This window comes from Streptomyces sp. G45, from assembly GCF_049542095.1.
In the GTDB taxonomy this organism is placed as follows: domain Bacteria; phylum Actinomycetota; class Actinomycetes; order Streptomycetales; family Streptomycetaceae; genus Streptomyces.
This window is the reverse complement of sequence record NZ_JBMUZU010000001.1, coordinates 2,650,001-2,707,671: the sequence shown is the minus strand read 5'-3', so window position 1 is coordinate 2,707,671 and position 57,671 is coordinate 2,650,001. Positions and strand designations below refer to the sequence as shown.

Annotated in this window: 40 protein-coding genes and 3 pseudogenes (2 of these 43 running past the window's edge); 26 read left to right on the top strand and 17 right to left on the bottom strand. The window is 72.0% G+C overall.

Annotated features, from left to right (window positions below; translation table 11 throughout):
- Positions 1-462: the 5' portion of a hypothetical protein gene (locus tag ACOBQU_RS10650; RefSeq protein WP_423626094.1), read on the bottom strand. 45 nt of this gene lie to the left of the window's left edge; 462 of the gene's 507 nt are visible here — the first part of the coding sequence; the start codon lies at positions 460-462; its stop codon lies off the left edge, out of view.
- Between the two features lie 257 nt (positions 463-719).
- Here ACOBQU_RS10650 and rimP point away from each other — a divergent pair, with 257 nt between their 5' ends.
- The 9 genes from rimP to ACOBQU_RS10605 all read left to right on the top strand — a co-directional run bounded on the left by rimP (position 720) and on the right by ACOBQU_RS10605 (position 12,853).
- Positions 720-1,229 carry a ribosome maturation factor RimP gene (gene rimP, locus ACOBQU_RS10645; RefSeq protein ID WP_423626092.1) on the top strand — a complete coding sequence of 170 codons (510 nt, stop codon included), beginning with the start codon at positions 720-722 and terminating at the stop codon, positions 1,227-1,229.
- A 2-nt stretch (positions 1,230-1,231) separates the two neighbouring features.
- On the top strand, positions 1,232-2,239 hold the full coding sequence (gene nusA / locus ACOBQU_RS10640; protein WP_423626090.1) for a transcription termination factor NusA: 1,008 nt from the start codon (positions 1,232-1,234) through the stop codon (positions 2,237-2,239).
- 141 nt (positions 2,240-2,380) lie between these two features.
- Positions 2,381-2,680 (top strand): YlxR family protein, encoded by a 300-nt coding sequence (locus ACOBQU_RS10635; protein WP_423626088.1) that lies wholly within the window; start codon positions 2,381-2,383, stop codon positions 2,678-2,680.
- Positions 2,681-2,827: 147 nt separating this feature from the next.
- Entirely contained in the window at positions 2,828-5,899 is a 3,072-nt protein-coding gene (gene infB / locus ACOBQU_RS10630) for a translation initiation factor IF-2 (protein WP_423626086.1), read from the top strand.
- A gap of 301 nt (positions 5,900-6,200) precedes the next feature.
- On the top strand, positions 6,201-6,497 hold the full coding sequence (locus ACOBQU_RS10625; protein WP_423626084.1) for a DUF503 domain-containing protein: 297 nt from the start codon (positions 6,201-6,203) through the stop codon (positions 6,495-6,497).
- An 88-nt stretch (positions 6,498-6,585) separates the two neighbouring features.
- On the top strand, positions 6,586-7,059 hold the full coding sequence (gene rbfA, locus ACOBQU_RS10620) for a 30S ribosome-binding factor RbfA (protein WP_423626082.1): 474 nt from the start codon (positions 6,586-6,588) through the stop codon (positions 7,057-7,059).
- Entirely contained in the window at positions 7,056-7,964 is a 909-nt protein-coding gene (gene truB / locus ACOBQU_RS10615) for a tRNA pseudouridine(55) synthase TruB (protein ID WP_423626080.1), read from the top strand. The genes rbfA and truB overlap by 4 nt, the downstream gene beginning before the upstream one ends.
- 276 nt (positions 7,965-8,240) lie before the next feature.
- A complete protein-coding gene (locus ACOBQU_RS10610; RefSeq protein WP_423626078.1) occupies positions 8,241-11,771 on the top strand; it encodes a trypsin-like peptidase domain-containing protein in 3,531 nt (1,176 codons plus the stop codon).
- A 122-nt stretch (positions 11,772-11,893) separates the two neighbouring features.
- Positions 11,894-12,853, top strand: coding sequence for a bifunctional riboflavin kinase/FAD synthetase (locus tag ACOBQU_RS10605; RefSeq protein ID WP_423626077.1), 960 nt, complete (start codon positions 11,894-11,896; stop codon positions 12,851-12,853).
- 206 nt (positions 12,854-13,059) lie between these two features.
- Here ACOBQU_RS10605 and ACOBQU_RS10600 read toward each other — a convergent pair whose 3' ends face one another.
- Positions 13,060-13,794, bottom strand: a complete 735-nt coding sequence (locus ACOBQU_RS10600; protein ID WP_423626075.1) for a helix-turn-helix domain-containing protein — start codon at positions 13,792-13,794, stop codon at positions 13,060-13,062.
- A 670-nt stretch (positions 13,795-14,464) separates the two neighbouring features.
- Between ACOBQU_RS10600 and ACOBQU_RS10595 the strand changes: the two genes are divergently transcribed.
- Entirely contained in the window at positions 14,465-15,475 is a 1,011-nt protein-coding gene (locus ACOBQU_RS10595; RefSeq protein ID WP_423626073.1) for a hypothetical protein, read from the top strand.
- Between the two features lie 197 nt (positions 15,476-15,672).
- On the opposite strand, the gene ACOBQU_RS10590 is transcribed toward ACOBQU_RS10595, so the two are convergent.
- From ACOBQU_RS10590 to eccE, 8 genes and pseudogenes are all read right to left on the bottom strand, one after another.
- Positions 15,673-16,710, bottom strand: a complete 1,038-nt coding sequence (locus ACOBQU_RS10590; RefSeq protein WP_423626072.1) for an oligopeptide/dipeptide ABC transporter ATP-binding protein — start codon at positions 16,708-16,710, stop codon at positions 15,673-15,675.
- Positions 16,711-16,780: 70 nt separating this feature from the next.
- Positions 16,781-17,808: pseudogene (locus tag ACOBQU_RS10585) on the bottom strand (ABC transporter ATP-binding protein).
- A complete protein-coding gene (locus ACOBQU_RS10580) occupies positions 17,805-18,746 on the bottom strand; it encodes an ABC transporter permease (RefSeq protein ID WP_423626069.1) in 942 nt (313 codons plus the stop codon). Before ACOBQU_RS10580 ends, ACOBQU_RS10585 begins: the two are co-directional and overlap by 4 nt.
- Positions 18,743-19,837 (bottom strand): ABC transporter permease, encoded by a 1,095-nt coding sequence (locus ACOBQU_RS10575; RefSeq protein WP_423626067.1) that lies wholly within the window; start codon positions 19,835-19,837, stop codon positions 18,743-18,745. Before ACOBQU_RS10575 ends, ACOBQU_RS10580 begins: the two co-directional genes overlap by 4 nt.
- 74 nt (positions 19,838-19,911) lie before the next feature.
- Positions 19,912-21,825, bottom strand: a complete 1,914-nt coding sequence (locus ACOBQU_RS10570; RefSeq protein WP_423626066.1) for an ABC transporter substrate-binding protein — start codon at positions 21,823-21,825, stop codon at positions 19,912-19,914.
- Between the two features lie 409 nt (positions 21,826-22,234).
- The gene (locus ACOBQU_RS10565; RefSeq protein ID WP_423626064.1) at positions 22,235-25,579 is read right to left on the bottom strand and encodes an SCO5717 family growth-regulating ATPase; all 3,345 of its coding nucleotides are present in this window, start codon (positions 25,577-25,579) and stop codon (positions 22,235-22,237) included.
- Positions 25,580-26,159: 580 nt separating this feature from the next.
- Positions 26,160-26,867, bottom strand: coding sequence for a hypothetical protein (locus ACOBQU_RS10560; RefSeq protein WP_423626062.1), 708 nt, complete (start codon positions 26,865-26,867; stop codon positions 26,160-26,162).
- The gene (gene eccE / locus ACOBQU_RS10555; protein WP_423626060.1) at positions 26,867-28,189 is read right to left on the bottom strand and encodes a type VII secretion protein EccE; all 1,323 of its coding nucleotides are present in this window, start codon (positions 28,187-28,189) and stop codon (positions 26,867-26,869) included. Before eccE ends, ACOBQU_RS10560 begins: the two co-directional genes overlap by 1 nt.
- Positions 28,190-28,385: 196 nt before the next feature.
- On the opposite strand from eccE, the gene eccB reads away from it, so the two are divergent.
- Positions 28,386-29,918 (top strand): type VII secretion protein EccB, encoded by a 1,533-nt coding sequence (eccB, locus tag ACOBQU_RS10550; RefSeq protein WP_423626059.1) that lies wholly within the window; start codon positions 28,386-28,388, stop codon positions 29,916-29,918.
- Positions 29,919-29,939: 21 nt separating this feature from the next.
- Positions 29,940-31,183, top strand: a pseudogene (gene mycP, locus ACOBQU_RS10545) (type VII secretion-associated serine protease mycosin).
- Between the two features lie 20 nt (positions 31,184-31,203).
- Here mycP and ACOBQU_RS10540 read toward each other — a convergent pair.
- The 3 genes from ACOBQU_RS10540 to ACOBQU_RS10530 form a co-directional block, all read right to left on the bottom strand.
- On the bottom strand, positions 31,204-31,740 hold the full coding sequence (locus tag ACOBQU_RS10540; RefSeq protein WP_423626057.1) for a hypothetical protein: 537 nt from the start codon (positions 31,738-31,740) through the stop codon (positions 31,204-31,206).
- A gap of 95 nt (positions 31,741-31,835) precedes the next feature.
- Complete coding sequence (locus tag ACOBQU_RS10535; protein ID WP_423626055.1) at positions 31,836-34,085, bottom strand: DUF6571 family protein; 2,250 nt, start codon at positions 34,083-34,085, stop codon at positions 31,836-31,838.
- Between the two features lie 3 nt (positions 34,086-34,088).
- On the bottom strand, positions 34,089-34,601 hold the full coding sequence (locus ACOBQU_RS10530) for a hypothetical protein (protein ID WP_423626053.1): 513 nt from the start codon (positions 34,599-34,601) through the stop codon (positions 34,089-34,091).
- Positions 34,602-35,475: 874 nt separating this feature from the next.
- Between ACOBQU_RS10530 and ACOBQU_RS10525 the strand changes: the two genes are divergently transcribed.
- From ACOBQU_RS10525 to ACOBQU_RS10510, 4 genes are all read left to right on the top strand, one after another.
- On the top strand, positions 35,476-35,949 hold the full coding sequence (locus ACOBQU_RS10525; RefSeq protein WP_423626051.1) for a hypothetical protein: 474 nt from the start codon (positions 35,476-35,478) through the stop codon (positions 35,947-35,949).
- A gap of 1,825 nt (positions 35,950-37,774) precedes the next feature.
- On the top strand, positions 37,775-38,869 hold the full coding sequence (locus ACOBQU_RS10520; RefSeq protein WP_423634395.1) for a S8 family serine peptidase: 1,095 nt from the start codon (positions 37,775-37,777) through the stop codon (positions 38,867-38,869).
- Between the two features lie 74 nt (positions 38,870-38,943).
- The gene (locus ACOBQU_RS10515; RefSeq protein ID WP_423626050.1) at positions 38,944-39,282 is read left to right on the top strand and encodes a WXG100 family type VII secretion target; all 339 of its coding nucleotides are present in this window, start codon (positions 38,944-38,946) and stop codon (positions 39,280-39,282) included.
- A gap of 80 nt (positions 39,283-39,362) precedes the next feature.
- Positions 39,363-39,665, top strand: a complete 303-nt coding sequence (locus tag ACOBQU_RS10510; protein ID WP_423626048.1) for a WXG100 family type VII secretion target — start codon at positions 39,363-39,365, stop codon at positions 39,663-39,665.
- A gap of 265 nt (positions 39,666-39,930) precedes the next feature.
- On the opposite strand, the gene ACOBQU_RS10505 is transcribed toward ACOBQU_RS10510, so the two are convergent.
- Together ACOBQU_RS10505 and eccCa are read right to left on the bottom strand one after the other, a co-directional pair.
- Entirely contained in the window at positions 39,931-40,257 is a 327-nt protein-coding gene (locus ACOBQU_RS10505) for a DUF397 domain-containing protein (RefSeq protein WP_423626046.1), read from the bottom strand.
- Positions 40,258-40,352: 95 nt separating this feature from the next.
- A pseudogene (gene eccCa, locus ACOBQU_RS10500) lies at positions 40,353-44,325 on the bottom strand (type VII secretion protein EccCa).
- A 504-nt stretch (positions 44,326-44,829) separates the two neighbouring features.
- Between eccCa and eccD the strand changes: the two are divergent.
- The 7 genes from eccD (at position 44,830) to ACOBQU_RS10465 (ending at position 54,279) form a co-directional block, all read left to right on the top strand.
- Entirely contained in the window at positions 44,830-46,458 is a 1,629-nt protein-coding gene (eccD, locus tag ACOBQU_RS10495) for a type VII secretion integral membrane protein EccD (protein WP_423626044.1), read from the top strand.
- A gap of 128 nt (positions 46,459-46,586) precedes the next feature.
- Positions 46,587-48,236 carry a PQQ-binding-like beta-propeller repeat protein gene (locus tag ACOBQU_RS10490; protein ID WP_423626043.1) on the top strand — a complete coding sequence of 550 codons (1,650 nt, stop codon included), beginning with the start codon at positions 46,587-46,589 and terminating at the stop codon, positions 48,234-48,236.
- 379 nt (positions 48,237-48,615) lie between these two features.
- The gene (gene rpsO / locus ACOBQU_RS10485) at positions 48,616-48,903 is read left to right on the top strand and encodes a 30S ribosomal protein S15 (RefSeq protein WP_004982702.1); all 288 of its coding nucleotides are present in this window, start codon (positions 48,616-48,618) and stop codon (positions 48,901-48,903) included.
- Between the two features lie 401 nt (positions 48,904-49,304).
- Positions 49,305-51,533 carry a polyribonucleotide nucleotidyltransferase gene (locus ACOBQU_RS10480; RefSeq protein ID WP_423626041.1) on the top strand — a complete coding sequence of 743 codons (2,229 nt, stop codon included), beginning with the start codon at positions 49,305-49,307 and terminating at the stop codon, positions 51,531-51,533.
- Entirely contained in the window at positions 51,530-52,909 is a 1,380-nt protein-coding gene (locus tag ACOBQU_RS10475; RefSeq protein ID WP_423626039.1) for a M16 family metallopeptidase, read from the top strand. Before ACOBQU_RS10480 ends, ACOBQU_RS10475 begins: the two co-directional genes overlap by 4 nt.
- Before the next feature lie 137 nt (positions 52,910-53,046).
- On the top strand, positions 53,047-53,799 hold the full coding sequence (gene dapB, locus ACOBQU_RS10470) for a 4-hydroxy-tetrahydrodipicolinate reductase (RefSeq protein ID WP_423626037.1): 753 nt from the start codon (positions 53,047-53,049) through the stop codon (positions 53,797-53,799).
- A gap of 27 nt (positions 53,800-53,826) precedes the next feature.
- Positions 53,827-54,279, top strand: coding sequence for a hypothetical protein (locus ACOBQU_RS10465; RefSeq protein ID WP_423626035.1), 453 nt, complete (start codon positions 53,827-53,829; stop codon positions 54,277-54,279).
- Between the two features lie 22 nt (positions 54,280-54,301).
- Here the strand turns inward: ACOBQU_RS10465 and ACOBQU_RS10460 are convergent, their stop codons facing one another.
- Both ACOBQU_RS10460 and ACOBQU_RS10455 read right to left on the bottom strand, forming a co-directional pair.
- Positions 54,302-54,862 carry a hypothetical protein gene (locus ACOBQU_RS10460; RefSeq protein ID WP_423626033.1) on the bottom strand — a complete coding sequence of 187 codons (561 nt, stop codon included), beginning with the start codon at positions 54,860-54,862 and terminating at the stop codon, positions 54,302-54,304.
- Between the two features lie 110 nt (positions 54,863-54,972).
- Positions 54,973-55,212 carry a hypothetical protein gene (locus tag ACOBQU_RS10455; protein ID WP_423626031.1) on the bottom strand — a complete coding sequence of 80 codons (240 nt, stop codon included), beginning with the start codon at positions 55,210-55,212 and terminating at the stop codon, positions 54,973-54,975.
- Between the two features lie 291 nt (positions 55,213-55,503).
- On the opposite strand from ACOBQU_RS10455, the gene thyX reads away from it, so the two are divergent.
- From thyX to ACOBQU_RS10440, 3 genes are all read left to right on the top strand, one after another.
- Positions 55,504-56,244 carry an FAD-dependent thymidylate synthase gene (gene thyX, locus ACOBQU_RS10450; RefSeq protein WP_423626029.1) on the top strand — a complete coding sequence of 247 codons (741 nt, stop codon included), beginning with the start codon at positions 55,504-55,506 and terminating at the stop codon, positions 56,242-56,244.
- A 236-nt stretch (positions 56,245-56,480) separates the two neighbouring features.
- Positions 56,481-57,380, top strand: coding sequence for a 4-hydroxy-tetrahydrodipicolinate synthase (gene dapA, locus ACOBQU_RS10445; protein ID WP_423626027.1), 900 nt, complete (start codon positions 56,481-56,483; stop codon positions 57,378-57,380).
- Positions 57,381-57,508: 128 nt separating this feature from the next.
- On the top strand, positions 57,509-57,671 hold the start of the coding sequence (locus ACOBQU_RS10440; protein WP_423626025.1) for a ribonuclease J. Its footprint extends 1,523 nt past the window's final position; only the first 163 of its 1,686 coding nucleotides appear in the window; it begins with the start codon at positions 57,509-57,511; its stop codon lies beyond the right edge, outside the window.

Below are 57,671 nucleotides of genomic sequence, written 5' to 3'. Positions count from 1 at the left end.
CGCCGCGATGGACGCGAGCAGCCGGGCCAGCTCCGCGGGCGCGTCGGCGAGCTGTCGGCCGCGCCGCCCCGCGAGGTCCCGCTCGGCCGCCGCGAGGAGGCGCAGGGCCGCCCGCTCCTCGCCGGGCACGGATGCGGACGGCGAGGGGACGCCCGTCGCGGGCGCCGCCGTGGGCAGCCCCTCGGCGAGCGCCTTCTCGTGCCGGGCCACCTCCGCCCGCAGCGGCCGCAGGCGCGGCGCGAGGGGGGCGTGCGCGGCGAGCACGGCGTCGTACGTGGCGCGCAGCACGGCGCTGTCGCGGGCGGCGCGCGCCCGCAGCCGCGCGTCCGCCGCGGGGCGGTCGTCGGCGGAGCCGGAGTCGGAGCAGCCGGTGAGCAGCGCGGCCCCGGCGGCGCCCGCAGCCCCGGTGAGCAGGCTTCTTCGGCGCGGCAGGGGCCACGAAGGGGTGAGTTTCGACGGCACGGCGGACGTCCTCGGGAGGTGGGCCGCGAACGGCACGGGGGTGGGAGCGGCGTAACGCCGGTGATCACCGTACCTGCGCCCTGTCCTCGTACGGGTGAGCGGCTCGGCCCTCGGGACCCCCGCGGCAGGCGGACGGCGGCCAGTCGCCCCCGAGGGCAGGGGAGGGCAGTGGACGGCAACACCCTCCGAGACCGGATACCCTTTGACCTGACACGCGACGATCCCACAACAGCACACGCGGCCGAGGAGTCACCCGGATGAGCACCACCCAGAGCGAGAGGCTGCGAGAACTGCTGGAACCGCTCGTCAGCTCCCAGGGTCTCGATCTTGAGGAGATCGAAGTGGCCTCGGTCGGACGCAAGCGAGTGCTGCGAGTCGTCATCGACTCCGAGGACGGCGTGGACCTGGACACCATCGCGGATGTGAGCCGCGCGCTCTCCGCGAAGCTCGACGAGACCGACGCCATGGGCGACGGCGAGTACGACCTGGAGGTCGGCTCCCCGGGCGCCGAGCGCCCCCTGAAGGAGCGCCGCCACTACGACCGCGCCGTCGGGCGGCTCGCGAGGTTCCAGCTGACCGAGGGCGGCGACCTGGTCGCGCGCATCCTGACGGTGGACGACGAGGGCGTCGACCTGGAGGTGCCCGGCGTGAAGGGCCGCAAGCCCACCGCCCGCAGGCTCGCCTTCGACGCGATCGACAAGGCGCGCGTGCAGGTCGAGTTCAACCGCAAGGACAAGAAGGACATGAAGGAAGAGGAGGAGGCGTAGCCGTGGACATCGACATGAGTGCCCTGCGGGGCTTGGTACGGGAGAAGGAGATCTCCTTCGACCTGCTGGTCGAGGCGATCGAGTCGGCCCTCCTCATCGCCTACCACCGCACCGAGGGAAGCCGCCGCCACGCGCGCGTCAAGCTCGACCGGGACACCGGGCACGTGACGGTCTGGGCGAAGGAGGACCCGGAGGACATCGAGGAGGGCCAGGAGCCCCGCGAGTTCGACGACACCCCGTCCGATTTCGGCCGGATCGCCGCCACCACCGCCAAGCAGGTCATCCTCCAGCGCCTGCGCGACGCCGAGGACGACGCCACGCTCGGCGAGTACGCGGGCCGCGAGGGCGACATCGTCACCGGCGTGGTCCAGCAGGGCCGCGACCCGAAGAACGTGCTCGTCGACATCGGCAAGCTGGAGGCCATCCTGCCCGCGCAGGAGCAGGTGCCGGGCGAGGAGTACCCGCACGGCATGCGCCTGCGCAGCTACGTCGTACGGGTGGCCAAGGGCGTCCGCGGCCCGTCGGTGACGCTGTCGCGCACCCACCCGAACCTGGTCAAGAAGCTGTTCGCGCTCGAGGTCCCCGAGATCGCCGACGGGTCGGTGGAGATCGCCGCCATCGCGCGCGAGGCCGGGCACCGCACCAAGATCGCGGTCCGCTCGACCCGCTCGGGCCTGAACGCCAAGGGCGCCTGCATCGGCCCGATGGGCAGCCGGGTGCGCAACGTCATGGGCGAGCTGAACGGCGAGAAGATCGACATCGTCGACTGGTCCGACGACCCCGCCGAGATGGTCGCCCACGCGCTGTCCCCGGCGCGCGTCAGCAAGGTCGAGATCGTCGACCTGAGCGGCCGCTCCGCCCGCGTGACCGTGCCGGACTACCAGCTGTCGCTGGCGATCGGCAAGGAGGGCCAGAACGCCCGCCTCGCCGCCCGTCTGACCGGCTGGCGCATCGACATCCGCCCGGACACCGAGCAGCCGGGGCAGGGCGGCCAGGGCGCCGAGGGCTGACCGGCCCGGAGGGCGGCGCCGCCCGACCGGGAAAACCGGTTGCGCCGACCGCCCTCTTCCTGGTCACGTACTGATCAAGACAACGGCCGTTCGATTTTTGCCCCACAGGGGTGAGGTCGGTACGGGGAGGTAGACTTAAGCGTGTCTGGCCGGACGCATGCCCGCGCACGCCCTGAGCGCACCTGTGTGGGGTGCCGGGAGCGAGCGGCCAAGAGCGAGCTGCTGCGGACCGTGGCGGTCGAGGGCGTCTGCGTCCCCGATCCAAGCGGTACGCTGCCCGGCCGGGGTGCGTATGTACACCCCGCCCTGGCCTGTCTCGACCTGGCGGTCCGCCGCCGGGCTTTCCCCAGGGCCCTCAGGGTCCAGGGGCCGCTCGACACGGCGGCCCTGCGCGGGAATGTCGAGACAGCCGAGACCGTTGCCCCGCAGGCAACACCGTAAGAAGCGCCGCACGGATCCGCCGTGCGGCCCTGGTACCTCGCGAGTCGGAAGTAGGTCGAGATTGCGATGAGCACTCGATGAGTACGCGATGAGTACGCCCATGAAGTAGCGACGGTCCGGCGGTAACCCGGACCTAAAAGGAGCGAAGTGGCTAAGGTCCGGGTATACGAACTCGCCAAGGAGTTCGGTGTGGAGAGCAAGGTCGTCATGGCCAAGCTCCAGGAACTCGGTGAATTCGTACGTTCGGCGTCCTCGACGATCGAGGCGCCGGTAGTACGCAAACTGACTGACGCATTCCAGCAGGGCAACGGCAGCGGCAAGGCCGCGAAGCCCGCCCCGCGCAAGCCCGCCGCGAAGCCCGCGGCACCCTCCCCCGCGCAGGCCGCCCGTCCGGGTCCGGCCGCGCCCAAGCCCGCGGCGCCCAAGCCCGCCGCCGCGGAGGCCCCGGCGAAGCCCGCCCCGGCCGCCCCGGCGACCCCGGGCCCGCGCCCGACGCCGGGCCCGAAGCCGCCCGCGCCCAAGCCGGGCCCCGCGGCTCCGGCCCCGTCCGCGCCCGAGTTCACGGCGCCCCCGTCCGCCCCGGCGGCCGCGGCCCCGTCGTCGAACGCTCCGGCCGCCCCGCGCCCCGGCGCCCGTCCCGGCGCGCCGAAGCCCGGCGCCCGCCCGGCCGCTCCCGGCCAGGGCCAGGCCCGCGGCGACCGTCAGGGTGCCCCGCGCCCCGGCGGTCAGGGCGGCGGAGCTCCGCGTCCCGGCGCCCGCCCCGCGGGCCCGCGTCCGGGCAACAACCCCTTCACCTCCGGCGGCTCCACCGGCATGGCGCGCCCGCAGGCGCCCCGTCCCGGCGGCGCCCCGCGCCCCGGTGGCCCCGGCGCCCCGGGCGGCCCCCGTCCGCAGGGCGGTCAGGGCGGCGGCCAGGGCGGCCCCCGTCCGCAGGGCCAGGGCGGCGCCCGTCCGTCCCCGGCCGGAATGCCGCGCCCGCAGGCGCCGCGTCCGGGCGGCGGCCCCGGCGGTAACCGCCCGAACCCGGGCATGATGCCGCAGCGTCCCGCCGCGGGCCCGCGTCCCGGCGGTGGCCCCGGTGGCGGTCGCGGTCCCGGCGGCGGTGGCCGTCCGGGCGGCGGCGGCCGTCCCGGCTTCGCCGGTCGCCCCGGTGGCGGTGGCGGCGGCTTCGCGGGCCGTCCCGGCGGCCCGGGTGGCGGCGGCGGTCGTCCCGGCGGTCCCGGTGGTGGCGGCGGCTTCGGCGGTCGTCCCGGCTTCGGCGGCCGTCCGGGTGGTCCCGGCGGCCGTGGTGGCACGCAGGGCGCCTTCGGCCGTCCCGGCGGTCCCGCGCGGCGCGGTCGCAAGTCGAAGCGGCAGCGGCGCCAGGAGTACGAGGCCATGCAGGCCCCGTCGGTCGGCGGCGTGATGCTGCCGCGCGGCAACGGCGAGACCGTTCGCCTGTCGCGCGGTGCCTCCCTCACCGACTTCGCCGAGAAGATCAACGCCAACCCGGCGTCGCTCGTCGCGGTGATGATGAACCTCGGCGAGATGGTCACGGCCACCCAGTCCGTCTCCGACGACACGCTCCAGCTCCTCGGCGACGAGATGAACTACACGGTTCAGATCGTCAGCCCCGAGGAGGAGGACCGCGAGCTGCTCGAGTCCTTCGACATCGAGTTCGGCGAGGACGAGGGCGGCGACGAGGCCCTGGTCTCCCGTCCGCCGGTAGTGACCGTCATGGGTCACGTCGACCACGGCAAGACCCGCCTGCTCGACGCCATCCGCAAGACCAACGTGGTCGCGGGCGAGGCCGGTGGCATCACCCAGCACATCGGTGCCTACCAGGTCGCGACCCAGGTCAACGGCGAGGACCGCGCGATCACCTTCATCGACACCCCGGGTCACGAGGCGTTCACCGCCATGCGTGCCCGCGGTGCGAAGTCGACCGACATCGCGATCCTCGTGGTGGCGGCCAACGACGGTGTGATGCCCCAGACGATCGAGGCGCTGAACCACGCCAAGGCGGCCGACGTGCCGATCGTGGTCGCGGTCAACAAGATCGACGTCGAGGGCGCGGACCCGACCAAGGTGCGCGGCCAGCTCACCGAGTACGGCCTGGTGGCCGAGGAGTACGGCGGCGACACGATGTTCGTCGACATCTCCGCGCGCCAGGGCACCAACATCGAGCAGCTGCTCGAAGCGGTCATCCTCACCGCGGACGCCGCGCTCGACCTGCGGGCCAACCCCGACCAGGACGCGCAGGGCATCGCGATCGAGGCCCACCTGGACAAGGGCCGCGGTGCCGTCGCGACCGTCCTCGTCCAGCGCGGTACGCTCCGCGTCGGTGACACGATGGTCGCCGGTGACGCCTACGGCCGCGTCCGCGCGATGCTCGACGACAAGGGCGAGAACGTGGAGGAGGCGGGTCCGTCGACCCCGGTCCTCGTCCTCGGCCTCACCAACGTCCCGGGCGCGGGCGACAACTTCCTGGTGGTCGACGAGGACCGTACGGCCCGTCAGATCGCCGAGAAGCGCGCCGCCCGCGAGCGCAACGCCGCGTTCGCCAAGCGCGTCCGCCGCGTCTCCCTCGAGGACCTGGACAAGGTGCTCAAGGCCGGTGAGATCCAGCAGCTCAACCTCATCATCAAGGGTGACGCCTCTGGTTCCGTCGAGGCCCTGGAGTCCTCCCTGCTCCAGCTCGACGTGGGCGAGGAGGTCGACATCCGCGTGCTGCACCGCGGCGTGGGTGCGGTCACCGAGTCGGACATCGACCTGGCCATGGGCTCCGACGCCATCGTCATCGGCTTCAACGTCCGCGCGGCCGGACGTGCCGCGCAGATGGCGGAGCGCGAGGGCGTCGACGTCCGCTACTACTCGGTGATCTACCAGGCCATCGAGGAGATCGAGGCGGCCCTCAAGGGCATGCTCAAGCCGGAGTACGAAGAGGTCGAGCTGGGCACGGCGGAGATCCGCGAGGTCTTCCGCTCGTCCAAGCTGGGCAACATCGCGGGTGTCATCATCCGCTCCGGCGAGGTCAAGCGGAACACCAAGGCCCGCCTGCTCCGCGACGGCAAGGTCATCGCGGAGAACCTCAACATCGAGGGCCTGCGCCGCTTCAAGGACGACGTCACCGAGATCCGCGAAGGGTTCGAGGGCGGTATCAACCTCGGCAACTTCAACGACATCAAGGTCGACGACGTCATCGCGACGTACGAGATGCGCGAGAAGCCGCGGGCTTAGCGTCTGCGGGGCGGGGGTTGCCCGGGGCTTCGCCCCGGGCGGCCCCCGCCGTTTTGTCGGCGCTCCGCGCCTCGTCCTCAATCGCCGGACGGGCTAAGAATCTCGCCAGGTCGGCCAGGTTCAAGCCCCTCCGGCGATTGAGGAGCGGGGTCTGGGGCGGAGCCCCAGGTCGGGAACGGGTAGGGGCGGCGGGGGCGAGAAACCCTGTCGAGGGAGCCGTGCGTTCGTTGTACGGTTCTGAGTGATCCCGCCGATCACCGGCGGGCACCGACCCCGGACCGGCGGGACATCCGGCACACACATGTATGTGGGGACTCTGTCCTTCGACCTGCTCCTCGGCGACGTGCATTCGCTGAAGGAGAAGCGCTCCCTCGTCCGCCCCATCGTGGCGGAACTCCAGCGGAAGTACGCGGTCAGCGCCGCCGAGGTGGGCCACCAGGACCTGCACCGCAGGAGTGAGATCGGCCTGGCGCTGGTCTCCGGCGACGCGGGGCACGTCACCGACGTACTGGACCGGTGCGAACGGCTCGTCGCCGCCCGGCCCGAGGTGGAGCTGCTGTCGGTCAGACGGCGCTTCCACGGCGACGATGACGACTAGAACGCCCCAGCATGACCAGGTACGACCAGCACGACCCAGCACGACCCAGAACGACCAGCGACGAGCACAGCACAGAAGGAGACGAGCAGTGGCCGACAACGCGCGCGCCAAGAGGCTGGCGGACCTCATCCGAGAGGTGGTGGCCCAGAAGCTGCAGCGCGGGATCAAGGACCCGCGGCTCGGCTCGCACGTCACCATCACGGACACCCGGGTCACGGGTGACCTGCGGGAGGCGACCGTGTTCTACACGGTCTACGGCGACGACGAGGAGCGCGCGGCCGCGGCCGCGGGCCTGGAGAGCGCCAAGGGCGTGCTCCGCTCGGAGGTCGGGCGCGCGGCGGGCGTGAAGTTCACGCCCACGCTGACGTTCGTCGCGGACGCGCTCCCGGACAACGCGCGCACCATCGAGGACCTCCTCGACAAGGCGCGCGCCTCCGACGCGAAGGTCCGCGAGGCCTCCGCGGGCGCCGAGTTCGCCGGTGGGGCCGACCCCTACCGCAAGCCCGGCGAGGCCGAGGGCGTCGAGGGCGTCGAGGGAACGGACGGCGACGCCGCCTCATGACCAAGCGCACCACCACCACGCCGGACGGCCTGATCATCGTCGACAAGCCGTCCGGCTTCACTTCGCACGACGTCGTCGCCAAGATGCGCGGCATCGCCAGGACCCGCCGCGTCGGCCACGCCGGGACCCTGGACCCGATGGCGACGGGCGTCCTCGTGCTCGGCGTCGAGCGCGCCACCAAGCTCCTCGGCCACCTCGCGCTGACCGAGAAGGAGTACCTGGGCACGATCCGCCTGGGCCAGTCCACGGTCACCGACGACGCCGAGGGCGAGATCACCTCCTCCGCGGACGCCTCGGGCGTGCGGCGCGAGGCCATCGACGCGGGCATCGCGAAGCTCAGCGGCGACATCATGCAGGTGCCGTCCAAGGTCAGCGCCATCAAGATCGACGGCAAGCGGTCGTACAAGCGGGCCCGCGAGGGCGAGGACTTCGAGATCCCGGCCCGGCCGGTGACGGTCTCGTCGTTCCGGGTGTACGACATCCGCGACGCCGTCGCCGAGGACGGCACCCCCGTGCTCGACCTGGTCGTGTCCGTGGTCTGCTCCTCCGGCACGTACATCCGGGCGCTCGCCCGCGACCTGGGCGCGGACCTCGGCGTCGGCGGCCACCTCACGGCGCTGCGGCGCACCCGCGTCGGCCCGTACAAGCTGGACGCGGCCAGGACCCTCGACCAGCTCCAGGAGGAGCTGACCGTGATGCCCGTCGCGGACGCCGCCGCCGCGGCCTTCCCGCGCTGGGACGTCGACGCCCGGCGCGCCAAGCTGATCCTGAACGGCGTGCGCATCGAGATGCCCGACGAGTACGCGGGCGCGGGTCCGGTCGCCGTCTTCGATCCGGAGGGCCGCTTCCTGGTCCTGGCCGAGGAGTCGCGGGGCAAGGCGAAGAGCCTGGCCGTGTTCGCCTGAGGGTCCCTCTCGCCGCCGGGCGGGCCGCGGGTCGTCGTGGAGCGGCGCCCGCGGTCCGCCGCGGTCCGCCGCTCCACGCTTCCCCCTCACTGCCCCCCTCCCAAGGTCTATCCACCCCCGCCGCCTTCTTCACCCCTACGGGCAGGCGCTCGGAGTGAACCGAGGGAGCGGAAGGGGGCGCGTTCGGCTCGCGTTCTGTCCCGCTGATCACTGTCGACTTACGGTCAAAGGGACTCGACGACCCGACGGGACGGGTCGCGCTGGGGAGGTTCGAGCATGGCGGGACGGGGCCCGCGGGCCCGGGGCGGCGGGGACCGGGCCCGGGGCCAGAGCGGCCGGAGCGGGGCGGCGGCGGGCCGGGGCGCGTGGCGGGAGCCCGAGCGGTCCCTGGTGCGCGTCTGCGACCTGGCGGGGCGCCCGCGCGGCGCCGGATTCGCCGCCGACGACCTCGGCACCGTGATCACCAGCCACGAGGCGGTCGACGGCCTCGCCCGGATCGTCCTGCACGCCCCGGGGGAGCGCACCTGCGTCGTCGCCCCCGACGCGGTGGTGCCGCTGCCGGAGGCCGACCTCGCGCTCGTCCGCACCGAGGGCCTCGGCCTGCGGCCACTGCCCGTCACCACCCGCCCCACCGTGCCCGTCGGCACCTATGTGCGGCTCGCCGCGGGCGGGTGGCGCGAGGCGCGGATCCTGGACTGCGCGTCGGTGACGTACGCGGCCACGGACCGCTTCCACGTCCTGGACGCCGCCCTGGAGCTGGCCATCGGCACGGACGGCGCCGACGCGCTCCGGCTCGGCGGCGGCGCCGCGGGCGGGCCCGTCCTCGACGCCGCGTCCGGCGCGGTCCTCGCCGTCCTCGCCACCGCGGTGGACGCCCCGCACCGCGCCGCCGGGTTCGCCGTGCCGCTGCGGGACGCGGCCGCCGCCGACCCGCGCGGCCCCCTCGCCGACCTCCTCGCCCGCAACACGGCCACCGTGCCCGCCTACGGCCCCGACCTGAACCTGGCGGGCGCCCTGCACCTCACGGCCACCTGCGTGGGCTCCGACGGCCCCCCGCCGCCCCGCCACGAACCGGTCGAACGGCCCGACACGGCACGGGAGTTCGCGGCCTTCACCACCGGCCCCGCGCGCGTCCTCGGCCTCGTCGGCGACCCCGGCGCCGGCCGCACCACCGAGCTGGCCGCGCTCGCCGCCCGCCGCGCCCGCGGCCCCGAGCCCGCCCCCACCCTGTGGCTGCGCGGCGCCGACCTGCGCGACGCCGACACCTCCGTGGCCGACGCGGTGGCGCGCGCCCTGGAGCGCGCCGGGCGCATCGTCACCGCCTCCGAGGACGCGCGCACCGCCGACGGCGGGCTCGGCGACATCTCCGCGGGCCGCGTCGCCCGCCTCGTGCGCGACGCCGGACGGCCGCTGCTGCTCCTGCTCGACGGGCCCGAGGAGATGCCGCCCGTGCTCGCGCACCGGCTCGCCGAGTGGAGCGCCGGAACGGCCGGGTGGCTGCGGGACACCGGCACCCGCCTGGTCGTCGCCTGCCGCCCCGAGTACTGGGAGCAGGCCGGGGCGCTCTTCCCCGCCGGGCTGCTGCACCCCGAGCCGGAGGACGAGGCCCGGGGCGGCTTCGGCGCCCCGCTGCCCGGCTGTGTGCGCCTCGGCGACCTGCCCGAGCGGGAGGCCCGCGCCGCCCGCACGCGGTACGGCATTCCGGACGGCGCCCTCGCCGAGGCCGACGCCCGGCACCCGCTGGCCCTGCGGCTGCTCGCCGAGGTGCGGGTCGCGGCGCTCGGCGCGCCCGCGGGGCGGCCGGACCGCGAGGAGGTGTTCGCCGCGTACGTGGACCTGGTGAGCCTGCGGATCGCGGTGCGGCTCGCCGCGGCGGGCGGGCTGCGCGGCACGGCCGTGCGGCGGCTCGCGGCGAAGGTCGCCGGGCGGGTGCACGAGGCGGCGCGGCGCTGCCTGGGCCCGGGGCAGGGCGAGCTGGACCGGGCCGCGTTCGAGGAGGTCTTTCCGTGGGGGAGCCTGCCGGGCGGGGCCGCCGACGGCTGCACGGGCTGGGCGTCGGCGGTGCTCGCGGAGGGCCTGCTGGTGCCCGCGGGCGCCGGGTACCGCTTCGCGCACGAGGAGGTCGCCGACTGGCTCCAGGGCACCCACCTGGACGTGGCGGGCGCGCTGGTGTCGCTGGTCCACCGCTACGCGGACCCCGACGGCGCCGAGGCGGCCGCGCGGACCCTGCCCGTGCCCCGGCACCGCATCGGCCCCGTGCTCCAGGCGCTGCTGCTCCTCCAGCGGCAGCGGCCGGGGGAACTGGCCGTCCACCTGGGGGAGCTGGCGGGCTCCCTGGAGGCCCTGGACCGCTGCCCGCCCGGGGAGGACGGCCGGGTGGCCGACGCCCGCTGGTGGGCCCGGCACCTGCTCGGCGAGACGCTGCTGCGGGTCGGCGACGCCCGGCCGTATCTGGGCGTGCTCCAGGCGCTCGCCGCGGGGCGCCGGTTCGCCCCGGACTTCTGGACGCGCCTGCCGCTGCCGGAGGCGGACCGGTACGACCTGCTGCGGGCCGTGGTCGTCCACGACGGGCCGCCCGGCACGCCCGGCCGCGCCCTGGACGCGGTGGCCGAGCGGCTCGCCGCCGACCCCGGCGGCGTACAGCGCCAGCTCACGCGCTGGTTCACCGACGACAGCCCGCTGCGCGCGACCCCGCACGCCACGGTCGCCTCCGCCGCCCAGGCCCTGCTGCACACGCACCGGCACCGCGCCATCGACGACCTCACCGAAGCCCTCGTCGACTGCGCCCACGCGCGCGGCGACGAACTGCTCGGGGCGCTCGCCGAGGACGAGCCGTCCGCGGTGTGCCGGGCCGTCGACCGCTGGGCGCACGACGACCGGCCCGACCGGCGCGTGGCCGCCGCCGCGTACGGCCTGCGCGCCGCCCCGCACGCCACCAGCGAGGCCGACCGCGCCCTGCTGCGGTACGCGGCCTACGCGCTGCTCTCCCGCCCCGGCGACGAGGCCCTGCACGGCAGCGCCCTCGCCCTGCTCGTCCGCGACCCGCAGACCCGCGCCCGGCACCTCCCGGCCGCCCTCAGGCACTTCACCGCGGGCGATCCCGGGCTGCCCGCGAGCGCCCTCGCCGCCGCCCTCACCACCCACCCCGAGACGGTGCTCACGGCGTTCCGGGCCCGCCTGCGCGCCCCGGACGGCGCCGCGAGCGACGTCCTGCGCGGCCTCGCCGACGTCACCGCGCCCGCCCTCGCGCACCGCGTGGCGCAGCTCGTCCAGGAGCACGCGGAGCAGTCCCCAGAGGCCGCCGAGGCCGCCGCGGCCTACGTCGACCTGCGGCTCGAACAGGGGCCCGGGGTGCGGGGCGCGCTGTACCCGCTGGTCACCGAGTTGTTGGAGAGCCGGGCCGTGGGCGTGCGGCGGGCCCTCGCGCCGGTGCTCGCGGCGCCCGGCACCGAGGCGTCCGCGCCCCTGCGCGCCGAACTGCTCGACCTGCTGCTCGCGCGGGAGCACGAGCCCGCCGTCGTGGAGGAGGCGCTGCGCGCGGTGTGCGCCCGCCCGGAAGCTCCCAGCGGAGCCGCCGCCGACCGGGACGACCGCGCCCTGGTGCAGCGCATCGGACTGCTCCTCGGCCGCACCCCCGAGGGCGCCACCCGCTTCGACCGCGCCCTGGTCGACCAGGCCCGGCGCGCCCCGGGCTTCGCCGCCCGGCTCGCCCGCTGGATCGCCGCGTCGCCGAGCGAATGGGACGTCCTCGTCGGCCCGAGCGCCCGCCGCACCGTCGAGGGCGTCGCCGAGGCCGTCCCGGCGTGAGCTGCGCCACCCCGGCCGATGCGGGCGACAACCTGTCGGCATGGCACTCTTAGACCTGCGCAATCGGCAAGGGAACGTACGGACGTACGCGACGTACACGGGTTCGGCGAGGAGCGAGGACAGTGCAGCGCTGGCGTGGCTTGGAGGACATTCCCCAGGACTGGGGGCGCAGCGTCGTCACCATTGGTTCCTACGACGGCGTGCACCGAGGGCACCAGCTCATCATCGGCCGTGCGGTGGCCCGCGCCCGTGAGCTGGGCGTGCCCGCCGTGGTCGTCACCTTCGACCCGCACCCGAGCGAGGTCGTCCGCCCCGGCAGCCACCCGCCGCTGCTCGCCCCGCACCACCGGCGCGCCGAGCTGATGGCGCAGCTGGGCGTGGACGCCGTGCTGATCCTGCCGTTCACGACCGAGTTCTCGAAGCTGTCGCCCGCCGACTTCGTGGTGAAGGTCCTCGTCGACAAGCTGCACGCCAGGGCCGTCGTCGAGGGCCCCGACTTCCGCTTCGGCCACCGCGCCGCGGGCAATGTGGAGGTCCTCGCCGAGCTGGGCGAGACGTACGACTACGAGGTCGAGGTCATCGACCTGTACGTCAGCGGCGAGGCGGGCGGCGGCCAGCCGTTCTCGTCCACGCTGACCCGCCGCCTGGTCGCCGAGGGCGACGTGGCGGGCGCCCGCGAGATCCTCGGCCGCCCGCACCGCGTCGAGGGCGTCGTCGTCCGCGGCGCCCAGCGCGGCCGCGAGCTGGGCTTCCCGACGGCCAACGTGGAGACGCTGCCGCACACCGCGATCCCCGCCGACGGCGTGTACGCGGGCTGGCTGCACGCCCAGGGCGAGGCGATGCCCGCGGCGATCTCCGTGGGCACCAACCCGCAGTTCGACGGCACCGAGCGCACGGTCGAGGCCTACGCCATCGACCGCGTGGGCCTCGATCTGTACGGGCTGCACGTGGCCGTGGACTTCCTGGCCTTCGTACGGGGACAGGCGAAGTTCGAGTCCATCGACGAGCTTCTTGTCGCCATGGGGAACGACGTCAAGAAGGCCCGGGAACTCGTCGAGCGGTTCGAGGCGGAGCGGGGCTGAGGCCCTAATCACGCCCTGGAACTTCCTGGAGACATCGCCGGGTCCATCGACGTGCTTCAGCGGGCCATGTCACACCTCGATCAGTTCTTGGGCGAGATCCCGGAGTTTCCCAGGTAGGGCCCACCTGGAGAGTGACCCACCGGACAGGCCCTGGTCGCGTATGCGCCGTTCGATCGAGCGTTCGCGCAGGTCTGTTGAGCAGCTGGTCATGGCAGCGGTGGCGGTGGCGGTGGCGGTGTGGAGCGTGTTCCCCGTGTGCGGCGGTTGAGCCGCAGCAGCGCCGCGCTGGTCATGTCCGCGGCGCGGCGTAGGTCGTCGGCCAGGGCAGCGATGCGTGAGGCGTCGAGCACGGAAGCTCCGACCGCGGCGACGATGCTCCCGTCAGGTGCGTACACGGGTGCGGCCGCGGTGTGCACCCCCAGAGTGTCGAGGCAGCCGAAGGCAAGGCCGCGGTCGCGGGCCCGGGTGAGGAGCCGTCCCCATTGGCGGGCGGAGTACGGCGTCGGTGGTTCCGTCCGGGGGGTGTGGATGGACATGATCTGTTCGGCTACCGATCCAGAGGGCAGCAGGGTCCCCGAACCGCAGGGGAGAACCTCGTTGACCTCGCCGAGGATCCCACACACGATCATGGCGCGGTCGGTCTCGGCGACAGTCAAGCCGATGCTGGTGCCCGGCGCGTTCGAGGCCAGTTGCCGCAATGGATGACCCGCTGCCAGGCGGAGCGTCCGCGCGGAAGACTGCCACGACTGGCCGAGCTGGAACATGCGGGAACCCATCTGGTAGCGACCGGCGTGACGGCGTACGGCGCCAAGCGCGAGGAGTTGCTCCAGCAGCCGGTGCGCGGTGGCCTTGGGCAGGTTCGCGCCGACCGCCAGCTGGGTCAGACCGGCCTCCCCGACCCGGCTGAGTTCTTCGAGCAGCGCGAACGCGCCCTCCAACACCCCACGCCCGCCGCCTCTGTGCGCTTCTGGTCTGCCGCCCACCGCCGCTCCCTGCTTCTTCGATGGGCCCGGCGCTCACCGCCGTGCCGGGTACCTGGGGTGCGTGTCGGTCCGCTCAGCGGACCGAAGCCTGGCCGTGCTGCTTGCGCTCGGAGACCCTCTTTCACGCAAGACCCGCGCGCTCCATCAATTGCACTCGACCAAATCCGAGAGGGCAACGCCATGGAAAGCACGCCGTTGCCGACGAAGGAGCACGGGAGTCTGCACACGGTACGATCCCGCGCCGGCACACGACATCTCGTTGGCCTCACCACACGCGCCCTCGCGGTGCTCATCGCCCCGACTGCCACGGCGCCTGCGGCGTCCGCTCAACCGTCGATCAACTCACCGGCCTCTTCGCAGAACAAGTCCTGGTACTCCCGCGACAAGGGCGCCGAGCACCATGACGGGTTCGAGGACCCAGCAGGGGCCGCAAGCAGATCGTCTCTACGGGGGCCGCCGGGATGGCGGCACACCGGGCGACGCGTGCAGCCGCCATGAGGGGGCAGCGAGCCCGTGGCCGGACTCCCGCAGCAAGGTGCGCGCGTTCCGCGTCGAGAGCTGATCCATCCACGCCATCCACGCCATCCATGGCAGTCATCCCAGCCATCCCAGCCATCAAGGAGGAGTTATGACCGCACTCACCCTCGCAAGAGGTCTTCGCCCGGCGCCGGGCAGCAGCAGCCTCGGCCGCTACGGACCGCTGCGGCTCGTCGTGTCGCTCGTCGTCGCGGCCTGCCTGACCGTGCTCTTCGGCCCCGCCACGGCGTCCGCCGCGACGGGCACCTGGACCGACCAGCGCGCCTTCGGCGGCAGCACGAGCGCGAGCCCGGCGCTCGCCGAGTTCAACGGCCGCCTCTACGCGGTATGGAAAGGCACGGGCGACGACCAGCGCATCTTCTTCGCCTCCAGCCCCGACGGCTCCACGTGGACCGAGCAGCGTCCGCTGGTGGGCGGCACCAGCACCGCTCCCGCGCTCGCCGAGTTCAACGGCCGCCTCTATCTGGTCTGGAAGGGGATCGGCGACGATCAGCGTGTCTTCTACGCATCCACGGCGGACGGCTCCCGTTGGACGGAGCAGCGTCCGTTGGTGGGCGGCACCAACACCAGTCCGGCGCTCGCCGAGTTCAACGGCCGCCTCTATCTGGTCTGGAAGGGGATCGGCGACGATCAGCGCGTCTTCTACGCATCCACGGCGGACGGCTCAGCCTGGTCGGACCAGCAGACGCTGACCGGCGCCCGCACCGACAGGGCCCCGACTGCGACCGCGTTCGGCGGGCGGCTCTACGTGGCCTGGAAGGGCGCCGGTGAGGCACGCGTCCACCACGCGACGAGCTCCGACGGCCTGGTGTGGGACCAGCGCGGCCCGCTCGGCGGCGTCGGCGGTACAAGCCACGGCCCCTCCCTGACGGTCTTCCACGGCGCGCTCTTCGTGGCGTGGAAGGGAGCGGGTGACGACCCGCGCATCTTCTACAACGCCAGCGCGAACGGCGGGACCTTCGGCTCCCAGGCCACGTTCGGCGGCGGCACGAGCAACGGCCCGGCGCTCGCGCCCTTCGACAACCGTCTGTACGGGGCGTGGAAGGGGCAGGGCGGCGACGGGCGCCTGTTCTTCTCGTCCAGTGCCGACGCCCGTCCCTGAGGCGAGCGTCGGGCGCTGCCTCTGCCAGCATCTCGTGCGGCAGCGGAGCAGGTCCCGGATCGGCGAGTGACCGCTCCCGTCCCGCTGGGCCAGGCCAGCGGGACGGGAGCGTGTTCGCGACGGGCGGGACGGCGACTTCTGTCCCACGGGCAACACGCCACCTCTGACCTGCGGCATCGAGGTTGAAGAACACCTGCTTAGTCGCCGGACGGGCTGTTCCCTCCTGCCGCCGCCCAGTGGCAGGCCACCTGCGTGATGCCCGCCCCCGACAGGACCGGCAGGTCCTTCGTCCGGCAGTCCCGCGCCACCCCGGCGCGCTCGGCCTCGCCCCCGGCGAGGATCTGGCAGCGGGCGTGGAACCGGCAGCCCGACGGGACGCGGGACGGATCCGGGGGCTCGCCGGTGAGGACCACCGGCTCGCCCTCGGCCTCCGGCAGGACGGACAACAGGGCCTGGGTGTACGGGTGCTGAGGCGCCGTCAGGACCTCCTCCACCGCGCCGGTCTCCACGATGCGGCCCAGGTACATCACCGCCACGCGGTCCGCGATGTTCCAGGCGAGCCCCAGGTCGTGGGTCACCACCAGCGCGGACAGGCCCAGTTCGTCCCGCAGCCGCAGCAGCAGCGCCAGGATCTCGCCGCGCACCGACGCGTCCAGGGACGCCACCGGCTCGTCCGCCACGATGAGTTCCGGCTCCAGGACGAGCGCGCCCGCGATGACCACGCGCTGGCGCTGCCCGCCGGACAGCTCGTGCGGGTAGCGCAGGAAGAACCGCTCCGGCGGCCGCAGGCCCGCCCGTGACAGGGCGTCGGCGACGGCCGCCTGCTCGTCCCCGGCGTACCCGTGGATCCGCAGCCCCTCCGCGACCGCCTCGTACACGGTGTGCCGAGGGTTGAGCGAGCCGCTCGGGTCCTGGAGCACCAGCTGCACCCGCTTGCGGTACGCCTTCAGGGCGCGGCCCCGGTAGCTGAGCGGCCTTCCGGCGAACGTGACCTGGCCCGACGTCGGCGGGACCAGGCCGAGCAGGGACCGCGCGAGCGTCGTCTTGCCGCAGCCGGACTCGCCGACCAGCGCGACGATCTCACCCGGCCGGATGTCCAGGTCCACGCCGTCCACCGCCCGCGCCGGGTCCGCGCCCCGCCTCCCGGGGAAGGTGATGTGCAGCTTCGACGCGGACAGCAGCGGCGCCCCGCCGTCGGGGCGCGCGTCCGGGGTGAGGGTGGATTCGGTGGTCATGCGCGTCTCCTCGCGGCCGGGGACCTGGGTGTCACGGCGTACGAAGCCGCCTTCTGGCCGTACGGGGCCGTCATGGCGTCCCCTCCACCGCGGGCGCCGACGCCTGCTGGGCGGGGACCTGGGCCACGTGGACGCAGGCCGCCTGGTGGGCCGGGCCCGCCGCGCGCAGGTGCTGGTCCTGACTGGCGCAGGTGTCCAGGGCGACCGGGCAGCGGGGGTGGAAGGTGCAGCCGGACGGCAGCGCCGAGGGGTCCGGCGGGTCGCCCGGCAGGCCCTGGGGCGCGAACCGCGAGCCGAGGTCGCCGATGCGGGGAACGCCGCCGACAGGGCCTTGCCGTACGGGTGCTGCGCCCGCTCGTACACGTCGCGGGCCGGGCCCTGTTCGACGACCCGGCCCGCGTACATCACCGCGAGCCGGTCGCAGGTGTCGGCGAGGACCGCCAGGTCGTGGCTGATCATGATGAGGCCCAGGTCCTGGTCGGCCACCAGCTGCTCGATCAGGCGGAGGATCTGCGCCTGGATCATCACGTCGAGCGCGGTGGTCGGCTCGTCGGCGATGATCAGGCGCGGGTCGCAGGCGAGCGCCATCGCGATCATCACGCGCTGGCGCTGGCCGCCGGACAGCTCGTGCGGGTAGGCGTCCGCGCGGGCGCCCGGCAGGCCCACGTGTTCGAGCAGCTCACGGGCCTTCTTCTTGGCGGCGCCCGGGGTGGCCTTCTTGTGCAGCAGGATCGGCTCGGCGATCTGGTCGCCGATGCGGTGCACCGCGTTCAGGGAGTGCATGGCGCCCTGGAAGACCACGGAGACGCCCGCCCAGCGGACCGCGCGGACCCGGCCCCACTTCATCGTGAGCACGTCCTCGCCGTCCAGCAGGATCTCGCCGGTCACCCGCGTCCCCGCGGGCAGCAGCCGCAGCAGGGCGAGCGCCAGCGTGGACTTGCCGCAGCCCGACTCGCCCGCCACGCCCAGCTTGTGCCCCGCGCCCACGGTGAGGTCGACCCCGCGCACGGCGGCGGCCCCGGACGCGTACGTCACTTCGAGGTTCCTGACGTCGAGCAGCGGCTGCCCGGCGGCCGACTGGTCTGATGCGGTGGTCAACGGGACACTCCCAGCCTGGGGTTGAGCACGGACTCCACGGTCCGCCCGCACAGCGTGAACGCGAGCGCGACCACGGCGATGGCGATGCCGGGCGGCGCCAGGTACCACCAGTCGCCCGCGCTGACCGCGCCCGCCTCACGGGCGTCCTGGAGCAGACCGCCCCAGGAGACCGCCGTCGGGTCGCCGAGGCCGAGGAACGCGAGCGTGGCCTCGGTGAGGATGGCGTCGGAGATGATCAGGGTGGTCTGCGCCAGGACCAGCGGCATCACGTTCGGCAGCACGTGCCGCAGCATGATGTGGGTGTGGCCGCCGCCGAGCGCCTGAGCCCGCTCGATGTACGGGCGGGACTCCACGGCGAGGGTCTGCGCGCGCACCAGGCGCGCCGTCTTCGGCCAGGTCGTCACGCCGATCGCCACGATGATCGTGGTCAGGGAGCCCTCCATCACGACCGCCAGGGCGATCGCGAGCACCAGCGTGGGCATCACCAGGAACCAGTCGGTGACGCGCATCATCACCGTGCCGTACCAGCCGCGGTAGTGCCCGGCCGTGATGCCGACGACCGTGCCGATCGCCACCGACAGGAACGCCGCGAGCAGCCCGATGGTCAGCGAGATCCGCGCCCCGTACACGAGCAGCGCCAGCAGGTCGCGGCCGAACTGGTCGGTGCCGAGCGGGAACTCGGCGCTCGGGGACTCCAGGGCCTTGCCCGGCGCGCGCGTGACGCTGTCCGCGTCCGAGCCGACGAGCAGCGGCGCGAGGACCGCCGCGAGCGCGATCAGGACGAGCACGGCCAGGCCGAACAGCCCCGACCGGTGCGTGCGGTAGGAGCGCCAGAAGCGTAGCGCGGACTGGCGGCGGCGGGCCCGGGCGAGCGCCCGCCTGCTCTTGGCCACCGGCGCTCCGGGCGCGGCGGACACCTCGGCTGTGTCGGTGGTCATCGGCCCACCCTCGGGTCGAGCAGCGGATAGATCACGTCGGCGACGGTGTTCATCAGGATCACCGCGACGGCGAAGACGAAGAACAGGCCCTGCACCAGCGGCAGGTCGGGCACGCTGAGCGCCTGGTAGAAGAGGCTGCCGAGCCCCGGCCAGGAGAACACGGTCTCCACCAGGATGGCGCCCGCGACCACCGTGCCCAGGTTCACGAACATCAGCGTCACCGTGGGAAGGAGCGCGTTCGGCACGGCGTGGCGGCGGCGCACCAGGTCGTCCCGCAGCCCCTTGGCGCGCGCGGTCGTCAGATAGTCGCTGCCCATCTCGTCCAGGAGCGAGGAGCGCATCACGAGCAGCGTCTGCGCGTACCCGACGGCGACCAGCGTGAGCACCGGGAGCACCATGTGGTGCGCCACGTCGGCGACGTACGCGAAGCCGCTCTCGTCGCCGCTCTCCATGCCGCCCGTGGGGAACATGTCGGGCAGCGGCCCCGCGCCCACGGAGAACGTGATGATCAGCAGCAGGCCCAGCCAGAACGACGGCACCGAGTACAGCGTGAGCGCGAGCCCGGTGTGGAAGCGGTCGCCGAGGCGGCCGTTGCGCCACGCGGCGCGCGTGCCCAGCCAGATGCCGATGACCGTGTAGAGGACGTACGCCGTGCCGGTGAGCCACAGCGTCGGGCCGAGCGCCTCGGTGATCTTGTCCATGACGGGCGCGTGGAACTGGTACGAGGTGCCGAAGTCCCCGGTCAGGACGTTTCCGCAGTAGTCCGTGAACTGCTTCCACATCGGGTCGTCGAGCCCGAACTCCTGGCGCATCGCCGCCAGTTGCTCGCTCGACACGCGGCGCCCGCCGGTCATCTGCTTCACCGGGTCGCCCGGGATGAGCCGGAACAGGAAGAAGCTGGTGACGAGCACGGCGAACATCGACACGAGGGCGCCGCCGAGCTTCCCGGCGACGTACGTCAGGTAGGCGGCGGTGTCCCGCGCCCGCGGGCCCCGGCCCCGGGGACCGGCCCCGGTGGCCGGTCCGCCGGGCCGCTCCGCCTCGGCCTCGGCGGCGAGGATCGCCGCCGGATTGCTCTCGCTTGCGGTCATGCGCTACTCGCGGTGTTGTGGGTCATCCGTTGTTCGCGGTCCTCTGCGGTCGAGCGGCGGCTGGTCAGCGACGGCTATTCACGGTCCTCCGCGGTCGAGCGGCGGCGCAGGGCGATCAGGGCCCCGCCGCCCGCGAGCACCACCGCGGCGGCGGCGATACCGATGATGACACCGGTGGAGCCGCCGTCATCGGAACCGCCGTCCCCACTCGCCGGGACCGCCGACCACCAACTCCAATAGCCGTCCTGGCCGTAGATGTTGCCCGCGGCGGACGGCATGGTGGTGATGGACTTGATCTGGTCCGTGCGGTAGGCCTCGACGGCGTTGGGGTACGCCATCACGTTCATATAGCCCGAGTCGTACAGCCAGGACTGCATCCGCTTGACGAGCGCGGCCCGCTTGGCCGGGTCGTACTCGGCGAGCTGCTTGTCGTACAGGTCGTCGAACTTCTTGTCGCAGATGAAGTTGTCGGTGGCCGCGCTCTCCTTGGCCTTCTCGGGCAGCGCCGGGCAGGTGTGGATGCCGAGGACGAAGTCCGGGTCCGGGTTCACGGACCAGCCGTCGAAGGCGAGGTCGTACTCACCGGCGTACCACGGCACCGACACGTCGTCGAGGCAGTTCACCTTGAGCCCGATGCCCAGCTCGCCCCACCACTCCTTGAGGTACTTTCCGACGGCCTTGTCGTTGGGGTCCGTGGCATGGCACAGGATGCGGAAGTTCAGCGCCCGGCCGTCCTTGCCGACGCGCTTCCCGTCGCCGTTCTTCTTGTAGCCCGCCTGGTCGAGCAGGGCGGCCGCTTTCTTCGGGTCGTACTTCAGCTCCTGCTCGGGGGACGGCTTCCAGGCGTAGTCGGAGAACCGCGGCGGAATGTAGCCCGCGCCCTCCACCGCGTTCCCCTGGAAGACCTTGTCGACGATCGTCTTGCGGTCCACGGACAGGAAGAGCGCCTGGCGGACCCGCTTGTCGAGCAGCGCGGGATGGCCGTCGCCGAACTTCTTGCCGTCCCTGGTGCGGGCCCCGGGGTTGGTGGCGATGGCGAAGAAGCGGCGCCCCGGCCCGTTGTTGACCTTGATGTCGCTCTGGCCCTTGAGCCCGTTGGCCTGCGCGGGGGTGAGCGCGGGCTGCCCGGCGACGAAGGACACCTCGCCCTTCTTCAGGGCGGCGACGGCCGCGTCCTGGTCCTTGTACGTCTTGAAGACCAGCTCGTCGAACTTGGGCGCCCCGCGCCAGAACTTCTTGTTGGCCCGCAGCTTCACGTACTGGTCGGTCTTGAAGTCGGTCAGGACGAACGGCCCGTTCCCGACGACGGGGAAGTCCTCGTCGTTGTTGAACTTGGAGATGTCGTCGACCTTCTCCCACACGTGCTTGGGCACGATCGGCACGTCCAGGGCCGTCATCGTCGACTGCGGCTTCTTCAGCTCGATGACGAGCTTCGTCGGCGACGGCGCCGTCACCTTCTTGAAGTTGGTGACGAAGTTCGAGTTGGCGGTGGCCGTGCCCTCCTTGGACATCATCTTGTTGAACGTCCAGGCGGCGTCCTCGGCCGTGGCCTTCTTCCCGTCCGACCAGGTGGAGTCCGACCGGATGGTGTACGTCCAGGTCAGCTTGTCCGCCGACGGCTGCCACTTCTCGGCGAAGCCCGGGACGACGTGGTTGTCCTTCGGGTCGTAGTTGGTCAGGTACTCGTACGTCAGCCGGTGGATGCTGGTGCTGAGCAGCCGCTGGGCGATGAACGGGCTGAGCGAGTCGACGCTCTGCGCCACGGCCACCGTGAGCGTCTTCTTGCCGTCGTCACCGGCCCGCGCCTGCTGCGGGGCCGGGTTGAGCGGTGTCGCGAGACCCGCGGTGAGGACGAGGGCGGCGAGGGCGCCGCCCGCGAGGGCGAGCCGGGGGCGCGGGGAGCGGCGGGGCCGCCGGGCAAGGGGGGCGGGACCGGCGGGGCCGGGGCGGGGGGAGCGGGTTCTGCCGTGCTGATCTCGTGTGTCCATGGCTCGGTGACCTCGCGTCATCGCTCGCGCAGAGATGGCTGGTTACGGCTGCTGGATCAGTGCTGGATCAAGGGGGGCGGGCTGGTTGATGTGTGTGTCTACCAGCGCCAGTCTGCGCGCGTCAACGGCAGGTGAACCCCATGTGGCCTGCGGAAATAACGAGTTGGCCGGGATTTCATCCGCATTGGTCAAGACCACTGACGCACCCCTGGCCAGGGGGTGGCGGTGGTCCTGGCCGTGGGGTCGGCCCTGCTGTGGCCTGGGGCGCGGGTGCGGCGGGTGTGGCGGGCGGACAAGGCGAAGGGCCCGCGCCGGGGTGGCGCGGGCCCAGATGGGTGAGGTGCCGGTTGGCCGTGTGTCCGTACGGCCGGATGGCTGAACGCCGGGTGCTGCGGCGTGCGGCCCGGGGCTACTGCTGGGGCGGGGCCTCGGGGGTGTCCGCCGCCGGGTGGGGCGGGTGGGGGGTCTGGGGTGGTGGCACGGGGGCGCCGAGGGCTCCGGGGGCTCCGGTGGGCTGGCCCGGCTGGGCGGCCGGGGTCGGGGCCGGGGTTCCCCAGCCCTGGCCCGGCTGCGGGTACGGCTGGGGGGCCTGGGGCGGGACTCCGTACGGCTGCTGGGGCGGTGCGGCGGAGGGGTCGGGGGCCGCGTAGGGGGGCGCCGCCTGGGCGGGGGCCGCCTGCTGCGGGACCGCTGTGCCCGGCGCGTACCCCTGGCCCTGGCCCGGCAGCGGTGGAGCCACCCGCGGCGGCGGGTTGCCGTCCGACGTCCACAGCCCCTGGGCCTGCTGCGCCCGCGTGAAGTCCTCCGCGACCATCGCCGCCAGCGTGAAGTACGCCTCGCGCACCTTGGGCCGCATCATGTCGAGGTTGACCTCGGCACCCGCGGCCAGGTGCTCGTCGAAGGGCACCACGACCACGCCGCGGCAGCGCGTCTCGAAGTGCGCCACGATGTCCTCGACCTTGATCAGCTTGCCGGTCTCGCGCACTCCGGAGATCACCGTGATGGACCGCTGCACGAGGTCCGCGTACCCGTGCGCGGCCAGCCAGTCCAGCGTCGTGGACGCGCTGCTCGCCCCGTCCACGGACGGCGTGGAGATGATGATGAGCTGGTCGGCGAGGTCCAGCACCCCGCGCATCGCGCTGTACAGCAGGCCCGTGCCCGAGTCCGTCAGGATGATCGGGTACTGCTTGCCGAGCACGTCGATCGCGCGCCGGTAGTCCTCGTCGTTGAACGTCGTGGACACGGCCGGGTCGACGTCGTTGGCGATGATCTCCAGACCGGACGGCGCCTGCGAGGTGAAGCGCCGGATGTCCATGTACGAGTTGAGGTACGGGATCGCCTGGACGAGGTCGCGGATGGTGGCCCCGGTCTCGCGCCGCACGCGCCGCCCGAGCGTACCGGCGTCCGGGTTGGCGTCGATCGCGAGGATCTTGTCCTGGCGCTCGCTGGCGAGGGTCGAGCCGAGCGCGGTCGTCGTGGTGGTCTTGCCGACGCCGCCCTTGAGGCTGATCACCGCGATGCGGTAGCAGGAGAGGACCGGGGTGCGGATCAGCTCCAGCTTCCGCTGGCGCTCGGCCTCCTCCTTCTTCCCGCCGAACCGGAACCGCGAGCCGCCGCCCACGGGCCTGCTGCTCTTCGTCCGCTGCTTCTTGTTGCTGAGCAGCCGGTCGGAGGACAGCTCCACCGCCGCGGTGTAGCCCAGCGGGGCGCCCGGGTTGGTCCGCTCCCGCTGGTCGTGCTGCACGGGCTGCGGCCAGGCGGCACCGGCGCGGGGGTCCAGCGGGGGCTGGGGGGCGGCGGGCTGGGGTTGGGGCTGCGGTTGGGGTTGGGGCTGCGGGGCGGAGTCCGGCGCGGGGGCGGGCTGAGCCTGGGCCAGGGGCTGTGCCTGGGGGTCGGGCTGCGACTGGGGGGCGAACGGGGCCTGGGCGTGGGGCTGCGGCTGCGCCGGGGGCTGGGGCTGCTGTGCCCATGGGCCCGGCTGGACCGGCTGCGGGGCGGCGGGCTGGGCGCCCTGCGCGGGCGGCAGGGGCTGACCGGTCTGGGCGGCTGGCTGGACCGGCTGGTGGGGCGGCTGCGGCAGCGGCTGGGGGAGCGGGGGCTGCCCCGGCTGCGGCTGGTACCCGGCGGGCAGGGGCAACTGCCCTTGCGGCTGGGGCGCGACCGGCTGCTGGGGGGCCGGGGGGTTCTGGGGGAAGCCGTAGCCGCTGGGCTGGGGGGTGCCGGGGGTGGGGAAGCCGTAACCGCTCTGGGGTGCCGGGGGCGTCTCGGCCGCGGGGGCGGGGGGCGGCGCGGTGGGGGCGGTCCAGGGCTGCGGGGGTGCGGCGGGGGCCTCGGCCTCGGCGGCCTGCGGAGGCGTGGGCGGTTGCGCGGGCGCGGCGTCCTGCGCGGGCTCGGCGGCCGCCTCGGCTTCGGCTTCGGCGGTTTGCGGGGTGGCCTGTGCGGTTGTCTGCGCGGCTGCCTGCGGGGTGTCCGTCGGCGCGGGCGGCTGCGCGGCGGCCTGCGTCGGGACCGGCCACTGCGGCGCGGGCGTGGGCGCGGCGGGCTGGAACGCGGGCGGCAGCGGAGGCAGTCCGCCCTGTGGCGCGGGTGGCGCGGGCGGCGGGGTCCAGGCAGGCGGTGCGGCTTCCCGCACGTCGGCGTCGGCGTCGGCCGTGGCGGCTTCCGCGCCGGTGGTGTCCTTGGCGGTTGCGTCGGCGCTGGTCGCGTCAGCGGAGTCGGCCGCGGGGGTGCTGGGCCCGTCGGTGCTGGCCACGTCGGCTGCGCTGGTGCTGGCCACGCTGGCTGCGCTGGTGCTGGCGGCGTCGGCCGTGTCGGTGCCGAGGGCGCCGGTGGCCTCCGAGGCGCTCACGCCCCGCCCGTCACCTTCGCCATCCGCGCTCCCGTCCGCGGCTTCGGCGTCCGCGGCCGCGACCGTCCCGTCCGCGTCCGCGTCATCCGCGTCGTCACGGTCAGCGTCACGGGCCTCGGCGGTCGTCGCTCCCACGCGCGGGTCGACGGTGTCCCGGCCGTCAGCGTCATCGCCCCTGTCACCGTCGGCGCCGACCCCCTGGGCCTGGCCTTCGGCGCCATCCTCACCGGCCGCGCCCTCGGCGCTCGGGTCGCCCTGCTCACGCTTGGAGTCACCCTCGTCCTCGGCCTGGGCACGCGTGGCCATCTCCCGCCTCAAGGCGGCCGGGGAGAACCGCATGGTGGCGCCGCTCTCCAGATCACCGCCCCCAAGACTCGTGACAGCGGCCTCGGATGTGTCACGCCCGGCGTTCTCGTCGTCCCCGGACGCCACGGAGGGCACGGGCGAACCGATGGGCTCACCCGTGGGCGGCGGCGGAGTCGCCCAGTCCCGCTGCACCGCCTCACTCACCGCGAGCTTGGGCACGGCACCGGCGGAACCGGTCGCGGCCTCCGGTGCGCCCCCGACCACGGGAGCGGACACGGGAAGCGGAGGCACGGCCACAGGCGAGGCGGCGTACGCCGTGTCCGATGCCGCACCGGCCCCCGATGCACCGGCACCCGACTCCGAAACCGCGTCGACGGCGGACTCCGCCCCGGACGCGACCCCGGCGTCGGAACTCGACGCCGGATCCGCCCCGGACCCCGAGGCGTCCCCCGCGCTTCCGGAGGCGTTCTGCGTGTACCAGGCGGGAGGGGCGTAATCGATGGTGAACTCGCCCGTCGTCTCGGCAGCGGACTCCGCGTCGGACTGATCGTCGACGGGTGTGTCCCAGCCGCCGCGGATCTCGTCCCGATCGCTGTTCACAATGCCTCCTGATGTGGTCGAGCACGCTCGTGCCGTGGTGGGGGGCGACCGTTCCTGTCGTCCGATCCGCCTGGCTCTCCCCGTGTGAGGGACGCGCGCGTCCCGCTCGCGGGTTCTGGAGTCGCGCCCCGTCCCAGCCTAATCACCAACAGCATGAGCACGGCAGGCCAGTCCGCCCCACGCTCTCCGGCAGACGAAGCCCCGCTCCACTCAACCCCGTTCAGCCGCACACCACGACGGCACGCAAACCGGTCAACATCCGGATAACACCGCAAAAACCAAGCAACTCCCCGAACCGGCTGAAGTCAACGAACCGGCCGAAGCCAACGAGCCGAGCGAACTTGACGGAGCGAACTCGACGGAGCGAGCGAACTCAGCGAGCCGACCGGCTCTCAGCGAGCCGGGCACCCCCGGCAACGCAGCCACCCCAATGAGCCCGACCACCCGGCGGATTCGCTGAGCCTGCTCAACCCGCTACACCCGCTGAATCCACAAACCGCTTTGGACCCGCTAGACCCGCCAGACCCGCTCAACCCGGCAAGCCCAGCCCGCGCCTCCGCCCCCGCCCCCCCGGAACCCCTCAGTCCATCCTCCGAGCCGCCCCCAACAACCCCACCTCCGCGTCGGTGCCCTGTGTCACCACGTACTGCCGATCGCGCTCGGCGCACCACAGCGTCACCCCGTCCGCGAGCGTCGGCAGCGCCTCGACCTCGCTCCGTGAGAGGCCCAGGGCCCGCCCGACCTGCGTGGCCTCGTCCGGGGAGATCCGCTGCACGCCGACGAGCCGCGCCTGCCGGATGAGCCGCGGGGCGACCGGACTCACGTACGGCAGCAGCGTGAGGACGGACTGCCAGGGCCCGGAGACCACCCGCCCCCGGGGCGGCCGCATCCCGCAGTCGCGGACCACGAGCACGGGGTTCCCGGCGGACGCGCCCTGCGGTGGCACCCGCCCCACGTCGTGCACGGACATCCCGCTCGGCCCGACCCCGAGCGCCCGCACCAACTGGGCCCAGGACGCGGCCCGTCCGGTCTCCACGGCCACCCGCGCCCCCGTGGCGGCGGCCCGCAGCGCGATCACCTGCGCGGTCCAGAGGCCACCGATGAGGAGAACGTCGTGCGGGGTGGGCCGGTTGACGCCCAGGACGGCGGGCTGGCGCTGGGAGTCCAAGCCGATGACGACCCCGTCGTCCCCCAGGCGGAGCGCCAGCTCCTCGACCTCGTCGGCGCTCAGCACGTGCCGCCCGTGGCGCGGGCCGAGCAGCCCCAACGCGCGGGTCACGGCGGCCATCAGCGCGCACCTCCCAGCGGCAGCGTGGCGAGCATTCCCGGAAGCTGCTCGCGGTCGAGCCGGGCCAGCGCGACCCCGGCCTGCCGGGCGCCGGACTCCAACGCCTGGCGGGCCGCGACGAGTTCGGTGCCGCCGCGCCCGGTCACGCGCACGTGCCCGGACATCGACACGTCCCGCCCCTGGCCGGGCCGCAGCGTCAGGCTGAAGGTGGTGGCGAGCGTCGGAACCGCCGTGAGCAGCGTGACGAGCTGCGCGAGCGACGGGCCGCCGGTGCCGCCGAGCCGTGGCCAGCGGCGTATCCAGTACGTGGTGTGCCGACGGTTGTCGCAGCGCCAGGAGCGTGTGGACTCCTCGGTGCGCCGCTCCGGGGCGTCGGCCCGCCCCGACTGCGCGGTGACCAGGGGGTTGGCGCCCGCCGATGTGGCGATGGCGGCGATCAGGTCCTCCTCCGTCAGCACCGTCGTACGGAACCCCTGCCCCGTCAGTCGGCTCGCCAGCTGGTCGGCGGCGCGGACCACGCACTTCTGGGCGCCGACGAGCCCGCCGCCGCGCGCCGCGACGGCCTCGGGGCACAGCTGGGGGTCCAGCTTGAGGGCGATCCAGGTGATCCGGACCGACGGGGATCCGGTCTGCGCCTGGAGCGGCGCGTAGTTGCTGACGGCGACGGACTGCTGGGGGAGGTGCAGCGCGGGCGCGGGCTGGGTGTGCAGCACGACCTGGGCGGACTCGAGGCGGATGCCGTCTACGGAGAGGGCGTCCCGCACCAGGCCCAGCGGCAGGGGCTGGCGCCGGTGCGCGACCCGCAGTGCCGTGCCGTCCGACTCGACCTGGAGGACCGCCGTCACGAACGTTCCGTCCCCGACCATCCCGACCTCCCGGCGGTCGCGGCCCCGATGGGTGAACGTCCGCAGGGACGGGTCGCATTCGAGCGCCGGGGCGAACGCGGGATCCGTGCCCGGAGGCACGCGGATCCCGGCCGCCCGGCGTCTGCGGGCGCGCAACGCCTGGGCCGTGCCCCACAGTTCGGGCAGGGACCGCCCGTGCCGCCGGGCCACGGCGAGCAGCACGAGCGCCCCGGCGACGACCGCCGCGGGCACCAGGAGCAGCGAGTCGGCCACCCAGGCGGCGAGCAGCAGGGCGGCCGCGACCTCCAGCAGTACGAGGCGTTGCAGACGGAACGGGCCCAACCGGCGGGAGCGCGAGCGCAAAGGGGGCGCTATGACGGCTCCGGCGCGCGGCGCGCCCGGCGCGACGGCCCCCGCCGCCCCGCCCGTTGGCTCACCGTTCCCCGCGCGCGCCCGGGTCCGCGTCATGGAAGCCATCAGCCCAACCCCCCGAAAGTACGCCGAAAGTACGCCGAAAAGACACCGAATTGCCCTGACAGGCACGGCTCTTGAGGCTCCGGAACCTAACCCGCCACACACAAGCGATTACATAACATGCATAGTAGGGGCTGGGTCTGACAACGGAGGGCTAGGGCCACGCGCCGCCCGCGCTGACAGGGGGATTCGCACAGTCATGGCATCACGGCGCGACGAACTCAACGCCTACACCTTCGCGAAGCGCCGTACGCTCGCGGCCTTCCTCCAGCCCTCGCCGTCCGGCTCGGAGGAGGGCGCCCCGCGCCCGTTGCGCGGAGTGGTGCCCGGACTCGTCGTCGGGGTGGTCGTCCTCGCGGTGTTCGGCGCCTGGGGGATGTTCAGACCGGCCGCCAAGCCGGGCTGGGACACCCCGAAGGAGCACGTGATCATCGCCAGCAAGTCCACCACGCGGTACGTCGTGCTCAAGACCGACGGCAAGCGCCAGCTCCACCCGGTGCTCAACATGGCCTCGGCGAAGCTCCTCCTCGACGCGGACAAGGGCGACGTCATCAAGGTCGACGAGTCCGTCCTGGACAGCGGCAGGATTCCGCACGGCGCGACGGTCGGCATTCCCTACGCCCCGGACCGCCTGCCCTCCGCCGAGGAGGCCGGTTCCGCGAAGCGCTGGGCCGTGTGCGAGCGGCCGGTCCAGGGCGGCGGGGCCATCCAGAAGGCCGCGTTCGTGCTCGCGGACCGCGAGCGGGACAGGACGGACGGCCGCGAACGGCTCGGCGGCGGCGAGCTGTTGTACGTGGCCGGTCCGGACGGCACCCGCTATGTGGTCGACGCCCACGGGGAGGCGTACCGCATCGCGAGCGACTCCGAGGTGCTCCTGCGGACGGTGGTGGGCTCCGGCCGCGAGCCGCAGCGCGTGTCCCGGGACTGGCTCGCCACGCTGCACCGGGGCGACCGGATCGTCTTCCCGAAGGTGGACGGCGTCCCCGGAGCGGAGGCCCACGTCCCCGGCCTGCGCGACCGCCAGGCGAACAGGGTGGGCATGGTCCTCAGAGCGAGGGACGGCGACACCTGGCGGTACTACGTGGTGCTGCCCCGGCGCGTGGCGCCCGTGTCCGACTTCGTCGCGCACCTGCTCATGAGCAGCCCCGAGCTGAAGGACGTGATGAGGAGCGGCAGCGCCCGCAGCGTCCACGCGGCCTCCATCAGGCCCGGCGCCGCCTTCGCGGCGGGGTACGACTGGCCGGACCAGCGCCCGAGGCTGCCCAACGAGGCCTCCACCACGCCCTCGACCAGGGCCAAGAACCGCGCCACGGTGTGCAGCGTGCTGCGCGACGTGGACGCCGACGGCACCACCACGCTGAGCACATGGCAGGGCCGCGGCTTCCCCGCGCCTCTGCCCACGGGCTCCTCCAGCGCGTACGTGACGCCCGGCTCGGGCCAGCTCTACCGCCAGTTCACCGGCAGGGACACCAAGTCCGGCGGCGTCTTCCTGGCCACGGACACGGGCCTGCGGTACGCGATGCAGTCCAACAGCGACAGTGCCACGGACGACGCGGGCATCGGCACCACCAAGAAGCAGCGCGAGCAGCAGGAGCAGGAGGCGCGGCAGGCCCAGACGCGCCTGGGGTACGCGGACGCGGAGGTGAGCCGGGTCCCCGCGGCCTGGTCCAAGTTCCTGCCCACGGGCCCGCGCCTGTCGACGGCGGCGGCGCGTCAGCCGCAGGGTTCCTGAGCGAGCGGAGGACCGCCCACGATGACGCCGCCGACCGCACGCCGCGCCGCGACTGCCGCCGCGGCGCTGATCGCCACCGCCGCCGTTGCCGTACCTCCGGCGGCCGCCGCTCCGTCACCCTCGGACCAGTGCCAGTTCCCGAACAGGCCGTACGCGGGCCGCCCCTGGTCGCTGCAGCGCGTCCTCCTCGACGAACTGTGGCGCCAGTCCACCGGCAAGGGCGTCAGGGTGGCGGTGATCGACACCGGCGTGGACGTCCGCAACCCCCAGCTCAAGCGGGCGGTGGACGCCTCCAGCGGCCAGAACTTCCTCGACCGGAACCTCAAGGACGACAACGGCAACAAGATCGACCGGGGCAAGAAGGACGGCACCTCGGACTCGGTCGGCCACGGCACGCGCGTAGCGGGCATCATCGCCGCCCGCCCCGCCAAGAACACGGGCTTCGTGGGCCTGGCCCCCGGTGCGACGATCATCCCCATCACGCAGAACGACGCGGAGGGCCACGGCACGACCGAAACGCTGGCCAAGGCCATCGACCACGCGGTCGACCAGGGCGCCGACGTCATCAACATCTCCCAGGACACGGCCAACGCGGCCAAGCCCGCCCCCCAGCTCCAGCAGGCCGTGAACAGGGCGCTCGACAAGAACCGCGTCATCGTCGCCTCCGCGGGCAACGACGGCCAGGGCGGCAACGTCAAGCCCACGTACCCCGCGTCGTACGAGGGCGTCCTGGCCGTCGCGGCGTCCGACCGCAACAACGAACGCGCCCCCTTCTCCCAGTCCGGCGAGTTCGTCGACGTGGCGGCCCCGGGCGTGGACATGATCTCCACGGTCCCCATCGGCGGCCACTGCTCCGACAACGGCACGAGCTTCGCCGCGCCCTATGTGGCCGCCGTCGCCGCCCTCCTCAAGGCCAAGCACCCCCAGTGGACCCCCGGCCAGATCACCGCCCAGATCCAGCAGACCGCCGAACGCTCCATCCCCGGCCGCGACCGCCTGGTCGGCTGGGGCGTCGTGGACCCGGTCCGAGCCCTCACCGAAGACGACCACCCCATCAACCACCCCCAGGCCCAAGAGGGCCTCCAACGGGGCAAGCCCCCACCCCCGCCAAACTCCACCTGGGCGAAACAGCCTCAGAGCGCACGGCCCGCGTCGCCACGTACGTCGTGGCAACGGCTGCGGTGGTGGTGGCGGGCTTGGGAGGAGTGGGAGTCACGGTGCGCGACGCCCGACGCCGCCGGTCCCAGAAGGAGCCGCAAGCCTGAGACGGGGCCGCCCCGCCCTTTCACGGCTTGGGTGACTCGGAAGACGCAGGGCCGACGGCCCGCTTGGGGTGACAGGCCTTGGACCGCTCCACTTGGGCGGTGTAGGCCTTGATGAGCTTCTTCATGGTGGGGGCGTCTTCACGGTCGGGGGTGAAGGACTGGATGATGGTGAAAAGGCGCTGATCTGGTTGATTCGGGTCGGTGCAGCCCACCGTCCTACCAGCTGCGCCGATGCCTGAGTAGAGATACCGGTCAGTCATACCGTGGGCCTTCCGTCGTGCGCTGGAAGGGGCCACCTCGAGGAGCCTGGAAGTCTTTGACAGCCACTCCTGCTCAGTGAATATCGCCACTTTTCTGTTATCGATGGTAACGGTGCACCGCTCGGTCCTTCCATCGGGGAATGTTCGCTCGGTGGATACGTGATCCCCCGGGGGTAAGAACGGTTCTAGTAGCTCTGATTTTACGGGAACGCCACACAAGGAGGCAGGAATGGCATAGCCACTCTCCTCATTGCCTTCCGAACAGGCTGAAATAGAGACACTCAGGGAGACCGCCATCGCTCCTACAGTGAGCCTCTTGATGAGCTGTCGCCAAACGATCCGTCCGCGCCGTGTCCTCAAGGTAGGATCCCTTTCCATGCGAGGAATTCCCCTCAAATATCCGTCTTGAGATCTGGCGCCACACTGTTAACGCCGGGTTCCGATAGTATGAATCCGCGCCGTGCCGCTTCATGTGCCTGTTGCCCAATGTCGGGGAGGTCGGTCCTGCGATGCTTTTCAGCCGCGAGTTCGGCCGCCTTCTCGGTGTACCTGATGTTGTCCCTCATTCCTGAATCCCATCTTTCACCCATGATCAGCCCGGCATCGCCCTTGGCTTTCCCCTCGGCATCCGCGAACAGCTCGGTAAGAACCGCACCGCTCACCGTCTCCGCCACACCGCCGATCACCGCCCCACCAGCCGGGCTGGCGATATAGGACGTGCCCACGCCGATACCGGTCCCAACCCCACCTGCGATCCCGTCCTTCCACCGCGCCACGGACTCTTCGAATGCCTGGTCCTTCTCGGCCGCTTCCCCGGCAACGGCTTCCGCGCGTCCTTGTGCCAGGATCCCCGCCACTTCACCGGACCCTTCCGCCACACTCTCCACCACGAATCCCGGATTTTGGGCGTACCGCATGCTCTCGGGAAGTGAGGGGTCGAGGTGGTAGGACATCAGATTGGCCATGTAGGATTTCTGGCCCACCTGTACCGCCGCGTATCCCTCTTCGTTCTGGCCGACGGTGAAGAGGAACCGTGTTACATCCCGGCTGTGGAATTGCGCCGGTTCGCCGACGATGGGGTAGAGGCGATTCGTGTCACCGTCCGAGTCGTTGGTCATGGCTCGGTTCATGTCGGGCAGGTACTCGCTGGCCATCTGGCCGAAGCTGTCCGCCATGTAGCCGTGCTGGGTCAGGCGCTCGTTGTCCTCGGAGACCGAGGTGACGACGCGCTCCATGAGCCGGGCCTGGTCCGCCGCGTGGGGCGGGGTATCGGCGGTGGGGAGTTCCCCGGCCGGATGGCCGGTCGTACCCGCTTCCAGCGCGAGCGCCAGGTTGTTCCGTCCCGCGTTGCTGGGCTCGCCGTCGGCGTTCTGCTCGGGTGGCCAGTGCCGTTGTTCGAAGAGGTACTGGAAGTTCGAGACGTCATCGCCTTCTCCGTCGCCCTTCGATGAGAACGTGTCGTTGAAGAACGGAGTGGCCGCCCCCGGGTTGTTCGACAGGCCCTTGAGGAACCCGGTAAAGGGATCCGAGCCCGTGTCGCTGCCCGTGTGGTTGAGGTGGGGAGCGTTGGAGGTGTGCTGCCAGGCCCCGTGGGTGCCGTTGTCGGTCAGTTTCTTCTCCGTCGCCATGAGTTCCGTTCCGTACTGCCGCAGGAAACTGTCGTCGAAGTCACCCCACCGCATGAGGTTGCTCATGACCTGGAAACCGAACGGACTGCTCGCGGTACGGACGGGCTGGCTGCTCTGATCCACCATCTGACGGGTCCAGTCCGTCATCCCCGAGGAATCACTCTGGGTGGCGGTGGCGAGCGTGACGCTCAGGTACTTCTGCAGGTCCCCGAACTTGTCCAGGCGTTGGTCCCGCAGATCGGGATTGCCGCCGGGCTCATTGATACCGGCCCAGAACTCCAGCACTCCCCGCGCCCCGAGCTTCGTGGCGAAGCGCTCCGCGAAGAGGGGGTCACGTGCGTATGTCTTCAGACCGGAGTGGAGCTTGTCGAACTCCTTGGCCGTCAGATCCTCCGGGTCCTTCTTGGCCAGCTTCGACAACTCATCCGCCTTGGCCATGGCATCGGCCGCGCTGTCCCGGTCCTTGTACTTGGCTTCGGAGAAACCGTGCGTACTCTGGTCGGCGATCGCCTTCAGCGCTTTGCTGGCGGACGTGTCACTTTCGGTGGCGTCATCAAGGATCCGCTGCACTTCGTCGCGCAAGGCGGTCACGGCACCCTCGTCATGGTCGGGAAGATCGGTACCCTTCCCGGCCCGGTCGGGGTGAATGTTCATCCGTACGGTGAAGCCTCCGCCGCCCGTAGTCGTCACCGTCAGATTCTTCTTCAGGCCGCGCTCGATGGCGTCATGGAGCTGACGGTGGAAGCGCTTCAGCTCATCGCGCGTATCGAGCAGGATCCGGTAAATGGACGTGGCCTGCGTATGCGCGTCCTGGAACTCTCCGGCGGTCTTGCCGATGAACTCCTTCGAGACGGTGGCGTTGACACCGACCCACCTGGCCCGGTTCGCAGTGGTCCGCAGCCCGCGATCGGCGTCCTCCTCCAGCTCCTTCAGGTGGTCCACCATTCTCTTCCAGTCGCTGACGGCGTCATCGAGGAGCGAGAAGTTGGCGGAGTGCAGCGCTTCGAAGTCCATCGATCAGCTGTCCTTCTTCTCTTCGGGCGGCAGGTACACGGGGTTCTTCTTGCCGGGTTCGCCAACCCGTTCGTCGAAACCGGCGTCCAGTACGTCGATGCGGCTGAGCTGACGGCGGATGAAGACCTCGTCATCGGAGTGCAGCTTCTTCGTGACGCGCATGTGGTTCGAGATGTGCGCGCAGGCGTCACGCAGGGAGTTGAGCTGTTCCTCCCAGCGCTTCGCGACGTGCTGGAGGCCGCCGCCGAGCGCGAAGCCCTGCCGTGTCAGATCCCCCGCGGCGCATTCGCTGCTCGGTACCGCGATACGCCCCTGCTTGCTCAGCCGCTCGAACAGCCCGAAGGCCCGCTCGCCGATCTTCGCCAGATCAGCCTGGCGAACCGTCAGATCGCCGTACTCACCTGGCGCCGCTCCCGGCCCACCGCCCATGCCGGGTTCCACCTGGTTGAGCCGCATCCGCGTTCCCTGACGCTCCGTGGCCTGCGCTTTGAGCTGCTCCCACTCTTCCCATGCCATGGGCGTGCGCCTTCTTCCGGTGTGTTCCGGTGTGTTCCGGTGTGTACGGACGTGTTCCGGGGCCGCTCGCAGCGCAGGCCCGGATCGAGGGGTGCCCGTTCGGGTGAGGGCAGCCGTCGTGAGAGGTGCGGGGTGGCGGGCGTCCCTCCCACCGGACGTACACAGTTTGCGTATGCGTTCGCCAGGGGGCTCCGCTCTACCGTGCCCCTTCAGTAGCGCATCAACCGGGGCGCTCGACACCGCCGCGCCTACGTGCCGACCGGCGCGTGACTGGTTCGCCCTGGCCACCGAAACCTCGCCTCCACTGGTGGTGCGCCACGGCCAGCCGGTCTCCGACCGCAGGCTCACTCATCCTGCCGAACCATGGGGCTGCCAGGGGGAGTTGGCGCCTGACTGTCTGAGTACGCGTACTCAGACGGCTGAGTAGCGGACACGCTGTCCTATCGCCCCCGATGCGGCAAGCTGCGACGCACGAACGAGTGACTGGAGCCACTCAAGGGGACTTCGGCAGGCGTGGACGCGCAGTACGGCCCAGCTGGCTGCCGAAGCGCCCGGAGCCCCGGATTGAGTAAGGTCCAAGGTGGCTCAACCACCCTTGCGTGGTCTTGGGATTGGCTGAATCGCGATGGCTGCGATGGGTGCCGTCTCGGGGTTCGGGCCGCGCTGGCGGCGCCTGCGCGCACTCGGTGGTGGGTCTCGCCGTACCTAATGGCTAGTTTGCAACTGCCGTGGCGCAAATGCTTATTGGATGTCACTCTGGGTGTGGCTAAAGTTACGAGCGCGTGCCGCGCGTCAGGCCGACCGTCAAGGGGCACATGCAGTCACGCCTGGAGGCCAGTGGGGAACGGGGAAGGCGGCTTCGTGCTGAGGGGGCATGGTGCTTGAGGACGGGTACAGGAACGCGCCGCGGCCGTCGTCGGACGCCGACCTCAAGCGGGGCCTGGAGGCGCTGAAGAAGTTCCGGCGGCGCATCGACACGCTGCTCACGGAGTTCGAGGGCTCGGACGGCGGCGCGTCCAAGGTCGGCCACCAGAAGATCGCCCGCGCCTCGTTCAGCGGACCGGGGGCGCCCTTCCCCGAGGCCGACGGCCTCTACTCCCAGTACGACCGGGTCCACGAGCGGCTCACCTCGCTGTCCAAGATGCTCGGCCAGCAGATCGAGGCCATGGGGATCGCCGTGCACGGCGCGGATGTGGGCTTCGACAACCTCGAGGACGAGCTGCGGCAGCGGTTCTGGGCGATTCAGAATTCCGTGGCCCGTTCGCAGGTACCGGTTGGTCGTGAGCAGTCCGGTACGGCTGATGGGCGCGGCGGCCATGGCAGCGACAAGTCCGAGTACGGGTGGTAGCTGTGAGCTTCGAGGGGCACCGCCTCAATGACATGATCGATCTGGTCGAGCAGGCGAATCCAGCCGACTTGGAGAGCGCGGGCGAGGCACTTCAGCGGGCACGCGACGCCATCGCCGCGGCGGCCAGGGAACTGGGCGACCACATCGATCGAGTGGACTGGGAAGGGGAGGCCGGGCGGGCCTTCCGCAAGTGGGGCCAGAACCTCGTCAAGAACACGCACACGCTGTCCGACTTCGCCCACGCGGCCAGTACGCAGATCGCTTCGGCGGGAGCGGGGCTGGCCTCAGTGCGCAGTGCGATGCCGCCGCGGGACACACGTACGGATCCCAAGACCGTGGACGACATTCCCGCGCCGAAGCGGGTGGAAGGCAACGCGGACTACGACGCGGCCCTCAAGGCTGAGAGGCACCGTCAAGAGGCGATCAACCAGATGAACCGGTTGGCGTCCTTCTATCGGGTGTCTCAGCACGAGATGGCGGGGCAGGAGCCGCCTACGTTTTCGGCCATGCCGGATGTGGGGGTGCCGAGGCCCAAGCGGAGAGGCGTCACAGGCGAGGAGGGTCCGGAAACCGTGCCTCCCGCTGCTCCTGTCGATGGCGGCCCGGTGGGCAGTCGGCAGGTCCCTGAGGCTGGCGGGTCGACGAGGCCGGTCCCTGAGGGAACGGTGCTCCCTGAGGAAACGGGCTCGTCCTGGCCGCCTCGTAGCGAAGCGCGCATCCCCGACCCGTCCCCGGGCCAGTCAGCTGACTCAGCGCCTGATCGGCTCAACAACACTGTTCCAGAAGGTAGGTTCATCCCCGACCGTCTGGCGATCGACAGTGTCGATACGTTGCCTCCGCCGACCAACAGCCCGGGCCCAGGTTCGCCGCCTCCTGCTCCTGCTCAGACGCCCGGTGGAGGACCGCCGCCCACTGCGTTCGATGGTGGCCCTGCCCCGTTCCAGGCCGTTGGCCCTCCTCCGCGAGCGCTTGGTCGTGGCGGGGATGCGTTTGGTCGTGGCGGGGATGCGAAGTCCGGCCTGCCTGCCCCTTCCGCACCTGGCCGAATGGGTTCGAGGGGCCCAGAGCGCACACCGGAAGCATGGGGTCGCGGTCTTTCAGGGCCGGTGGGACGTGGACCGGTAGCCGAAGGCAGAGGCCTCCCCAGTCCGACGGCGCCCGGGCAGCCGCCTGTGGGCCGCGGTATCGCTGGCGGATCCCCGCATCCCGGCAGCATGCCCCCTGGCCGTCCCGGAGTTCAGGGAATGACCGGAGCCCCGCGCGCCAATGGCGTTGTAGGAGGGCGGCCTGGGGATAGCCACGGGCAGGCAGGACCTGGCGTCGGCGCGCAGCGTGGGGCCATGGGAGCCGTGCCTCACGGTGCAGGCGCCAGGGGGCAGATGCCTCGTCGGCCCGTCAGCAACCCTGATGGTGTGGTCGGTACTCCCGTGCGGCGTGGGACGGCGGTTGGCGGCCGTAGCGCTGGATTCACCGTGGGCGGCGCCGGGCTGGTTCGTGGGCCTGTGGGCAACCGCCAACGTTCTGAACAAACGAGTGACGAGGTCTCGCAACGGCCTGACTATCTGGTCGAGGACGAAGAGACACATCTGCCGGGCGATCGGCGGCACGTGCCGCCAGTAATCGGATAGTGGTGAGTGAGGGCGTGCGGGACGTGGAGTCAGGTACTGGCCGACGTGGCCTGGGGGCAGCGCTGTTCGCAGGGCGCGCAAGGCGATGGGGCGTCTCCGCCAGTGTGACGGCCAGCGCCCTCGCTCTGATGTCCGTGGGACTGGCACCGCATGCCGTCGCCGCTGATGCTCAGTCGAAGCAGTGGTACTTGGACGCGATGGACGCCGAGAAGCTGTGGGAGGTCAGCACCGGCAGGGGCATCAAGGTCGCAGTGGTCGACAGCGGTGTTTCCGTCACGCCCTCGCTCAAGGGGCGTGTACGTGCTGGCAAGGACGTGACGGGCCTCAGCGGCGGGGCGCTGGACGACTATGACGGCCACGGGACCACCATGGCGGAACTCATCGTGGGTTCCGGCCGGGGCGGGGGCCTCAAGGGCCTGGCACCTGGGGCCGAGGTCGTTTCGTTCCGTACCACACTGGACGGCGCCAAGGGCAACCAGGAGAGCGACAGCGCCGAAGCCATTCGGGCCGCGGCGGACAGCGACGCCCAGATCATCAGCATGTCCATCAGCGATGACCTCATGTACACCGCAGAGCAAGAGGCGGCGGAGTACGCCGCCTCAAAGGGCAAGCTGATGTTCGCTGGCGTTGGAAACGACGCCCAGAAAAAGAACTACATCGGCTACCCAGCGGCCTATCCCCATGTCACCGGAGTCTCCGCTGCCGACAAGAACGGCAAGGTCGCCAAGTTCTCAGAGTTCGGCAAGTACGTGGACCTGGCCGCCCCGGGAGTGGACTTCCCCCGGTGGTGTGACGCGACCTTCCGGGCCTACTGCGATGACGGGGGCGGCGGTACCAGCTCCGCCACCGCCCTGGCCTCCGCGTCCGCCGCTCTCATCTGGGCCAAGCACCCCGACTGGACGGCCAACCAGGTTCTTCGCGTGTTGATCGACACGGCGAGCCGGAGCTGGCCCAAGGACAAGCCCAGTGACTACTTGGGTTACGGATTGGTCCGGCCTTCCTGGCATCTGCTGAAGGGGAAGGGGCGCCCCGGCCCCGCGGACGTCGACCCCATCAGCGGCAAGAAGACCCCCGGCGTCGGCACATCGCCGTCCGCTTCTCCGAAGGAACCCTCGGCGCCCGCGTCGGAACCCCCCGAGAAGGCCGCCGACAGCAAACCCGCCGCATCCGTGTCCACCGCGCAATCCGATGACGACGACAAGCGGCTGTGGATCGTCGTCGGCGGCGCGGCCGCCGCGGTCGTCGTCGGTGGTGCGGCCTTCGCGCTGGTGCGGAATCGGCGCAGTACCTGAGGAACCCCGGCGCGGACCGCGCGCCGGGGCGTCTCGAATGGCAGCTCGACAGCTCACGTAGGGAGAGCCCACTCATGGCCGACGGCCGGAAGCTAAACGACAAAGAGGTCGCGCTCCTCGAGAAGGAGATCGTCGACAAGTACGACTCGGTGCAGAAGCAGCTCAGGCGCCTGCAGGGAACGCTGGACACCATGGAGGCCAACTGGCGCGGCATCGGCGCGCACGCCTTCGACAAGAAGCAGACCGAGATCAACCAGCACATGCAGGCGATCGGCCGCATCCTGGTGGACTTCCTGGACGGCATCAGCGCCAACCGCAAGGACAAGGACCGGCTCGAGGACGAGGTCCGCGCCACGATGAACAGCATCGACGTGGACTACGGCGGCAAGCACTCGGCCATCAGCAGCTACTGAGCCGAACCGGGCCGTTCTCCGGGTCGCCGCGTGCGGCCCGGCCGCATTCACACCGCACACCACCAGGGGATGGGACACGCATGGCAAGCGGCAACTTCGACGAACTCGCGGTCAAATACGGCGGGCTCGACGCGATCACCACCGAACTCGGCATCCAGGCCAAGCAGTTGGAGTCCGACCTCGCCGACATCAAGCGGGCCGTGGCCAAGGTCGCCGAGGGCTGGGAGGGCGAGGCCCACCGGGCGTACGTCCTGAAGCAGAAGGAATGGGACGAGCACGCGTCGGCGATCCACCGGGCCCTCATGCAGATCGGCCAGAAGGTCGGCCAGGCCGGTGGTGACTACCGGGGCGGCGACCTGAAGGGCGCCAGCTACTTCCAGTGAGCCGCTGAGCAGCAACGGCGGCGGAACACGGGGGACACGAGGAACGCGGGGTGGGCATGCGCGGGAGATGCCCACCCCGTGGTGTTTCCGGTATTTCCTGCGGTGCTTCCTGTGGGGCTTCCCTCGGTGGCTTTCGTTGTGTCTGAGAGTCTGAGAGGCGGACGAATTTGGGGGAGCCTCGCGGCGCCCAGGGAGCAGCACCCCCCCGGGCGCGGCGTCGCGCCTCGGACACCCGCCGCCCCCCCGGGGACAGGCCCCCGCGCCCCTACTCCGCCGCGATCCCCCCATTACGAGGCGACGGCTCCAGGTCGAACTCCCCGTCCCGCGCCCCCAGGACGAACGCGCGCCACTCCGCCTCCGTGTAGCGCAGCACGGTCTCCGGTTCGAGGGAGGAGCGCATGGCCACGGCGCCGCCGGGGAGGTAGGCGATCTCGACGCGCTCCTCGTGCGTTTCGGTGCCCGGTGCGCTGTGCCAGGTGACGTCGGAGATGTCGAGCGCGTACAGCTCGTTCTTCTCCCGCTCCTTGCGCGCCTTGACCTCCTCCTCGGACTCCTGCCCCTGGGCCTGCGTTTCGTTCTGTGCCTCGGCCATGGTTGCCTGGCCCCTTCCCGGCGTACGACGTACGACTGAATGCGTACGGATGAACACGGTGAACTGTGCGCACACCCTACTTCGCGCTCAGTCACTCATGGCTGGCCCGTGACCAAACCCGTCTGGACCAGTGGCTTGCCCCGCTTGCGGGAGACGAACACGCCCCGGCCGACCGGCATCGGGCGCGGGCGGACGCCGCCGAGGATCTCGCCCTCGGCGGGGTCGCCCGCCAGGACCACGCCCTGGGCGCCGAGTTCCAGCATGCGCTGCATGAAGGACTCGTACGCCGCCCGCCCGGCGCCCGCGCTGGAGCGGGCGATGATGAAGCGGACGCCCACGTCGCGGGCGAAGGGCAGGAGTTCGGTGAGCCTGGCCAGGGGGTTGCCGCTGGACGTGGAGACGAGGTCGTAGTCGTCGACGATGACGTACACCGTGGGGCCCGACCACCAGGAGCGGTCGCGGAGTTGCCGCGCGGTGACGTCGGCGGTGGGGGTGCGGCGCTGCATCAGATTGGCGAGGGCGTCGACGTGGTGATCCATGGCGTTGGACATCGGCACGTACTCCGCCAGGTGCGTCGCCGGGGTCGCGTCGAGGAGCGAGCGGCGGTTGTCGACGACGAAGAGCTTGCAGGAGTCGCCGTCGTAGCGCTCGGTGAGGCGCTGGATGAGCAGGCGCAGCAGATTGGACTTGCCCGACTCGCTCTCGCCGAGGACGAGGAAGAACGGGTCCTGCTCGAAGTCGACGAAGACCGGCTCCAGATTGGTCTCGTCGAGGGCGAAGGCCACGCCCCGGTCGGGGAAGGCGTGTCCGGGCGGCAGCTGCTCGGCGGGCAGCTCGCGGGGAGCAGCCGGACCGGGGAGCGGGCGGCAGCGTCCAGTGGCGGGCGACGGCGTCGGCGAGGGCGGCCGTCGCCTCGGCGAGGTCCGCGTCCGACGAGACGCCGTCGACGCGCGGGACGGCCGCCATGAAGTGCAGCTTCTGCGGCGACTGGCCGCGGCCGGGCACCCCGGCGGGCACGTTCGCGGCCACCTTGCGGTCGAACTCGGAGTCCATGGTGTCGCCGAGCCGCAGCTCCAGGCGGTTCACCAGGTGGTCCTTGAGGTTGGCGCGGACCTCCATCGAGCGGGACGCGGCGAGGACCAGGTGGATGCCGTAGCCGAGGCCGCGGGCGGCGATGTCGAGGACGTACTCCTCCAGCGACTCGTACTCGGAGCGGAAGTTGCCCCAGCCGTCGATCACCAGGAAGACATCGCCCCACGGCTGGTCCGCGGCCGAGATGTCGCCGCGCGTCCGCCGCGCCCTGAAGTCGGCGATCGACGCGATGCCCGCCGTGCGGAAGTACTCCTCGCGGCGCGACATGACGCCGTACACCTCGGCGACCGTGCGCCGCACCCGCTCCGGGTCGAGGCGGGAGGCGACGCCGCCCACATGCGGCAGGCCCGCGACCGCCGACATGCCGCCACCGCCGAAGTCGAGGCCGTAGAACTGCACCTCGTGCGGGGTGTGGGTGAGCGCGAAGGACGCGATGAGCGAGCGCAGCAGCGTCGACTTGCCGGACTGCGGGCCGCCCAGGAGCTGCATATGGCCCGCCGCGCCCGCGAAGTCGCACCACAGGGGGTCGCGGCGCTGCTCGTACGGCTTGTCGACCAGGCCGAGCGGTACGACGAGTCGGCCCGCGCCCTCGTAGCCGGGCTGGGTCAGGCCCCGGCCCGGCACGTCCGTGAGGCCCGGAAGCAGCGCGTCCAGCGACGGCGGGTTGTCCAGCGGCGGCAGCCACACCTGGTGTGCCGCCGGGCCGCGCGCCTCGACGCGGCGCACGATCACGTCGAGCACGGTGTCGGCGAGGGCGTCGTCGGTGTCGGGGCCGGTGGCGGCCCGGGGGTCGGGCACCGCGGTCGGCGCGTAGGTCACCGGCACCTCGGCCGCCGTGAACAGCACCGGCCGCCGGTCCACCGGCAGCGGCCCGCCGAGCGCCGCGGCCCGCTCCGCACCCGAGCGGTACACCCCGGACACGTACGCCGCCTTGAACCGCACCATTTCGTCCGTGCCGAACTTCAGATACCCCGAGCCGGGGACGTTCGGCAGGTGGTAGGCGTCGGCCACGCCGAGCGCCGCGCGGGACTCCGCGACGGAGAACGTGCGCAGGCCCACGCGGTACGACAGGTACGTCTCCAGGCCGCGCAGGCGACCCTCCTCCAGGCGCTGCGAGGCGAGCAGCAGATGCACGCCGAGGGAGCGGCCGATGCGTCCGATCTGCACGAACATGTCGATGAAATCGGGCTTGGCGGTGAGGAGTTCGCTGAATTCGTCGATGACCAGGACGAGGGACGGGATGGGCGTCAGGGGCGCGCCCGCGGCCCGCGCCTTCTCGTAGTCGTGGATGTTCGCGTAGTTGCCCGCGTCGCGCAGCAGCTCCTGGCGGCGGTTCAGCTCGCCGCGGATGGAGTCGCCCATGCGGTCCACGAGGGCCAGGTCGTCCGCCAGGTTGGTGATCATGGCGGCGACGTGCGGGAGCTGGGCCATGCCCGCGAAGGTCGCGCCGCCCTTGAAGTCGGCCAGGACGAAGTTCAGGGTCTCCGAGGAGTGGGTGACGGCGAGGCCGAGCACGAGGGTGCGAAGGAGTTCCGACTTGCCGGAGCCGGTCGCGCCCACGCACAGGCCGTGCGGGCCCATGCCCTCCTGGGCCGCCTCCTTCAGGTCGAGCATCACGGGGCGGCCGTCCTCGCCCACGCCGATCGGCACGCGCAGCCGCTCGGCGAGGGAGCGGGGGCGCCAGGTGCGGGCCGTGTCCACGGAGGCGGCGTCGCCGAGGCCGAGCAGGTCGGTGAAGTCCAGGTTGGCGAGCAGCGGCTGGTCGTCGTCGCCCCCCGAGGCGACCCGCAGCGGGGCGAGCTGCCGCGCCAGCGCCTCGGCGGCCTCGTACGAGAGCGTGTCGGGCGTCCCCTCGTACACCAGGCCGTGCCCGGACTCCATGCGCAGGGCCTTCGGGCGTACGACGATCGACAGGTCGCCGCGCGCCCCCGTCAGCTCGCCCGGCACGACCTCGATGACCGTCACGCCCTGGAGGCCCTCGGCCGTGGCCAGGGCGGAGTCGGCGGTGAGGCCGACGCCGTCGAGGACGACGACCACGTGCGGCTCGTCCGGCACCGGCGTGCCGGACGGCTGGAAGCGGGGGCGGCCGGTGAGGCGGGCGCCGAGGAGCCGTTCGAGCTCCGCCGGGTCGCCGCTGATCAGGCGGCGCGTGCCCGCGCCGTCGGCCGCGTCGGGCGCCTGGCAGTGCGGGAGCCACTTCGTCCACTCCCAGGCGGCGGCCGCGTCCGGCCCGGCCGCGACGGCGACGACCAGGTCCTGCGGGGAGTGCAGGGAGGCGAGCGACGCCGTCAGGGCGCGGGCCAAGGCGCGCACCGCGTCGGGCTCGCCGCTGAGCGTCAGGTGGTAGAAGGCCCGCAGCGACACGGCCATCGGCAGGTCCTCGACCGTGCCGTGCACGGCGAGGAAGCGCTGCATCGCGCCCGCGGTCAGCGGTTCGAGGTCGTCGACCGGCGCCGTCTCCGGGGCGCGCAGTGGGGTGGCGAGCGCCTGCGGCCCGAGCCCCACGCGCACCTGCCCGAAGTCCTCGTCGCCCGGCCGCCGTTCCCACACCCGGCTGCCCTCGGCGACCAGCGCCCACAGCTGCTCGGGCGAAGGGTGCAGGTAGTACTGGGCATCGCGCTGCGCCCGCGCCGCGGCGAGCGCGGACCGTCGCGTTTGCGCCAGATACCGCAGATAGTCACGGCGCATATCGGCCAACTGGCCCTGGGTGCCGCGCCGGTGGCGTACGAGCATCGCCACCGCCATGGCGATCGTCGACGCGATCATCACCATGCCCATGATCCGCATGAACGGGTGCGCCGTGGGCATGAAGAAGAACACCACGGACCCGCCCATGCCCAGCATGGGCAGCAACTGCATGAGCGCGCCCTCCTGCTGCCCGCGCGGCAGCTCCGGAGGCGGTTGCAGAACGACCTCGTCCGTGGGCACCTCGGACGGCAGAGCGCGCGGCGGTCGCTTGACGACGATGTGGCTCACTGCCCACCCATTCCCTTGCCGGAGTGCGGAAATGCCCCTGTGACCTTGTGGGAATGCCCCTGTGGCCTTGCGAGGGCGAATGTCGGCCGAGTCGTGATCCTACTGACACGGGGCGCGCGGTGGGGGCGATAGGGTGCCACTGGTCCGCGTGAGCATCTGCGAACTGAGCGAAGGAAGCGGGCCGTTGGCGGTGGCCCCGGGGGCGGGCCCGGCCGGGTGGGCGTCCGGTTTTCGGCCACGGCGGGCTGTGACCGTGTCGGCTGCGGGGCAGCATGTCGGCCATGGCGACGCTGTGGCCACGACGGCCACGACGGCCACGACGGCCACGGTGGCCACGATGGGTCACGGCGGCCACGACGGGTCACGATGGTCACGACGGGTCACGGTGGTCACGACGGGCCACGGCGGTGACCGGCCCGCGCGGCGGCCCGGACTCGCCGCCGCCCGGGCCCGAACGAGCCAGCGGCGAGCCAAGCTTGAGCCAAGGGGGAACAGCGGGTGAGCGTGACAACTTCTGCGGCCGCCGGGGCCAACGGCCCGGGGCAGGGGCCCGGAAGCCAGGGCGGCCACGGGGGCCCCGGGGGCCACGGGGGCCCTGGAGGACAGGGCGGGCACGGCGGGCCGGGCGGTCCCGGCCCGGCGGGCGAGGGCACCGCCCCCGCCGCCACCAGGTCCGGCGCGGGCCTCGGCTTCTGCCGCGTCACCATCGTCGCCCCCGACAGCCGCATCGACGTGGCCCTGCCCGACGACGTCCCCGTCGCCGACCTGTACCCGGAGATCCTGCGCCTGTCCCGGCAGCGCCCCGAGGAGGGCGCCCCCGTCGGCTACCACCTCGTACGCCGTGACGGCGCCGTCCTCGACAGCGCGCGCTCCTTCGCCGCCCAGCGCATCCTGGACGGCGAACTGCTCACGCTGCGGCCCTTCGCCGCGTCCCTGCCGCCCGCCGTCTTCGACGACGTGTCCGACGCCGTCGCCACCGCCGTCACCCGCGACCGCTCGCTGTGGAACGCCGAGCTGACCCGGCTCGCGGGCCTCACCGGCGGCGCCGTGCTGCCGTTCCTGCTCGCCTTCACCGCCTGGTCCGCGGCGCCCCGGCACGACGCGCACGGCCTGCCCGGGATCCTCGCCGCCGTCGCGGGCCTGCTGCTGCTCACCTTCGCCGCCGTACGCGCGCGGATCTACGACGACCGGGCCGCGTCCGTCGCGCTCGGCGTCGGCGCGCTGCCGAACGTCGCCGTCGCGGGCTCGGGGCTGCTGCCGCTGACCGACGGGCAGGGCGTCGGCAAGCTGCAGTTCCTGCTGGCCTGCGCCGCCGTGCTCGTCGCGGCGGTGGTGCTTGTCCTGGTGTCACCGCGCGCGGACGGGCCCTTCGTGGCGTGTGCCTTCGCCGCCGCGGCGGGCCTGCTGGCCACGTTCGTGGCCAGCCTGAGCGAGCTGACGCCCGCCGAGACAGCGGCGCTGTGCGCCCCGTTCGCCGTCGGCGCGCTCGCCTTCCTGCCGGGCCTCTCCATGCGCTTCGCCCGCCTGCCCATCGGCTACGAACCGCCGCACGCCGCCCGCCGTACGTACGACCCCGACGCCCCCGACCCCGACCCGGCGCCGCAGGACCCGGTCGACGGCGAGCGCGTCGCCGCCCAGGCGCGGCGCGGCCACGAACTGCTCATCGGGCTCGTCGGGGGCTGCGCCCTGCTGTCCGTGGGCGCCGCGGCGGTCCTCGGCTTCGGCGACGACGTGTGGGGGCAGCTGCTCGCCCTCGCCACCGGTGTCGCCATGCTGATGCGGGCCCAGCTCTTCCGGTACACCGCGCAGGTCGCGGCCGCCCTCGCGGCGGGCCTTGCCTGCCTGGTCCTGCTAGGGGTGGGGCTGTGCCTGAACCCTCCGGAGCACCTGATGCGCGAGGCCCTCAGGGGCGACAGCGCGGCGCTCGACGTGCGCACCATCTGGCTCGTCGCCGCCATCGCGGCCACCGCGGCGCTCACCACGGCCGTCGGTCTGATCACCGCCCGCAGCGGCGTGACGCCCTTCTGGGGCCGCTTCCTGGAGATCGCGGAGGTCTTCGTCCTGCTCACGCTGGTGCCGCTGGCGCTCGCGGTCTTCGACGTGTACGCCTCCGCGCGCGCCATGACGAGTTGACCGCGCGCACGGCGGTGCGCCGACAACCGCGTACGAGGGCAACTGCGCACCGTCCGCCCGGTGGTTGAGCCGCCGACGCCGTGCTCTACGGTGACCCCGGAACGACCACAAGAGAAAGGCGCCCCAGCGTGACCGACGGCCCATCCCCTTCACGGTTCACCGAGTCCGCTCTGGCGGTGGAGCGGGCGCGCAGGACGCGCCGCGCGCGCATGCTGGCGGGCCTGGCGGGTCTGCTGGCCCTCGCGCTGTGCGCGGGCGGCTGGATGGTCTGGGCCGCGGGCGACGACGGGTCGGACGCCCAGGACGCGAAGGCCGTCCAGCAGGCCCCGGACGAGATCAGGGACACCGTCGAGACCATCCCGGACTCCCCGGCGGGCAGCCTCGTCGTCGACTACCGCGAGAAGCAGTTCGACGAGCGCTTCGGGCGCGACGCCACGGTGGCCGCGCCCGGCACGTGGGCCACGGACAAGACCTTCGTCCGGGGCGTGGGCCGCACGCTCAAGGGCTTCACGTACGGCAAGTTCGACGAGGCCTGGACGACCGACCTGGGCGGGCCGATCTGCGACACCACGCGCCACGTCACGGCGGACGGCCGCACGGCGGTGCTGGTGCAGGAGCGCCCGGAGAAGTCGGAGAAGCCCAAGGAGCCTGAGAAGTCCAAGAAGGGCGACAAGGGCGATAAGGACAAGAAGGACCGGAAGTCCAAGGGCAAGGACAAAGACAAGGACAAGGGGAAGAAGCGCAAGGGAGGCAAGGGAGGCAAGGACGGCAAGGACGGCAAGGACAAGGGCAAGAAGGACAAGCCCTCCCGTCCCGCTCCGCCCGCCCCCGAGACCTGCGAGAAGCTCGTCTTCGTCGACCTCGACACCGGCAAGAAGCTCTGGGAGGCCAAGCTCCCCGACGCCAAGGCCGCCTTCGCGCCGAACACCAACGTCACCATGACCCGCGGCACGGTCGCCGTCGCCTGGGGCCAGGGCTCCATGGGGTACGACATGGCGAGCGGCAAGCGCCTGTGGGGCAACGCGCGGCCGTCGGCCTGCGGTGACGCCGGGTTCGCCGGGGGGCGCGCACTGCTCGCCCTGCGCCGGTGCGAGCGCGGTGACGACCACACGTACCGAATCCAGAAAGTGGACCCGCGCACCGGGGAGCCGCAGTGGACGTACAAGGTCTCCCCTGGCATCCAGAACGTGAACCTGGTGTCCGCCGAGCCCGCGGTGATCGCCGTCGCGGCCGGTGACTCCGGAGCGACGGACCTGATCACCCTGGACGACCGGGGCGCCTACCAGGCCACCATCGACCTGCCGAAGGGCCGCTACGAAGACGACTGCTTCCGCATGCTGTACGGGACCGTGGAGACGTGCGACGCCATCGCCGTCGGCCGCGACCAGCTCTTCCTCGCCACGAAGGCGGAGGGCCTGGAGGCGAACTGGATCGTCTCCTTCGACCTGGCCACCGGGAAGACCGTCCGGAAGTTCGACTCGAAGGGGCGCGCCGCCATGTACCCCGTACGGGTCAGCGGTGACCGGTTGCTCGCCTTCCGGGGGAGCATCGACGGCGTCGCTCCGGACGCGGTCGTCAGCCTGGACCCGAAGACGGGCAAGGAGACCCCGTTCATGCTGTTCAGCGTGCCGGACGACGCGGGGATCGTGGAACCGGGGGAGGCCGACGTGGTCGTCGAGCGGGGCCGGGTGTTCGTCGCGCCGCGCGAGCTCAGCGCCGAGGACAGCGGACCCTGGAAGGGCGCGGCCTTCGGCGCCGTCGGCGTCGAGGGCTCCTGAGGCCCCGCTCCGAGGCCCCGCCCCTGATGCCCCCGCCCCGGGGGCGGGGCCGCGCCCGCAAGCCCCCGGCTCACCGGCCCACGGGCGCCCACGGGGGCCCCACGGGAGGGCCGCCGAGCACCGGGCGGAGGCCCCCGCTCTTGTACTGGTACGCTGTGTAACGCCCGCATGTCTGCGCACGTCCCAGGCCCCCGGCCCATGGACCACGCCCTGCGGCATCCCGCCCGTCAAGGGTGGACCCCCACCCCTCCCGGGTGGACCCGCCTGTCCAGGCGGACCCCGCCCGTCCGGGCGGACCTCGCCTTCCGAGTCCCGGAAGCACCCCTGAGAAGAAGACCAGGGGCACTCGAAGGCACCGAAGACATCACAAGGAGTACGCGTGTCGCTCGACGCCGCCACGAAGAAGCAGATCATCAGCGAGTTCGGCACCAAGGAGGGTGACACCGGCTCCCCCGAGGTCCAGGTCGCGCTCCTGTCGCGCCGGATCTCGGACCTGACCGAGCACCTGAAGACGCACAAGCACGACCACCACTCCCGCCGTGGTCTGCTGATCCTGGTCGGCCAGCGCCGCCGCCTGCTGCAGTACCTGGCCAAGAAGGACATCCAGCGCTTCCGCGCCCTCGTCGACCGCCTCGGCATCCGCCGCGGTGCGGCGGGCGCCAAGTAAGTCGCCGTGAAGGGAGCGGTTCCCACTCGAAGCACTCGAAGGGGGCCGCTCCCTTTGCTGTACGTGCGCGGTGTCACCGGTGCTTTGTAGTCTGGTGACGTCCGACACAGCCCCGTGAGCGGCCCGGCCGCACCATCGGCCACGGACCGCACAGGGGCACAACACAACCGCATAAAGGGCACAACCGCATAAGGAGAGGCGCACCCAGCCGCCGCCGGTCCTCGGTAGTGGTCTCCGGGATACGCGCGTACGAGTCCCCGGGGGCTTCGATCGAAGACCGGCCCGCACCCACGGCGCGCTTCTCCGCACCGCTCACAACCGCTCCCACGCCACACGGGCAGGAGCGGACCCGGGCCACACGGGCCCAGGGGTGAAAAGACGATACGTAGGAGAAACCGCTAGTGGAGAACGAGACCCACTACGCCGAGGCCGTCATCGACAACGGCACCTTCGGCACCCGCACCATCCGCTTCGAGACGGGCCGCCTCGCCAAGCAGGCCGCGGGCTCCGCCGTGGCGTACCTGGACGACGACACCATGGTCCTGTCGGCCACCACCGCGTCCAAGAAGCCCAAGGACCAGCTCGACTTCTTTCCGCTCACGGTCGACGTCGAGGAGCGGATGTACGCCGCCGGGAAGATCCCCGGCTCCTTCTTCCGCCGTGAGGGCCGCCCCTCCGAGGACGCGATCCTCACCTGCCGCCTGATCGACCGCCCGCTGCGCCCCTCCTTCAAGAAGGGCCTGCGCAACGAGATCCAGATCGTCGAGACGATCATGGCGCTCAACCCCGACCACCTGTACGACGTGGTCGCGATCAACGCCGCTTCCTGCTCCACGCAGCTCGCGGGCCTGCCCTTCTCGGGCCCCATCGGCGGCACGCGCGTGGCCCTCATCAAGGGCCAGTGGGTCGCCTTCCCGACGCACACCGAGCTTGAGGACGCCGTCTTCGACATGGTCGTCGCCGGTCGCGTCCTGGAGGACGGCGACGTCGCGATCATGATGGTCGAGGCCGAGGCCACCGAGAAGACCATCGAGCTGGTCAAGGGCGGTGCCGAGGCGCCGACCGAGGAGGTCGTCGCCGCCGGTCTCGAGGCCGCGAAGCCCTTCATCAAGGTCCTGTGCAAGGCCCAGTCGGACCTCGCCGCCAAGGCCGCCAAGCCCGAGGGCGAGTTCCCGATCTTCCTCGACTACGAGGACGACGTCCTGGAGGCCCTGACCGCCGCCGTCAAGCCCGAGCTGGCCCAGGCGCTGACCATCGCGGGCAAGCAGGAGCGCGAGGCCGAGCTGGACCGCGTCAAGGTCCTCGCCGGTGAGAAGCTGCTGCCGGAGTTCGAGGGCCGCGAGAAGGAGATCTCCGCCGCGTACCGCTCGCTGACCAAGTCCCTGGTCCGTGAGCGCGTCATCAAGGAGAAGAAGCGCATCGACGGCCGCGGCGTCACGGACATCCGTACGCTCGCCGCCGAGGTCGAGGCCATCCCGCGCGTGCACGGCTCCGCCCTGTTCGAGCGCGGCGAGACGCAGATCCTGGGCGTCACGACGCTGAACATGCTCCGCATGGAGCAGCAGCTCGACACGCTGTCCCCGGTGACGCGCAAGCGCTACATGCACAACTACAACTTCCCGCCGTACTCCACCGGCGAGACCGGCCGCGTCGGCTCCCCCAAGCGCCGCGAGATCGGCCACGGCGCCCTCGCCGAGCGCGCCCTCGTCCCGGTCCTGCCGACCCGCGAGGAGTTCCCCTACGCGATCCGCCAGGTGTCCGAGGCCCTCGGGTCCAACGGCTCGACGTCCATGGGCTCCGTCTGCGCCTCCACCATGTCGCTGCTGAACGCCGGTGTGCCGCTGAAGGCCCCGGTCGCGGGCATCGCCATGGGCCTGATCTCCCAGGAGATCGACGGCGAGACGCACTATGTGACGCTGACCGACATCCTCGGTGCCGAGGACGCCTTCGGCGACATGGACTTCAAGGTCGCCGGTACCAAGGAGTTCGTGACCGCCCTCCAGCTCGACACCAAGCTGGACGGCATCCCCGCCTCCGTCCTGGCCGCCGCCCTGAAGCAGGCCCGCGACGCCCGCCTGCACATCCTCGACGTGATGATGGAGGCCATCGACGTTCCGGACGAGATGTCCCCGAACGCGCCGCGGATCATCACCGTCAAGATCCCGGTGGACAAGATCGGCGAGGTCATCGGCCCGAAGGGCAAGATGATCAACCAGATCCAGGAGGACACCGGCGCCGACATCACGATCGAGGACGACGGCACCATCTACATCGGTGCCGCCGACGGCCCGGCCGCCGAGGCCGCCCGCGCCACGATCAACGGCATCGCCAACCCGACCATGCCGGAGGTCGGCGAGCGCTACCTGGGCACCGTCGTGAAGACGACGACCTTCGGCGCGTTCGTCTCGCTGCTCCCGGGCAAGGACGGTCTGCTGCACATCTCGCAGATCCGCAAGCTCGCCGGTGGCAAGCGCGTGGAGAACGTCGAGGACGTCCTCGGCGTGGGCCAGAAGGTCCAGGTCGAGATCGCCGAGATCGACTCCCGCGGCAAGCTCTCCCTGATCCCCGTGATCGAGGGCGAGGACGACGCCGAGGGCTCCACCGAGGCGAAGGACGACGCCGCCAAGTGACGTCCCGTAGCTTCAAGGCGACGGCCCGCATCTCCTCGGAGGCGCGGGCCGTCGCCCGTACCCAAACGTTGATCAAGGGCCAGAACGGGATCGGCACGGTCCGCAAGACCACCCTCCCCGGCGGCCTGCGCATCGTCACCGAGACCCTCCCGTCGGTGCGCTCGGCGACCTTCGGCATCTGGGCCCACGTCGGCTCCCGCGACGAGACGCCGTCCCTGAACGGCGCCACGCACTACCTGGAGCACCTGCTCTTCAAGGGCACCAGGAAGCGCAGCGCCCTGGACATCTCCTCCGCGATCGACGCGGTCGGCGGCGAGATGAACGCGTTCACGGCCAAGGAGTACACCTGCTACTACGCGCGGGTGCTCGACACGGACCTGCCGCTCGCCATCGACGTCGTCTGCGACATGCTGACCGGCTCGCTCATCGAGCAGGGCGACGTCGACGCCGAGCGCGGCGTGATCCTCGAAGAGATCGCGATGACCGAGGACGACCCGAGCGACTGCGTGCACGACCTGTTCGCGCACACCATGCTCGGCGACACCCCCCTCGGCCGCCCGGTCCTCGGCACCGTCGACACGATCAACGCGCTCACGGCCGACCGCATCCGCCGCTTCTACAAGAAGCACTACGACCCCACCCACCTGGTCGTCGCCGCCGCGGGCAACGTGGACCACCAGCGGGTCGTACGCCAGGTCCGCGCCGCCTTCGAGAAGGCGGGCGCCCTCACGCGCACCGACGCGACCCCCGTCGCCCCGCGCGCCGGTGCCCGCCGCCTCACCACGGCGGGCCGCGTCGAGGTCATCGACCGCAGGACCGAGCAGGCCCACATAGTCCTCGGCATGCCCGGCCTCGCCCGGACCGACGACCGCCGCTGGGCCCTCGGCGTGCTGAACACCGCGCTCGGCGGCGGCATGTCCTCGCGGCTGTTCCAGGAGGTCCGGGAGAAGCGCGGCCTGGCCTACAGCGTGTACTCGTACACGTCGGGCTTCGCGGACACCGGCCTCTTCGGCGTGTACGCGGGCTGCCGCCCCAGCCAGGTCCACGACGTGCTGAAGATCTGCCGCGACGAGCTGGACCACGTCGCCGAGCACGGCCTGTCGGACGACGAGATCGCCCGGGCCATCGGCCAGCTCGCGGGCTCCACCGTCCTCGGCCTGGAGGACACCGGCGCGCTGATGAACCGCATCGGCAAGAGCGAGCTGTGCTGGGGCGAGCAGATGTCCGTGGACGACATGCTCGCCAGGATCACGGCGGTCACGCCCGACGAGGTGCGCGCCGTCGCCCGCGACGTCCTCGGCCGCCGCCCGTCGCTCTCGGCGATCGGCCCGCTGAAGGACAAGCAGGCGGCGCGCCTGCACGACGCGGTCGCGTAGGTTCGGATGAGGCCGTGTACGCCCGGTGCCCGCGCCGGGCGTACACGGCCTCGGGTCCGCCGGGCCCTCGGGCCCCGTCGGCCTCGTACGTCTCACAGGTCTCGTACGTCTCGTAACTCCCGTTAGGAATCAAGGACATGAGCAAGCTGCGCGTGGCGGTCGTCGGCGCCAAGGGGCGGATCGGCTCCGAGGCGGTCCGGGCCGTCGAGGCCGCCGACGACATGGAGCTGGTCGCCGCCCTCACCCGGGGCGACAAGCTGGAGACCCTGGTCGAGTCCGGCGCCCAGGTCGCGGTCGAGCTGACCACGCCCGGCTCGGTGATGGGCAACCTGGACTTCTGCGTGCGCCACGGCATCCACGCCGTCGTCGGCACGACGGGCTGGACCGACGAGCGCCTCGCACAGCTGCGCACCTGGCTGGAGGCGTCCCCGGCCACCGGCGTGCTCATCGCGCCGAACTTCTCCATCGGCGCGGTCCTCACCATGAAGTTCGCGCAGATCGCCGCCCCGTACTTCGAGTCCGTCGAGGTCGTCGAGCTGCACCACCCGAACAAGGCCGACGCCCCGAGCGGCACCGCCACCCGCACCGCCCAGCTCATCGCCGCCGCCCGCGAACGCGCGGGCAGCGCCCCCCAGCCGGACGCCACGGAGACGGCCCTGGAGGGCGCCCGCGGCGCGAACGTCGACGGCGTGCCCGTGCACGCGGTGCGCCTGCGCGGCCTCCTCGCCCACCAGGAGGTGCTGCTCGGCGGCGAGGGCGAGACGCTCACGGTCCGCCACGACTCGCTGCACCACAGCAGCTTTATGCCGGGCATCCTCCTCGGCGCCCGCCGCGTGACCCGGACCCCGGGCCTCACCTTCGGCCTGGAACACTTCCTGGACCTGAACTGACCTGACTGGCTTGACTGACCTGACCCCATGCGCGCAAAGATCACCTACGCCGTCACGGCCGCCGTCCTGGTCGTCTACTTCGTCCTGGTCGGCAGCCGCGGCGTGCTCCTGATACAGCACGGCACCGTGCTCACCGTCTCCTTCGGGGTGGCGGTGCTGATCCTGCCGGTCATCGGCCTGTGGTTCCTGTGGCAGAACACCCGGTTCGTGCGGCGCGCCAACCGGCTCGCCGCCGAGCTGGAGGCCGAGGGCGGCCTGCCCGTCGACGAGTTGAAGCGCACGCCCAGCGGCCGCATCGACCGCGAGTCCGCCGACGAGGTCTTCGCCAGGCGCAAGGCCGAGACGGAGGACACCCCCGACGACTGGCGCTGCTGGTTCCGCCTCGCCGTCGCCTACCACGACGCCCGCGACACGCCCCGCGCCCGCAAGGCGATGCAGCGGGCCATCGCCCTGCACGAGGGCAAGCCGCTGAACGCCTGACGCGAAGCCTGGGGCGGACCGGCTACGCCGTACGGCGGTACTCGTCGGCCCACACCTCGACGGTGTCGGCGGCCCGGTCGAACGCCGTGTCCCGGGCGAGGAAGTCGGCGTTGCGGTCGGTGAGCAGCACGGTCCGCTCGTCCGCGGGCCGGTCGCTGCGTACGAGGAGGAGGGCCTGTCCCTGCACGGTGCGGGGCAGGCCGAGCCAGCGCACCGGCTGCTGGACCGTGCGCACGGAGGCGACCCGCGGCCACGGCACCGTCCGGGTGCGGAAGAAGGTCACGTGGCGCAGCCCGTGGGCGCTCACCCAGGTGCCCATCCGCAGCAGCCGGACCGCGGCGCACATGATGAGCACGGCCAGGCCCGCGCAGGCCGAGGCACCGGGCAGGGCGCCCGCGAACGCGATGATCACGGTGGCGACGAGGACGTACGAGGCGAGGAGCAGCAGCACGGCCGCGGCTCCCACGCGCCAGGGGCCCGGGCGGTACGGCCGCCGCCAGTGGTCGCGGTCGTCGAACGGGAGCGCGGCGTCGGCCGCCGCCTCGTCGAAAGCGCGGTCCGCGGTCAGGAAAGGCAGGGGCACGGCTGGTCCTCACTCATCCACGCACGGGTTGTGCCCGGTGAGGCTATCGAGCCGTGTCCCCTGCTACCAGCCTTGGGGGGCCAAGGGAGTGGGGGCCGCGTCAGCGACCGTCAGCGACCGTCAGCGGCCTCGGACTGCTGGGTCCTGGCCGGTGACTGGTCGGGAGACATCGCGGGCATCCCGAACAGCAGGGAGCCCACGAGACCGGCGACCACGGTGAGGCCTATGAGCGTGCGGCCCACGATCTGACCGGCCGTGGCGCGCTCACGGGGCGGGGGAGTGACGTTGCTGCGGAACTTGTCGGCTTCGGCGATGAAGGCGAACGGAACGGGCTCTCGCCGACGGAACATGGGGCGCGCTTCTCCTCACGGGTCTCGAACGGAACGGTGTCACCAGAACAGACGCTCGAAACGGCCAAAAGGTGCCCAGTTTCGGCAAATTCACCGAAGAATGTCACGAGGGGTCGCCGAACGGCTGATTGTCGCGGGCGGCCGGGGGGCAGAGGGAGAGGCCGGGGGCAGGGGGAGAGGCCGGGGCAGCGGCCGGGAGCAAGGGTGCCGGGACGCCCGGTGGCGGGGGACTGTCAGTGGCGGGGCCTAAAGTGGGCGGCGCCCCACGACGCACAGGGAAGGACCCCGCCAGTGAGCGACACCCCAGCCGAAGACCTCAAGCCCAGCTTCCGCAGCGATGTCACGGTCGAGCTGGTCAAGCACGCCGCGACCGACCAGGACGTCCTGTGGGCGGCGCGGGTCTCGACCGCTGGCGAGCAGTCCCTCGACGAGCTGAAGAAGGACCCGGAGCGCTCCAAGGGCCTGATCAACTATCTGATGCGGGACCGCCACGGCAGCCCCTTCGAGCACAACTCGATGACGTTCTTCATCAGCGCCCCGATCTTCGTCTTCCGCGAGTTCATGCGCCACCGCGTGGGCTGGTCGTACAACGAGGAGTCGGGCCGCTACCGCGAGCTGCAGCCCGTGTTCTACGTCCCCGACGAGTCCCGCAAGCTCGTCCAGGAGGGCCGCCCCGGCAAGTACGTCTTCGTGGAGGGCACCCAGGCGCAGCACGAGCTGACCGGCCGCGTCATGGAGGACTCCTACCGCCAGGCCTACGAGTCGTACCAGGAGATGCTCGCCGCGGGCGTGGCCCGCGAGGTCGCCCGCTCGGTCCTGCCCGTCGGCCTCTTCTCGTCGATGTACGCCACGTGCAACGCCCGGTCCCTGATGCACTTCCTCGGCCTGCGTACGCAGCACGAGCTCGCCAAGGTCCCGTCCTTCCCGCAGCGGGAGATCGAGATGGTCGGCGAGAAGATGGAGCGGCACTGGGCCGAGCTGATGCCGCTGACGCACGCCGCGTTCAACGCCAACGGCCGCGTCGCCCCCTGACTTGCCGCCCGGCGACGCGCGGGCGCGAGTGAACTGAGAGAGCGGGCCCGAGTGGACCGAGAGAAGTGTCCGTATTGCGGCACTTCAAGAAGTTCATCTAGCCTGATCAAACGGACCCGGCACTGCTTGAACCCCCGAGCAGGCAGTGCCGGGCTCCCTTTGCGTCAGGTTCGTGTCAGGTGCCCCACGTCACCCGAGGGGCGACCCCGCGCTGAGCAGCGAGTAGCGTGTTACCCATGGCTCCGACCTCCACTCCGCAGACCCCCTTCGGGCGGGTCCTCACCGCCATGGTCACGCCGTTCACGGCGGACGGCGCACTCGACCTCGACGGCGCGCAGCAGCTCGCCGCCCACCTGGTGGACGCAGGCAACGACGGCCTGATCGTCAACGGCACCACCGGCGAGTCCCCGACCACCAGCGACGCGGAGAAAAACGAGCTCGTACGGGCCGTCCTCGAGGCGGTCGGCGACCGCGCCCACGTCGTCGCGGGCGTCGGCACCAACGACACCCGGCACAGCGTCGAGCTCGCCCGCGCCGCCCAGGACGCCGGTGCCCACGGCCTGCTGACCGTCACCCCGTACTACAACAAGCCGCCGCAGGACGGCCTCCACCGGCACTTCACCGCGATCGCGGACGCCACGGACCTGCCGGTGATGCTCTACGACATCCCCGGCCGCAGCGGCGTACCGATCAACACCGAGACGATCGTGCGCCTCGCCGAGCACCCCCGGATCGTGGCCAACAAGGACGCCAAGGGCGACCTCGGCCGCGCGAGCTGGGCCATCGCCCGCTCCGGCCTGGCGTGGTACTCGGGCGACGACATGCTGAACCTGCCCCTGCTCTCCGTGGGCGCCTGCGGCTTCGTCTCCGTGGTCGGCCACGTGGTCACGCCCGAGCTGCGCGCGATGCTCGACGCGTACCTCAACGGCGACGTGCAGAAGGCGACCGAGGTCCACCAGAAGCTGCTGCCGGTCTTCACGGGCATGTTCCGCACCCAGGGCGTCATCACCACGAAGGCCGCCCTCGCCCTCCAGGGCCGACCGGCCGGACCGCTGCGCCTGCCCCTCGTGGAGCTGTCCCCCGAGGAGACGGAGCAGCTCAAGATCGATCTTGCCGCTGGCGGGGTACAGCTCTAACCACAGACTTCATAACTACATATGTATGACGCAGGCGGCCCGCCTGCACCCACACAACTGCTACTGCACGAACGTCACGCGCGCCACGTGCCCCGGAGGCACGTGGCGCGCGTGGTGAGGAGAGTCTTTTGAGTCATCCGCATCCTGAACTCGGCGCTCCGCCGAAGCTCCCCAAGGGCGGCCTGCGGGTCACCCCGCTGGGCGGCCTCGGCGAGATCGGCCGGAACATGACGGTCTTCGAGTACGACGGGCGTCTGCTGATCGTCGACTGCGGAGTGCTCTTCCCCGAGG

Coding starts and splice junctions, on each gene's coding strand:
- rimP (WP_423626092.1), top strand. CDS start 720: ATGAGCACCACCCAGAGCGAGAGGCTGCGAGAACTGCTGGAACCGCTC.
- ACOBQU_RS10625 (WP_423626084.1), top strand. CDS start 6,201: ATGTATGTGGGGACTCTGTCCTTCGACCTGCTCCTCGGCGACGTGCAT.
- truB (WP_423626080.1), top strand. CDS start 7,056: ATGACCAAGCGCACCACCACCACGCCGGACGGCCTGATCATCGTCGAC.
- ACOBQU_RS10610 (WP_423626078.1), top strand. CDS start 8,241: ATGGCGGGACGGGGCCCGCGGGCCCGGGGCGGCGGGGACCGGGCCCGG.
- ACOBQU_RS10595 (WP_423626073.1), top strand. CDS start 14,465: ATGACCGCACTCACCCTCGCAAGAGGTCTTCGCCCGGCGCCGGGCAGC.
- ACOBQU_RS10590 (WP_423626072.1), bottom strand. CDS start 16,710: ATGACCACCGAATCCACCCTCACCCCGGACGCGCGCCCCGACGGCGGG.
- ACOBQU_RS10580 (WP_423626069.1), bottom strand. CDS start 18,746: ATGACCACCGACACAGCCGAGGTGTCCGCCGCGCCCGGAGCGCCGGTG.
- ACOBQU_RS10575 (WP_423626067.1), bottom strand. CDS start 19,837: ATGACCGCAAGCGAGAGCAATCCGGCGGCGATCCTCGCCGCCGAGGCC.
- ACOBQU_RS10570 (WP_423626066.1), bottom strand. CDS start 21,825: ATGGACACACGAGATCAGCACGGCAGAACCCGCTCCCCCCGCCCCGGC.
- ACOBQU_RS10560 (WP_423626062.1), bottom strand. CDS start 26,867: ATGGCCGCCGTGACCCGCGCGTTGGGGCTGCTCGGCCCGCGCCACGGG.
- eccE (WP_423626060.1), bottom strand. CDS start 28,189: ATGGCTTCCATGACGCGGACCCGGGCGCGCGCGGGGAACGGTGAGCCA.
- eccB (WP_423626059.1), top strand. CDS start 28,386: ATGGCATCACGGCGCGACGAACTCAACGCCTACACCTTCGCGAAGCGC.
- ACOBQU_RS10540 (WP_423626057.1), bottom strand. CDS start 31,740: ATGGCGGTCTCCCTGAGTGTCTCTATTTCAGCCTGTTCGGAAGGCAAT.
- ACOBQU_RS10535 (WP_423626055.1), bottom strand. CDS start 34,085: ATGGACTTCGAAGCGCTGCACTCCGCCAACTTCTCGCTCCTCGATGAC.
- ACOBQU_RS10530 (WP_423626053.1), bottom strand. CDS start 34,601: ATGGCATGGGAAGAGTGGGAGCAGCTCAAAGCGCAGGCCACGGAGCGT.
- ACOBQU_RS10525 (WP_423626051.1), top strand. CDS start 35,476: ATGGTGCTTGAGGACGGGTACAGGAACGCGCCGCGGCCGTCGTCGGAC.
- ACOBQU_RS10520 (WP_423634395.1), top strand. CDS start 37,775: ATGGACGCCGAGAAGCTGTGGGAGGTCAGCACCGGCAGGGGCATCAAG.
- ACOBQU_RS10515 (WP_423626050.1), top strand. CDS start 38,944: ATGGCCGACGGCCGGAAGCTAAACGACAAAGAGGTCGCGCTCCTCGAG.
- ACOBQU_RS10510 (WP_423626048.1), top strand. CDS start 39,363: ATGGCAAGCGGCAACTTCGACGAACTCGCGGTCAAATACGGCGGGCTC.
- ACOBQU_RS10505 (WP_423626046.1), bottom strand. CDS start 40,257: ATGGCCGAGGCACAGAACGAAACGCAGGCCCAGGGGCAGGAGTCCGAG.
- dapB (WP_423626037.1), top strand. CDS start 53,047: ATGAGCAAGCTGCGCGTGGCGGTCGTCGGCGCCAAGGGGCGGATCGGC.
- ACOBQU_RS10465 (WP_423626035.1), top strand. CDS start 53,827: ATGCGCGCAAAGATCACCTACGCCGTCACGGCCGCCGTCCTGGTCGTC.
- ACOBQU_RS10455 (WP_423626031.1), bottom strand. CDS start 55,212: ATGTTCCGTCGGCGAGAGCCCGTTCCGTTCGCCTTCATCGCCGAAGCC.
- dapA (WP_423626027.1), top strand. CDS start 56,481: ATGGCTCCGACCTCCACTCCGCAGACCCCCTTCGGGCGGGTCCTCACC.